The sequence below is a fragment of the Streptomyces coerulescens genome (genome assembly GCF_042657965.1).
In the GTDB taxonomy this organism is placed as follows: domain Bacteria; phylum Actinomycetota; class Actinomycetes; order Streptomycetales; family Streptomycetaceae; genus Streptomyces; species Streptomyces coerulescens.
The window spans coordinates 453,154-510,824 of the sequence record NZ_JBHSKM010000002.1 but is presented as its reverse complement, the minus strand read 5'-3'; the positions used below and the strand labels follow the sequence as shown (position 1 = coordinate 510,824).

Below are 57,671 nucleotides of genomic sequence, written 5' to 3'. Positions count from 1 at the left end.
CGATGAACAGCGTCTCGGCCGGGTCCAGGTCCCGCAGCGCCTCGTGCAGGTCGGCGCCGTCGACGTTGGAGACGAACCGGAACGTCAACTCCCGTGCCGAGAACGGGCGCAGTGCCTCGTACGCCATGGCGGGACCGAGATCCGAGCCGCCGATGCCGATGTTGACGACGTTCCTGATCCGCTTGCCGGTGTGGCCGGTCCAGGCGCCGGAACGGACCCGCTCGGCGAACCCGCTCATCTTGTCGAGCACCGCGTGCACCTTGGGCACGACGTTCTCGCCGTCCACCTCGATCACCGCGTCCCGCGGCGCCCGCAGCGCGGTGTGCAGCACCGCGCGGTCCTCGGTGACGTTGATCTTCTCGCCGCGGAACATGGCGTCACGCAGCCCGGACACATCGGTGGCGACGGCGAGTTCCTGCAGCAGGGCGAGCGTCTCGTCGGTGATCAGGTGCTTGGAGTAGTCGATCCGCAGATCGCCCACACGGACGACGTACCGCCCGGCGCGGGACGGATCGGCGGCGAACAGCTCACGCAGCTGCGGGCGCTGCATCGCCTCCGCGCGGTGGTCCTCCAGGGCCGCCCACTCGGGGCGCCGGGAGAGCCTGGGGAAACCGGACAGCGAGTCAGACATGGGAGGAGGTCTCCTTGCCGGCCTCGCCCCGCAGGGCGATGGCGTACATCTCGTCGGCGTCGAGGCGCCTGAGCTCCTCGGCGATCAGTTCGGAGGTGGTGCGGACCTTCAGCGCGAGGGTCCGCGAGGGCTGGTCCGGCAGGGACAGCGTGGCCAGCGGGCCCTCGGGGCGGTCGATGACGATCTCGCCGTTCTCGGTGCCCAGGCGCACGCCCGTGACGACCGGTCCGGCGGTGACGACCCGCTCGGCGCTGACGTGCAGCCGGGCCTCCAGCCAGCGCGCCAGCAGCTCGGCGGCCGGGTTGTCGGCCTCGGCCTCCACGACCGCCGACACGATCGGCACCCGCGCCTGGTCCAGGGCCGCGGCGAGCATGGACCGCCACGGGGTGAGCCGGGTCCACGCGAGGTCGGTGTCACCCGGCGCGTAGGAGCGGGCGCGCACCTCCAGGTCCGACAGCGGGCTCTCGGTGGTGTACAGGTCGGTGATCCGGCGCTGGGCCAGCGCGCCCAGCGGGTCCTTCGACGGGTTCTCCGGCGCGTCCACCGGCCACCACACCACGACCGGCGCGTCCGGCAGCAGCAGCGGCAGCACCACCGAGTCGGCGTGGTCGGACACCTCGCCGTACATCCGCAGGATCACCGTCTCGCCGGTGCCGGCGTCGGCGCCCACCCGGACCTCGGCGTCGAGGTGGGAGCGGGTGCGGTCGCGCGGGGTGCGGGCGTGCCGCTTGATGACGACCAGGGTGCGCGCCGGGTGCTCGTGCGACGCCTCCTCGGCCGCCTTGATCGAGTCGTAGGCGTTCTCCTCGTCCGTGACGATGACCATCGTCAGGACCATGCCCACGGCCGGCGTGCCGATCGCGCGGCGGCCCTGCACCAGCGCCTTGTTGATCTTGCTTGCCGTGGTGTCGCTCAGGTCGATCTTCATGGCCTGCGCCAGCTCCGTCCGTCTCGTGCGAGCATCTCGTCGGCTTCCTCGGGTCCCCAGCTCCCGGACGCGTATCGCGCCGGCCTGCCGTGCTTGTCCCAGTACTCCTCGATCGGATCGAGGATCTTCCAGGACTCTTCCACTTCCTGGTGACGGGGGAACAAATTGGCGTCACCGAGGAGGACGTCCAGGATGAGCCGCTCGTACGCCTCCGGGCTCGACTCCGTGAAGGACTCGCCGTAGGCGAAGTCCATCGTCACGTCCCGGATCTCCATCGAGGTGCCCGGCACCTTGGAGCCGAACCGGACCGTCATGCCCTCGTCCGGCTGGACCCGGATGACGACGGCGTTCTGGCCGAGCTCCTCGGTGGCGGTGGAGTCGAAGGGGGAGTGCGGCGCGCGCTGGAAGACGACCGCGATCTCCGTGACCCGCCGCCCGAGCCGCTTGCCGGTGCGCAGGTAGAACGGCACGCCCGCCCAGCGCCGGTTGTCCACGTTCAGCCGAACGGCCGCGTACGTGTCGGTCCTGGAGCCCGGGTCGATGCCGTCCTCCTCCAGGTACCCGGGCACCTTCTCGCCGCCCTGCCAGGCCGCCGCGTACTGCCCGCGCACGGTGTGCTCGCCGAGGTCCTCCGGCACCTTGACCGCCCTGAGCACCTTCAGCTTCTCGGTCAGCAGCGACGCGGCGTCGAACGCGGCCGGCTCCTCCATGGCGGTCAGCGCCATCAGCTGCAGCAGGTGGTTCTGGATGACGTCACGGGCCGAGCCGATGCCGTCGTAGTAGCCCGCACGGCCGCCGATGCCGATGTCCTCGGCCATCGTGATCTGCACGTGGTCGACGTACGACCGGTTCCAGATCGGCTCGAACATCTGGTTGGCGAACCGCAGCGCCAGGATGTTCTGGACGGTCTCCTTGCCGAGGTAGTGGTCGATCCGGAAGACCTGCTCCGGGTCGAACACGTCGTGCACGATCGCGTTCAGCTCCCGGGCGCTCGCCAGGTCACGGCCGAACGGCTTCTCGATCACCGCCCGCCGCCAGGACCCCTCGGGGGCGTCGGTCAGGCCGTGCTTCTTCAGCTGCTGCACGACCTTCGGGAAGAACTTCGGCGGTACGGAGAGGTAGAAGGCGTAGTTGCCGCTGGTGCCGCGTGCCTTGTCCAGCTCCTCCACGGTCTGGCGCAGCCGGTCGAACGCCGTGTCGTCGTCGAAGTCACCGGGGATGAACCGCATGCCCTCGGACAGCTGCTGCCAGACCTCCTCACGGAACTCGGTCCGGGCGTGCTCACGCACCGAGTCGTGCACGATCTGCGCGAAGTCCTCGTCCTCCCAGTCCCGGCGGGCGAACCCGACGAGCGAGAAGCCCGGCGGGAGCATGCCTCGGTTGGCGAGGTCGTACACGGCCGGCATCAGCTTCTTGCGGGACAGGTCGCCGGTCACCCCGAAGATGACGAGCCCGGACGGGCCCGCGATACGGGGGAGACGGCGGTCCCGCGCGTCGCGCAGGGGGTTGTCCCAGTCCCAGTCGGAGGAGGTCATTCTGCGTCAGCTCCCTTGCTGCCGAGCGACTTCTTGACGGCGTCCAACAGGTCCTGCCACGCCACCTCGAACTTGGCGACGCCCTCCTGCTCCAACCGGGTGACGACCTCGTCGTAGGAGATACCGAGCCCCTCGACGGCGGCCAGGTCGGCACGGGCCTGCGCGTAGCCGCCCGTCACCGTGTCGCCGGTGATCCCGCCGTGGTCGGCGGTGGCGTTCAGGGTGGCCTCGGGCATCGTGTTGACGGTGCCGGGCGCGACCAGTTGGTCCACGTACAGAGTGTCCTTGTAAGCGGGGTCCTTGACGCCTGTCGAGGCCCACAGCGGGCGCTGCTTGTTGGCCCTGGCGCCGGTCAGGGCCGTCCAGCGGGCTCCCGACGGCGTGGAGCCGCCGGCGGAGCCGAACACATCCTCGTACGCCTCGTAGGCCAGGCGCGCGTTGGCGAGCGCGGCGCGGCCCTTCAGCGCGAGGGCCTCGTCCGTGCCGATCGCCGTCAGCCGCTTGTCGATGTCGGCGTCGACACGGGAGACGAAGAAGGACGCCACGGAGTGGATGGCGGACAGGTCCAGGCCCTTCGCGGAGGCCTTCTCCAGACCGGCCAGGTAGGCGTCCATGACCTCGCGGTAGCGCTCGAGCGAGAAGATCAGCGTGACGTTGACGCTGATGCCGAGGCCGATGACCTCGGTGATCGCCGGAAGGCCGGCCCGGGTGGCCGGTATCTTGATCATCACGTTGGGGCGGTCGACCAGCCAGGCGAGCTGCTTGGCCTCGGCGATCGTGGCCGTCGTGTCGTGGGCGAGGCGCGGGTCGACCTCGATGGAGACCCGGCCGTCGCGGCCGTCGGTGGCGTCGTACACGGGCCGCAGGATGTCGGCGGCGGCACGGACGTCGGCGGTGGTCATCATGCGCACGGCCTCGTCGACCGTGACGCCCCGCACCGCGAGGTCGGCGAGCTGCTCCTCGTAGCCCTCGCCGGAACCGATGGCCGCCTGGAAGATGGACGGGTTGGTGGTGACGCCGACGACGTTCTTGTCCGCGATGAGTTCGGCGAGGTTGCCGGACTCGATCCGCGTGCGCGACAGATCGTCCAGCCAGATCGAGACGCCTTCGTCAAAGAGGCGCTTCAGCGTGCCCGCGGTCGCGGTTGCTTCGGTGGTCACAGTGATCATCTTCTTTCTGCGTTCAGGTCAACCGCGGGCGGCGGCAAGCGATTCCTTGGCTGCGGCCGCTACGTTGTCGGGGGTGAAGCCGTACTCGGCGAACAGGGTCTTCGCGTCGGCGGAGGCGCCGAAGTGCTCCAGGGAGACGATGCGTCCGGCGTCGCCCACGAACCGGTACCAGGTGAGCCCGATGCCGGCCTCGACGGCGACCCGCGCCTTCACGGCGGGCGGCAGGACGCTGTCGCGGTACTCCCGCGGCTGCTGCTCGAACCACTCCACGGACGGCATCGACACCACCCGGGTACCGATCCCCTCGGCCTCCAGAGCCTCACGCGCGGCGACGGCGAGCCGGACCTCGGAGCCGGTCGCGAGGAGAACGACGTCCGGCGTGCCGGTGGAGGAGTCCTGAAGGACGTAACCACCCTTCGCCGCATCGGCGTTGGGCGCGTACGTCGGCACACCCTGGCGGGTGAGCGCCAGGCCGTGCGGCGCCGGGTCGGTGGAGTGGCGGCGCAGGATCTCGGCCCAGACGACCGCGGTCTCGTTGGCGTCCGCGGGGCGCACGATGTTCAGGCCCGGGATGGCACGCAGCGACGCCAGGTGCTCGACCGGCTGATGGGTGGGGCCGTCCTCGCCCAGGCCGATGGAGTCGTGCGTCCAGACGTACGTCACGGGCAGCTGCATCAGGGCCGACATGCGTACGGCGTTGCGCATGTAGTCGGAGAACACCAGGAACGTGCCGCCGTAGATACGGGTGTTGCCGTGCAGGGCGATGCCGTTCATCTCCGCGGCCATCGAGAACTCACGGATGCCGAAGTGGACGGTGCGGCCGTAGGGGTCGGCCTCCGGCAGCGGGTTGCCCTTGGGCAGGAACGAACTCGTCTTGTCGATGGTGGTGTTGTTGGAGCCGGCCAGGTCGGCCGAGCCGCCCCACAGCTCGGGAAGGACCGCGCCCAGCGCCTGAAGAACCTGGCCGGAAGCCGCGCGGGTCGCGACGGACTTGCCCTCCTCGAAGACCGGGATCGCGGACTCCCAGCCCTCGGGGAGCTGGCCGGCGACGATCCGGTCGAAGAGACGGGCGCGCTCGGGGGCAGCGGCGCGCCAGGCGCCGAACCGCTTGTCCCAGGCGGCGTGCGCCTCGGCACCCCGGTCCAGGGCACGGCGGGCGTGTGCGAGGACCTCGCCCGCGACCTCGAAGGACTTCTCGGGGTCGAAGCCCAGCAGACGCTTGGTTGCGGTGATCTCGTCGTCGCCGAGGGCGGAGCCGTGCGAGGCCTCGGTGTTCTGCGCGTTCGGGGCGGGCCAGGCGATGATCGTGCGCATCGCGATGATCGAGGGACGCCCGGTCTCGGCCTGCGCCGCCTTGAGCGCCGCGTACAGCGCGTGGACGTCGACGTCGCCGCCGAGCTCCGGCTCGATCCGCTGCACGTGCCAGCCGTACGCCTCGTAGCGCTTCAGCACGTCCTCGGAGAACGCGGTCGCGGTGTCGCCCTCGATGGAGATGTGGTTGTCGTCGTAGAGGAAGACCAGATTGCCGAGCTTCTGGTGGCCGGCGAGCGAGGAGGCCTCGGCGGAGACGCCCTCCTCCAGGTCGCCGTCGGAGATGATCGCCCAGATGGTGTGGTCGAACGGGGACTCGCCCTCGGGGGCGTCCGGGTCGAACAGGCCGCGCTCGTAGCGGGCGGCCATCGCCATCCCGACGGCGTTCGCGACACCCTGGCCCAGCGGTCCGGTCGTCGTCTCGACGCCCGCCGTGTGGCCGTACTCGGGGTGACCCGGCGTCTTCGAACCCTGTGTCCGGAACGACTTGAGGTCGTCGAGCTCCAGCTCGTACCCGGCGAGGAAGAGCTGGGTGTAGAGGGTCAGCGAGGTGTGGCCGGGGGAGAGGACGAAGCGGTCGCGCCCGGTCCACTCCGGGTCGGCGGGGTCATGCCGCATCACCTTCTGAAAGATCGTGTACGCGGCGGGCGCCAGGCTCATCGCCGTGCCCGGGTGGCCGTTGCCGACCCGCTGCACGGCATCGGCCGCGAGAAGGCGGGCCGTGTCGACGGCACGCCGGTCGAGTTCGGTCCATTCGAAGGGGGCCGGGGTCTGCGTGCTCATCTTCAAAAAGTCCTCGATCGAAGCGAAGTGGCTGGTCCAACGCGTTCAAAAGTAAAAGTCTGACTTTTGAGAGGGAAGGTCGGCGTGTGTCACGCTGTGGTGAAAATGGGACACCGCGAGGCGCGCCGCGCACGGCTGAGCAAGGGGTGCGCACGGGTGAGACGGCATGAGACGGACATGGTGGAAATGGCGGATATCGCGGACGCGGGCGCTCAAGGGGGCGACGCGATACGGACGTTTCCCTTCCCGGCCGACCTGAGCGTCCTCGGCGTCGGCATGCAGGTGGGCCGGATGGGCGCCGGCCGCACCTGGCACGCCACCGACGCACCGCTGGAGCGGGTGCACCGCATCGACTTCCACGTCGTGATGCTCTTCACCGAGGGGCCCGTGCGGCACATGATCGACTTCGCCGAGTACGAGGCGAACGCCGGCGACCTGCTGTGGATCCGCCCCGGCCAGGTCCACCGCTTCTCCGGCACCGACGACTACCGCGGCACCGTCCTGACCATGCAGCCCGGCTTCCTGCCCCGCGCCACGGTCGAGGCGACCGGCCTGTACCGCTACGACCTGCCGCCCCTGCTCCACCCCGACGAGTCCCAGCTCCCCGCCCTGCGCTCGGCCCTCGCCCAGCTGCAACGCGAGTACGAGGACAGCACGACGCTGCCGCTGACCCTGCACACGGCGGTGCTGCGGCACTCACTGACGGCGTTTCTGCTGCGCCTCGCCCATCTCGCGGCGAGCTCGGCGGAGGCGGAGCGCCACCAGGGCGACACGACGTTCACGCTCTTCCGGGACGCGGTGGAGCGGGGGTTCGCCACGAACCACAGCGTCAGCGCGTACGCCGACCAGCTCGGGTACTCGCGCCGGACTCTGGTGCGTGCGGTCCGCGCCGCCACCGGCGAAACGCCCAAGGGATTCATCGACAAGCGGGTCATCCTGGAGGCGAAGCGGCTGCTGGCCCACACGGACATGCCGATCGGGAGAGTGGGGGCGGCGGTCGGGTTTCCGGACGCCGCGAACTTCTCCAAGTTCTTCCATCAGCACACGGAGGTCACGCCGGCGGGGTTCCGGGCGGAGCTTCGTTGAACACACCGATCGTCCGACGTCTGCGGCGCCGTCGTGGCTTGCGCAGTTCCCCGCGCCCCTAGGGGGTTGTCGGGCGGGTTTCGTACATTCGTGTCGCCACTATCAGTCCCGAAGCCGCTGTCAGTGCCGCTACCGTCCAGATCGCTGTCGTCAGCCCGTAGGCGTCGGCCAGCACTCCCGCCAGCAGCGCGCCCACCGCGAACCCTCCGTCGCGCCACAGTCGGTACACGCCGACCGCTCGGGCCCTCCAGGCCGGGTGGGCCACGTCGCCGATGACGGCCAGGAGGGTCGGGTAGACCAAGGCGGTGCCGAGGCCCAGTAGGGCCTGGGCCGCTGCCCATGCCGGGAACGTCGTTCCCTCGGCGACCAGGGCGATCGCGGCCGCCTGGAGGAGCATGCCCGCCGTGATGAGGTGTTTGCGGCCGACGTGGTCGGACCACCACCCGGTGACCAGTTGCCCCGCTCCCCACACCGCCGGATAGAGGGCCGCGAGGAGGCCGATCTGCGCGACCGACAGCCCGTGTGCGGCGAACAGCAGGGGGAAGACGCCCCACGCGAGGGCGTCGTTGAGGTTGTTGACCATGCCCGCCTGGCTGGCCGCCGACAGCGCCCGGTCGCCGAGGCTGGTCCGGCGGGCGATCTGCCCGGTCGTCAACTCCCGCTCCTCCAGGGCCTGTACGGGATGCTGTGCGGCCTCGGCCCGGGCGTGTTCGCGGGTCTCGCGAACGGCGAACACGGACAGGCCGAGGGCCAGGACGAGATACGCGGCGCCCAGCAGGAAGGGCTCGGGGCGCAGTCCGGCGTGTTCCGCGATCGCCCCCGTCGCCATCGCGGTGGCGGCCACCGCGCCGTATCCGGCGGCCTCGTTGAGGCCCATCGCCAGGCCGCGCCGCTCGGGACCGGCCAGGTCGATCTTCATGATGACCGTCGTGGACCAGGTCAGTCCCTGGTTGACGCCCAGCAGGACGTTCGCGGCGACGATCCAGCCCCATGACGGCCCCCAGGCCAGCATCGCGGGCACGGGCAGCGCGATCAGCCATCCGGCGACCAGCACCGGCTTGCGTCCGTACCGGTCGGAGAGGGTGCCCGCGACGAAGTTGGTCACCGCCTTCGTCGAGCCGAAGGCCAGGATGTAGGTCAGGGCGGCCGTGTAGGCCGACAGGTGGAAGACGTCGTCGGCGAGCAGCGGCAGCACGGTGCGCTCCTGGCCGAGCATGCCCCCCACCAGGGCGTTGACGAGAACGAGCAGGCTGAACTGGGCCAGGTTGGCGCGCAGTCCGAGCCGTACGGCCCGGGTCTGGGTGTGGGTGGTCACGCGCCCTCCTGGAGCGGGCGCCCGGTGGCCTCGGCCCAGTCGTCGGGGCCGCCCACGAGGACGGCGACGTCACGGTGGCCGCCGCGCTGAAGGAGGCTCGCCCCGGTCATGGCGCGCTCCCCGTGCGCGCAGTGCACCACGGTGCCCGCCTGCGCCTCGTCCGCGCGGCCGGTGAGGTCGCCGAGTTCGATGCCGAGCGCGCCGGGGATGTGCCCGGCGTCCCACTCGGACCGCTGGCGCACGTCCAGGACCGCACGGTCGTCGATGCGTCCGGGCTCCACGAGCTCCACGGTCTCCCGCTCGCCGCCGTCCGCCGACCAGGCGTCCATCGTCAGCCGCCCGCACAGCCGCTCGTACCCGATCTTCAGGGCCTGGAAGGCGAGTTCGGCGAGATCCTGGCCGGGAGCCGTGACGAACACGAGCGGGGTGTCCCCGGGCAGCAGCCAGCCGAGCCAGGTGGCGAACTGGTCCCGCAGATGGACGGAGAGGGACCCGGGTATGTGGCCGGCGGCGAAGTCCCGCACCGACCGTACGTCGACGACCTGCGCGCCTGTGTCCAGCAGCCGGCGCACGTCGGCCGGGGCCAGCTCGGGCAGCGACGGTGCGGCGTCGAGGACCGCGGGTCCGCGCCGGTTGGCCTCCGCCAGCCGGTCGAAGTACGCGGGGTAGGACCCGAGTCCGTCAAGGAGCAGACGTACGAAGGTGTCCTCGTCCGGTGCGGTCAGCAGGGCGTTCGCCCGCTGCTCGGCGCCGATGGTGGTGGTGCGCTCGGCGCCCGGGGGAGCGGAGCAGAAGGAGCCGGCGCCGTGCGTGGGCCACACCGGGGTCGGGTCCGGGAGCCGGGCCAGACGACGCAGAGAGCGGTACTGCGCACGCGCCAGCTCCAGTGCGCGGTCGGCGCCGAGCAGATCCGTACGGGCGGCCGAGCCGACGATCAGCGAACCGCCGGTGAAGACCCCCAGCTCCCGTGCCCCGTCCAGGAGCAGGAAGGACAGGTGCTCGTCCGTGTGACCGGGGGTGGCCAGCGCGCGCAGGGTCAGCCCGCCCAGGTCCACCTCGTCCCCGTCGGACAGGGCCCGGTGCGCGAAGGCGCGGCGTCCGGCGGCGGAGGCAAGCACCGTGGCCCCGTCGTCGGCCGCGAGCTGGAGCGCGCCGGTGAGGAAGTCCGCGTGCAGATGGGTGTCCGCGGCGAAGGCGACGGTGAGCCCGCGCCGCTCCGCCTCGGTACGCAGCGCGCGCAGATCGCGGGAGGCGTCCACGGCCAGGGCGCGGCCCTCGCCCAGGTCGACGAGGTAGGCGCTGTTGCCGAGGCCGGTGTCGACCAGCGGAATCAGATGATCGTCGGCGAAGCCCATCGGGTCCTCCACAAGCCACGTTACGAGTCAGGTGGTTTCCACGCCCACCCTTCCCTTACAATATTCCATGGAATTGTGGAGGAAGCCATGGGAGACGTGGTGCGCAAAGCCGCCCTGTACGACGCCTTCGCCCGCACCGGCAAGGCGCTGAGCAGCGGAAAACGTCTGGAACTGCTCGATCTGCTGGCCCAGGGCGAGCGCACAGTCGACGCCCTCGCCAAGGCCGCCGGCCTGAACCTGACCACCGCCTCGGCCCACCTCCAGACCCTCCGGCAGGCCGGCCTGGTCGCCACCCGCCGCGACGGCGTACGCATCCACTACCGTCTGGCCGGCGCCGATGTCGCCGCCCTGTACGCCCTGCTCCGCCAGGTCGCCCAGGCCCACCAGCCCGCCGTCGAGCCCGCCCGCACCGCCTACCTCGGAGCCGACGACACCGAGGCGGTCGACCGCGAGGAACTGCTCGCCCGCGCGACGGCCGGCGAGATCGTCGTCCTGGACGTGCGCCCGGCCGAGGAGTACGCGGCCGGCCACATCCCGGGCGCCGTGTCCATTCCCGTCGACCAACTCGCCGAGCGCGTGGCCGAGTTGCCCGAGCGAACCGAGGTCGTCGCCTACTGCCGGGGCGCCTACTGCGTCCTGGCCCACGACGCCGTACGACTGCTGCGGGAGCGAGGCCGCACCGCCGTACGTCTCACCGACGGGATGCTGGAGTGGCGGCTGGCGGAGCTGCCGGTCGAGAGGGCGGCGTGAACCGGCGGGGTCCCTTGACACGGGGATCCGGTGTGCCTACGAAACGTGCATGACCGCCCACAAAGAAGACAAAGAAGCCAAAGAAGACGCCGTGCCCGTGTCGTCCACCGACCTGGACGGCACGGCCGCGCACGCCTCCGTCACCCTCCTGGAACGCCTCGCCGAGAAGCTCGGCGGCCGTGCCTCCGTCACCGCCGTCTACGGCGAAGCCGTCACCGCCGACGGCATCACCGTCATCCCGGTCGCCAAGGTCGCCTACGGCTTCGGCGGCGGCGCGGGACGCTCGGTCGAGGGCGCCAAGGCCGGGGACGGCGGTGGCGGAGGAGGAGGCGTCGAGGCCAGGCCCCTCGGCTACATCGAGATCCGGGACGGCGTCAGCACCTACCGGCCCATCAGGGACACCTGGCGCGACATCGTGCTCCCCCTGGGCGCACTCGCCCTTGCCCTCACCCTTCCGAAGGCCGTCCGCTCGCTGCGACGGCGGCGCTGAGACACACCGGTGCCCCGCGAGGACGTCCTCGCGGGGCACCGGCGGAGGGGCCGCGCCCCGAAGGGGCGCGGGGCTGTGGCGATGTGCGGCTCCGTCGCGTGGGCGCGGCCGGCCACGACGAACCCGCACACGACCGACGGCCCGCCGCGGCTCTACCCGCGCAGCGCTCAGTGGCCGAAGTTGAACCAGTTCACGTTCACGAAGTCCGCCGGCTGACCGCTGGTGAAGGTGAGATAGACATCGTGCGTGCCGGTCACGCCGCTGATGTTGGCCGGGATCGTCCGCCACGCCTGCCAGCCGCCCGTGTTGCCCACCGCGAAACTGCCGACGGGCGCGTTGCCGCGGCTGTCCAGGCGCACCTCGACCAGACCGCTGACGCCGTTCGCCGCACCGCTCGCCACCCGGCCGACGAACTGGTTGGCCGCCGAGGAACCGAAGTTGACACCCCGGTACAGCGCCCAGTCGCCGTTCGCGAGGGAGGCGATGTTCTGCCCGCCGCCCGAGTCGGAGGTGGACTCGGTGCCCACGCCGCCCTGGCTGTCGTAGGACTCGGCCTGGATGGCGCTGTAGGCGTCACGGTTGCCCGTCGGCGGGGGTGTGGTGCCGCTCCCGCTGGACAGCACCTGGACGTAGTCGACGACCATCGAGTGGCCCGGCTGCGTGCCGGCGTCCGGGCCGCCGCCGAAGGCGTCCGGGAAGCCGCCGCCCATTGCCACGTTGAGGATGACGAAGAAGCCGTGGTTGGTCGCGTTCGTCCACGTCGTCGCGTCGACCTGGTTGGCCCGTACGGTGTGGAAGTTGACGCCGTCGAGATAGAAGCGGATCTCCTCGACGCTCGTCGAGCGGTCCCACTCCATCCGGTAGGTGTGGAAGCCCGCCTGGCAGGTCGTGCCGGAACAGGTCGTGTTGCTGCCGATGCCGCTGGTCTCGTTGCAGGGGCCGCCCGGTGAGGTGCCGCAGTGCATGGTGGCGAACACCGTGTTCATCCCCTGGGTGTTCTCCATGATGTCCAGCTCGCCGACACTGGGCCAGTTCCAGTAGTTGCCGCGGTACGGCGCGCCCAGCATCCAGAACGCCGGCCAGTACCCCTTGGCCCCGGCCCCGGTCACGTTCGGCACCTGGATACGGGACTCCACGCGCAGTTTGCCGCCCGCCGGGGGCTGGAAGTCGGTGCGGTTGGTCTCGATGCGCCCGGAGGTCCAGTTGCCGGCGGCGTCCCGGCGGGGCGTGATGCGCAGATTGCCGTTGCCGTCGAGCGAGACGTTGTCCGTGCTGCTCGTCATCGTCTCGATCTCGCCGGTGCCCCAGTTCGCGGGGCCGCCGGGATAGCCCTTGCCGGTCGCGTACTGCCAGTTGGAGGTGTTCACGCCGGAGCCGGCGGCGCCCTGGAAGTCGTCCAGGAAGACCTGCGTCCAGCCCGAAGGAGGCGGGGGCGCGGAGGCGTTGGCGGACGGAACGGCGACGGTGACAGCGGCCGCCACCAGGCCGAGCGTGCCGAGCACGGCCAGCAGCGCGCGTCTAGGGGAGCGGGGTCTGCGGTGTATGCCGGAGGGGTCACTCATGGGGGTGCTGCCTCTCGGTGTACGGAAGTGGGGGGGGAGCTGGGTGCCCTCGAGGTCCTGGACCACTGTGCGAACCTGAGAGCGCTCTCAGAGTGCCGCCAATGTCCTCCCCGGTGTTGCGGTCGTCAAGCCATAGAGCAGGGAAATCCCTTGCACCCCAGGGAAGTTCACTCCGTGAAGGCAGCCGGGTCCCGGAGCTAGGGTGAGGTTCCATGGAACTTGCCTTCACCGGCTCGGTGATCGAATGGCGCGGACCGGCGCCCTACTACTTCGTCCGGATCCCCGACGAGGAGTCCGCCGACATCCGCGACGTGGCCGCGATGGCCACCTACGGCTGGGGCGTGATCCCCGTCGAGGCCCGAGTCGGCGAGATCGCCTTCGAGACGTCTCTCTTTCCCAAGGACGGCGGCTACCTGCTGCCGCTGAAGAACGCGGTACGGGGGCCGCAGGGGCTCGGGGCCGGCGACGAGGTCACCGTGAAGATGACCGTGCGCCTGTAGGCACCGGCGCCGGGGCCTCCTCGTGCAGTCCGAACCGGTCGTGTGCCCGGCGCAGCGGCTTCGGGGCCCACCAGGCGCGGCGGCCGAGCAGGGCCATCGTCGCCGGGACCAGCAGCATCCGTACGATCGTCGCGTCGATCAGCACCGCGAGGGTCAGGCCCAGGCCGATCTGGAGGATGGGTGCGAAGCCGCCGGTCATGAAGGCGCCGAAGACCACCGCGAGCAGCAGTGCCGCGCAGGTGACCACGCGGCCGGAGCGGCGCAGGCCGGTGACCACGGCTTCCCGGTCGTCGCCGGTGAGCTCCCGTGCCTCGCGCATCCGGGCCAGGATGAACAGCTCGTAGTCCATGGCCAGTCCGAAGGCGATCGCCACGATCAGCGGCGGCGCCGTAAGACTCAGCGCGCCCAGGCCCTCGCCGCCCAGCAACCCCGCCAGGTGCCCGTCCTGGAAGACCCACACCACCGCGCCGAGCGCGGCGCCCAGGCTGAGCAGAGTCGTCAGGATGGTGCGCAGCGGGATCAGCAGCGAACCGGTGAAGGCGAAGAGCAGGGCGAAGATGCCGACCAGGACCGTGACCGCCGCCCAGGGCGCCCGTTCGGCGAGCATCTCCCGGAAGTCCACCAGACGCGCGGCCGGACCGGCGACCTCGACCGGCTCGTCGCCGCGCACGTCCCGGATCCGCTGGACCAGCGCGGTGGCCTCCGCGCCGTCGACGCTGCCCGGCGGCTGGACCCGCAGGACCGTCGCCCCGCCCGGCAACGCATGGGACTCGGCCGTCGGGGACAACGCCCGGATCCGCTCGACGGTCGCGGAGTCCGTGCCCGGCTTCATCACCACGGAGATCGGGGAGACACCGGTCCCGGGCGGGAAATGGGCGTTCATGGTGTCGTACAGCTGCCGTGCCTCGGTACTCGCAGGCAGCTGTTTGGCGTCGCCGAGATTGATCGTGATACCGGTGACGGGCAGCGCCAGCACCAGCAGGACCGGTACGACGGTGGCCACCACGGCGACCCGGCGGCGGGCCGAGAAGCGGGCCAGGCGGGCGAAGACGCGACCCTCCTCGCCCTCCGGCCGGACCTTCGCCGGGGCGATCTTCCCGCCGAACCTCGCGAGCAGCGCCGGCAGCAGCGTCAGCGCGGCCAGCATGTCGACCACCACCACCGCGGCCACGGCGAGCCCCATGCTCCGCAGGAACACGCTCGGAAACACCAGCAGCCCGGTCAGGCTGACCGCGACCGTGAGCCCCGAGAACAGCACGGTACGGCCGGCCGCCGCGACCGTACGCTCCACGGCCCGAGCCACGTCCTCGGTGCCGCGGCGCTCCTCGCGGAAGCGGACCACCATCAACAGGGCGTAGTCCACGGCGAGTCCGAGCCCCAGCATCGTGGTCACCTGGATCGCGTACACCGAGATGTCGGTGACCTCGCTGAACAGGAACAGCCCGAGGAACGCCCCCGCGATCCCGCTGACCGCGATCACCAGGGGCAGCGCCGCCGCACGCAGCCCGCCGAACACCACCAGCAGCAGGGCGAGTACGACCGGCAGGGAGATCAACTCCGCGTTCCGTACGTCCTCCTGGGCCCGCTCGGCGATCTGCGTGCCCAGCAACGAGCCGCCGCTGACATGCACCTCGGGCGCGTCGATCTGCCGGATCCGCTCGGCCGCCGCGTCGACGGCGTCCTCCTCGTCGCCGCCGTCGAGGCCCCCTTCGATGGCGACCGGGATGATCAGGGCGCGCCCGTCCTCGGCGGTCAGGCCACGGGTGGCGTACGGGTCGGGCACGGCGGCCACCCCGTCGATGGACCGCACGTCGGCGACGGCCCGCTCGACCTGGGCCCGCAGCGCGGGGTCGGAGACGGCGGTGCCCTCGACGACACCGGTGATCGACTCCCCGGAGGGGTCGGCACGGTCGAGGTACTGTGCGGCGGCCTCGGACTCGGTGCCCGGGACGTCGGCCACATTGTCCGTGAGGCGGTTGAAGACGCCCGTCCCGAGGCCGAAGCCGAGCAGCAGGAAGAGCACCCACAGGGCGATGACGGTGAGTGGGCGGCGGGTAGCCGCCCGGGCGAGCGTGGTGAGCACGGTCCCTCCTGGCAGGACGGTCGGTTGCCATCGCCCTCAGGCTCACGCCCCGGGGGTGGCCACCGGATCGCCGGTGGGAGCGGTTTACGGGCCTCCGTCGCACGGGGGAGGGGCGCCCGGATCTCACTCGCTAAGGGGATCCCGGGGTCACGAGCCCGGTCTCGTAGGCGCAGATCACCGCCTGCACCCGGTCCCTGAGAGCGAGCTTGCTCAGCACATTGCTGACATGGGTCTTCACCGTGTGCTCGCTGACGAACAGGGTTGTGGCGATCTCGGAGTTGGACAGCCCGCGCGCCAGCAGCCGCAGGGTCTCCACCTCGCGCGCCGTCAGGACGTCCAGCCGCTGCGGGGTGGCCTCCGCGGCGGCCTCCTCACGGCGGCGCCGCACGATGTCCGCGACCAGCCGCCGCGTCACCGTGGGCGCGAGCAGCGAGTCCCCGGCCGCCACGACCCGCACGGCGTGCACGAGGTCGTCGCGCCGCACGTCCTTCAGCAGAAAGCCGCTGGCTCCCGCGCACAGCGCCTCGTACACGTACTCGTCCAGGTCGAACGTGGTCAGCATGACCACCTTGCAGCTCGACTGCCCGCACACCCGCCGGGCCGCCTCCAGACCGTCCATGACCGGCATCCGGATGTCCAGGAGCAGCACGTCGGGCGTGTGCCGCTGCACCGCGGCGACCGCGTCGGCGCCGTCGCCGGCCTCCGCGACCACCTCGATGTCCGCCTGCGCCTCCAGGATCATGCTGAAGCCGGCCCGCACCAGCTCCTGGTCGTCGGCGACCACCACCCGGATGCTCATCCCAGGGCCGCCTCCCGGTCGACGGCCGCGGGCAGCCGTACGACCACCCGGAAACCGCCCTCCGGTCCGCGCCCCGCCCGCGCGCTGCCCCCGCAGGCCGCGGCCCGCTCCCGGATGCCGATGAGTCCGTGCCCGCCGTGGCCGGAGCCCGGGCCCTGCCCGTCGTCCGTGACCGTCAGTGTCAACTCGTCCTCCGCCCAGTCGAGTTCGACCGTAGCGGAGCCGGCCCGGGCATGCTTGACGGTGTTGGTGAGGGCCTCCTGGACCACACGGAAGGCGGCGACCTCGGTGTCCTGGGGCAGCGGACGGGGCGTGCCGGAGGTGCGCAACTCCACCCGCAGTCCTGCTGACTCGCCGACCTGTCTGACCAGGCCGGGCAGCTCGGCCACGCCCGGCTGCGGCAGCCGCCACGCACCGCCGTTGCCCTGCGGCTCCTTCAGCACACCGAGGATCCGGCGCAGCTGGGCCATCGCGTCCCGCCCGGCCCCCGCGATCGCGTCGAACGCGGCCTCCGCGCGCGCCGGATCGCTGCGCACCACCACCGGTCCGGCCTCGGCCTGCACCACCATCAGGCTCACCGCGTGCGCGAGGACGTCATGCATGTCCCGGGCGATCCGGGACCGCTCCTGTGCGATGGCCCGAGCGGTGTCGGCGGCGCGCTCCCGCTCCAGTCGCCGGGCCCGGTCCTCCAGCTCCGCGGTGTACGCCCGCTGCACCCGCGCGAGCACGCCGAAGCCGTACGCGCACACCACGCTGAGCAACTGGAAGGCGTACTCGAAGGGCTGCGGTTCCTCCTTGTGCATCATCGTCAGCGAGACGCCGGCCAGCCAGCCGACCAGCATCGCCCGCCGCTGCCACGGCTTGCCGAGGGCGGCCATCGTGTACAGGACGACCATGCCGCCGTACACCACATCCGGCGGCGGCGCGTGGTAGAGGGCCTGCGCGGGGGTGGCCACCGACACGGCGCACGCCGTCGCGAACGGCGCCCTGCGCCGCCACACCAGCGGCACCGCCGTCGCGGCACCGATCAGCCAACCCTGCCAGGTCAGCCGGTCGCCGCCCTCGTCGGGAAAGATCCACTGCAACGAGACGGCGAACAGTACGAGCGCGGCGAAGGCCGAGTCGACGGCGTACGGGTTGGCGGTGCGCAGACGTTCGGCGACGGGGGAGATCCAGGAACGAGCGGACACGGGCGGCTCCTCGAGGCAAGGGCGCTTTCAGTATCGCGAGAGCGCTCCGGCCCCGTCCTCACCGGTGAGAGGGATATCCGGCCGGGGGCGCCGGGCCGTCGGGTGCCTGCGGGTTCGTTGTGGCTTGTCGCGCAGTTCCCCGCGCCCCTTGAACGCCGCGGACGACGGACTCGGCCTGCCCCTACGTCCCCTTCTGCGGCTGCCACCCCAACCCCCGCGAGATCCCCCGCGCCGCCAGCCGCACCGCCGGTGCCAGTACCGGTACCTGGGCGTCCGCCTGGGGTACGACGACCGACACGGCGGCGACGACCGCCCCGCCCGGCCCGCGCACCGGAGCGGCCACGGACAGCGCGTCGTCGGTGACCTGGCGGCTGCTGACCGCCACCCCCGTGCGGCGCACCTCGGCCAGCATGCGGCGCAGCCCGGCCGGATCGGTGACGGTGTACGGCGTGAAGGCGGCGAGCGGACCGCCGCAGTACTCCTCCTGGAAGCCGGCGTCGCCGTGCGCGAGCAGGGCGAGCCCGACGCCCGTGGCATGCAGGGGCCAGCGTGCCCCGACGCGGATGTGCACCCCGACCGCCGACCGCCCCGACAACCACTCGATGTAGACGACCTCGGACCCGTCCTGGACCGCCAACTGCACGTTCTCGTGCGTCGCCTCGTACAGGTCCTCCAGATACGGCAGTGCGACCTGCCGCAGCGCCAACCCCCGTGGCGCCAGTGCCGCGAGCTCCCACAGCCGCAGCCCGACGTGGTACAGCCCGGAGTCGTCCCGCTCCAGCGCGCCCCACTCGGTGAGCGCGGCCACCAGCCGGTGTGCGGTGCTCAGGCTCAGCCCGGCCCGCCGGCTGATGTCGGTCAGACACAGCGCCGGGTGCTCCAGGTCGAAGGCCCCGAGCACCGACAGCAGCCGGTCGGGCGCGGAACGCGTGTGGGCCGGCACGGATGCCACGCCGTCGTCACCCCAGCCCGGATTCGGCGATTCTCTGGAGCAGCGTGTGCAGCTGCTCGCGCTCATCGGTGTCCAGCGGCCCGACCAGCTGGTCGGTGACGCGCTGCCCGGCCTCGTCGGTGTCCCGCAGGAACGCCCGGCCGCCCTCGCTCAGCACGATGATCCGGCTGCGCCGGTCGTCGGGGGAGGGGCGCCGCTCGGCGAAGCCCAACTTCTCCAGGTCGTCGACCAGGCCGACGATCGCGCTCGGGTCGTAGCCGAGCGAGGCGCTCAGCTCGCGCTGGAGCGCGCCCGGGGTGGTGGCGAGGAAGCGCAGCACCGCGTAGTGACGCAGCCGCAGCCCCGACTCCTGGAGGAAGGAGTTGAACAGCTGACCGGAGCGCAGGCCGAGGCGGTAGAGCAGATAGCCCGTGTCCGCGTGCAGTCCGCGCATCCACGGCTCGTCGGCGTCGATCGGTGCGGGGTTCGTGGTCTGCCGACTGGCGATGGCGGGCTCCCTGGTCGAGGCCCCGGAGTGGTGGGGCGTGCGGACGTACCGCACTCAGCATGACGCAAGGACGAGTAGGGAACAACTATTGACGTCAACAACTATTGTTCCTACCTTCGATCTCGTAGCCGCACCTCTCCGCGACTCGCAGCCGCCGCACGTTCCTCGAAAGGACCCGCCCGTGCCCAGCATCGATCTCACCGGCAAGGCCGCCGTCGTCACCGGCAGCGGCCGGGGCCTCGGCCTCGCCTACGCCCACGCCCTGGCCGCCCACGGCGCCTCCGTGGTCGTCAACGACGTCGACGAGGCCGTGGCCGAGGCGGCCGTGAAGTCCATCCGCGAGGCCGGCGGCACCGCCGTCGCCGAGGTCGTCCCCGTCGGCACGACCGAGGCCGCCGACCGGCTGATCGGCCGCGCGGTAGCGGAGTTCGGCCGACTGGACGTTCTGGTCACCAACGCCGGCATCCTGCGCGACAAGGTCCTGTGGAAGATGACCGACGACGACTTCGACGCGGTGATCACCACCCACCTCAAGGGCACCTTCACCTGCGCCCGCGCCGCCGCCGTCCGCATGCGCGAGCAGGGCGAGGGCGGCACCCTGATCCTGGTCGGCTCCCCGGCCGGGCAGCGCGGCAACTTCGGTCAGACGAACTACGCCGCCGCCAAGGCCGGCGTCGTCGCCTTCGCCCGCACCTGGTCGATGGAGCTGGGCCGTGCGGACATCACCGTCAACGCGATCGTGCCGGTCGCGGCGACCGCGATGACCGAGACCATCCCCGCCTTCGCTCCGTACATCGAGGCGATGCGCGCCGGCGCACCCCTCCCGGACTTCCTGCGCAAGGGCGAGGGCTTCGGCACCCCCGAGGACTGCGCCGCCCTCGTCCCGTTCCTCGCCTCCGAGGCGGCCCGGGGCATCACCGGTCAGGCCATCGGCATCGGCGGCGACAAGGTGGCACTCTGGTCGCATCCGCAGGAGATCGCGGCGGCGTTCGCGGACGGCGGCTGGACCCCCGACACCCTGGCCGACGTCTGGCCCACCTCGGTCGGCGCCGAGCTCCAGTCGGTCGGCATTCCGGCGCCGAAGTTCCCGGAGGCGTGATGGACCTGGAAAACCTGGTCGCGATCGACGTCCACACCCACGCGGAGGTCTCCTCCAAGGGCCACTCCTCCCTGGACGACGACCTCCACGACGCCTCCTCCGCCTACTTCAAGGTGGCGGGCAAGCGGAAGCCGACCCTGGAGGAGACCGCCGCCCACTACCGCGAGCGGAAGATGGCAGCCGTCATCTTCACGGTCGACGCCGAGTCCGCGACCGGCACACCTCCGGTTCCGAACGAGGAGGTCGCCGAGGCGGCCGCCGCCAACGCGGACGTACTGATCCCCTTCGCGTCCATCGACCCCTTCCGGGGAAAGGCGGGCGTATGGCAGGCCCGGCGCCTGGTCGAGGAGTACGGGGTGAAGGGCTTCAAGTTCCACCCCAGCATCCAGGGCTTCTTCCCCAACGACCGCTCGGTGGCGTACGACCTCTACGAGGTCATCGAGGAGACGGGCTCGATCGCCCTGTTCCACACGGGCCAGACGGGCATCGGGGCGGGAGTGCCGGGCGGCGGCGGAATCCGCCTGAAGTACTCCAACCCCCTCCATGTGGACGACGTGGCGGCCGACTTCCCCCACCTGAAGATCATCCTGGCGCACCCGTCCTTCCCCTGGCAGGACGAGGCCCTCGCGGTCGCGACCCACAAGCCGGGCGTCCACATCGACCTCTCCGGCTGGTCGCCGAAGTACTTCCCTCCCCAACTGGTGCAGTACGCCAACACCTTGCTCAAGGACAAGGTCCTCTTCGGCTCCGACTTCCCCGTCCTCACCCCCGACCGCTGGCTCGCCGACTTCGCCGCGCTGCCGATCAAGGACGAGGTCAGACCGAAGATCCTCAAGGAGAACGCCGCCCGGCTGCTCGGGCTGACGAATCGTCAAGGGGCATGAGATGCGCAACGAGGGACTGGGGTCATGGCCCGCACGCCGGGCCCGCAAGACACCCCACCGCACCGCCCTGATCCACAGCGGGACAGCGACGTCCTACGCCACCCTGCACAACCGCACCACCCGCCTCGCCCACGCCCTGCGCGACCGTGGCGTCCGCCGCGGCGACCGCGTCGCCTACCTGGGCCCGAACCACCCGTCCTACCTGGAGACACTCTTCGCGGCCGGCACGCTCGGCGCGGTCTTCGTCCCCCTCAACACCCGCCTGACCGGCCCCGAGATCGCCTACCAGCTCGCCGACTCCGGCGCCAAGGCCCTGCTCTACGGCCCGTCGCACGCCGCACTGGTCGCGGGGCTCCCGGGCCACACCGACGTCCGCACCTTCATCGAAGCGGGCCGCGACTACGAGGAGGCCCTGGCGTCGGCCTCCGACGAGCCGATCGACGCCCCCGTCACCCCCGACGACACCTGCATCATCATGTACACATCGGGGACGACCGGCCGTCCCAAGGGCGCCATGCTCACCCACGGCAACATCACCTGGAACGCCCTCAACGTCCTCGTCGACACCGACCTGATCGCCGACGAACGCGCCCTGGTCTCGGCCCCGTTGTTCCACACGGCGGGCCTGAACATGCTGACCCTCCCGGTGCTCCTGAAGGGCGGCACCTGCGTCCTGGTCGAGGCGTTCGACCCGGACGCGACCTTCGACCTGATCGCCGGTCACCGCATCACCTTCATGTTCGGCGTCCCCACCATGTTCGACCAGTTGTCCCGCCACCCCCGCTGGCCGGCCGCGGACCTGTCGTCCCTCCGCATCCTGACCTGCGGCGGCTCCCCGGTCCCGACCCCCCTCATCGCCGCCTACCAGGAGCGCGGCCTGACCTTCCTCCAGGGTTACGGCATGACGGAGGCGGCCCCGGGGACGTTGTTCCTGGACGCCGAGCACGCGGTGAGCAAGGCGGGTTCGGCGGGCGTACCGCACTTCTTCAGCGACGTGCGCGTGGTGCGGCCCGACCTGACCCCGGTCGAAGGCGACGAGACCGGCGAGGTCGTGGTCCGCGGCCCGCACGTCATGCCCGGCTACTGGGGCCTGCCCGACGAGACCGCCGCGTCCTTCGCCGAGGGCTGGTTCCGCAGCGGGGACGCGGCCCGTGTCGACGAGGACGGCTATGTCTTCATCGTCGACCGCATCAAGGACATGATCATCTCCGGCGGCGAGAACATCTACCCCGCCGAGATCGAGGACCTCCTCCTCGCCCACCCGGACATCGTCGAGTGCGCGGTCATCGGCGTCCCCGACGACAAGTGGGGCGAGGTCCCGCGCGCGGTGGTCGTCCCGCGCGAGGGCGCCGCACCGGACCCCGACGAGGTACTCGCCTCGCTGTCCGGCCGCCTGGCCAAGTACAAGATCCCCAAGTCGCTGGTCCTCACGGACGAACTCCCGCGCACCGCTTCCGGAAAACTCCTCAAATCCCGTGTCCGTTCGCGATACGGCAACCAGTAAGGAACGCACCCGCATGACCATCACCGTGAACGGCCTCGAAGAACTGAAGAAGCTGGCCGGCAGCGACCTCGGCACGAGCGAGTGGATCGAGATCACCCAGTCCCGCATCGACACGTTCGCCGACGCGACGGGCGACCACCAGTGGATCCATGTGGACCCGGAGAGGGCGGCGGAGGGTCCGTTCGGAGCACCGATCGCCCACGGCTATCTGACGCTCTCCCTCTTCATCCCTTTGTTCACCGAACTGTTGGACGTGCAGGGCGTCACGACGAAGGTCAACTACGGGCTGAACAAGGTGCGTTTCCCGTCTCCCGTAAAAGTCGGGTCCCGCATCCGACTCGTCGGTAAACTGGCGGAGGTGGAGGAGGTGCCGGGCGGTGTACAGATCACCGTCGAAGGCACGATAGAGATCGAGGGTGCGGCGAAGCCGGCGGCAGTGTTGACGAGTCTGTCCCGGTTCTATGACTGAGGCGTCTCGGATAGCCCGAAAACGCTATCGGTATCCCCCAGACGGGTGCATAGTTTGGTCAGTAGCGGGGTACTCGCGGCTCCGCCGCTGTACCGTGCTGTCAGAGTGACCAGTCACTCGCCGACCCCACCCCTCCTGATCAGGGAATACCGTGACCGTTCCAACCAGAGCCACTGCCAGCATCACGGTGCGGCCGGTGGCCGCCGAAGCTCACACGACCGGGCCGCGTCTCGACGCTCCGCACGACCCGAAGAGTGTCCGAGGCGTACGTCGAGCTCGTTCGTCCACGCAGACGCGCAGGGGGGCCGGGGTAACCTTCCAGTCGTCCATCTGAGGACACCACATACTCCGTCATGACCGGTCCGACCGTCCCGCTGCGGCAGCTCGTACTGAAGGTGCACAGCAGATGTGATCTCGCCTGCCGGCACTGCTACATCTACGAGCACGCCGACCAGAGCTGGAGTTCGCGCCCCAGGGTGATTTCACAGGAAACGATCTCCCGGACCGCCCTTCGGCTGGCGGAGCATGCCACGAAACATCAGCTCGCCTCCGTCCAGGTCATCCTGCACGGAGGCGAGCCTCTGCTTGCCGGCCCGACGCGCTTACGGGCCATCTGCGAGGAACTGACCACCGCTCTGCGCGGCGTCTGCGCACTCGATCTGCGCATCCACACCAACGCCGTTCAGCTGGGCGAGCGCCACCTCGACCTCTTCGCCGAATACGGCGTCCGCGTGGGTGTCTCCCTCGACGGAGACCGGGCCGCCAACGACCGCTTCCGGCTCTTCGCCAACGGCCGTAGCAGCCACGACAAGGTCCTCAGAGCCATCTCCCTGCTCGACCAGGACCGCTACCGGCACCTCTACGCCGGCATCCTCTGCACCATCGACGTGCGCAACGACCCCGTCGCCGTCTACGACGCCCTGGCCGCCCTGCGTCCCCCACGCATCGACTTCCTCCTGCCCCACGCCACCTGGGACGAGCCACCCCTGCGACCCGACGGCACCGACACCCCCTACGCCGACTGGCTCCTGACCATCCATCACCGCTGGAACGAGCAGGGACGCCCGATGCCGGTGCGGCTGTTCGACTCGATCGTCAGCACCCTCGGCGGCGGCCCCGGCCTCACCGAGGCGATGGGCCTGGAGGCCGCCGACGTAGTGGTCGTCGAGACCGACGGCACCTACGAACAGGCGGACTCACTGAAGACCGCCTACGACGGGGCACCGGTCACCGGCAAGGACGTCTTCCAGCACACCCTGGACGAAGTGGCCCGCCACCCCGGCATCACCGCTCGGCAGCACGGCCTGGACGACCTGTGCGCCACGTGCCGGAGCTGCCCGGTGGTGCGCTCCTGCGGCGGCGGGCTGTTCGCACACCGCTACCGGTCCGACGGCACCGGGTTCGACAATCCGTCCGTCTTCTGCGCGGACCTCAAGGAACTGATCCTCTCCATCGACGCCAGGACCGACGCGAGTGCGACTCGCCCGGTCCAAGGCTTCGACGCCCTGGCCGACGGCAGCGACGAGGGCGTCGGAGTACGAGGGTTGGCGCGGGAGCGGCGGGACGTCACCCGGGGGCTGCTGAGCGACGTGCACCACGAGATCGGGGCCCGGGCGGGTGAGCCATGGGAGCGGTCCTGGCAGCTCGCCCTCGACCTGGGGCAGCGTGACGGCGCACTGCTCGAAGCCCTGCTTTCCCACCCCTACACCCGCACCTGGGCCCTGCGGTGCCTCGACGAGGCCGCCTCGCCCACCCATCTGTCCTCGCTCCTGGCCGCCGTGGCGCTGCCGGTGGGCGCCGTCGACAGGGTGACGGTACCGACGCACGACGGCTTCGTGTATCTGCTCGGGCTGGGCAGGCTGCGAGCCGAACCCGGTTCGTCCGAAGTCGAGTTGACGGCTCATCCCCTCGGGGGGCCGGACTGGGAGCCCTTGCACCGCGTCCGTTGCGACGGGCTGGATGTCGTCCTGGACGACTCCGACCCTCATCGCGACTGCTTCGGCACTCCCGTGACCGGACGGCTGACGGACGTGGAGGTCGAGCAGTGGATGCATGTGCTGCCGCAGGCCTGGACGTTGATCTGCAAGAGACTGCCTGTCGTCGGTTCCAGGGTGGCGGAGGAGGTACGAGTGATCACTCCACTCGCCGCACCACCGGACCCCGAGCACTTCGTGCCCGGTGGGGGGCTCGGCGCGCTGGGCGTCCGTCTCGACCCCGACCCGGAACGCGTCGCCGTGGAATTGGTGCGAGGATTCCGGCTCGGCCTGCTCGACGCACTGCTCGATGTGTGCGACCTGTACGACGAGTCGGACACACGCACCGGCAGACTGCTGGGCGACACCTATGCGCGCGCCGCGACCGACGTCCTGCGAGACGACCCGGAAAGGGCCCGTCGCACGCGCGCCCAATGGGCGGAGCTGTCCGCTTCCGGTTCGCTGACCGCGCTCGGCCGGCGGTTCGTCGACGGCATCGGGCGGAGCCTGTGACCGACACCGCCTCGCTGGCCGAGGACCTCGTCACGCTGGGCCTTCGGCCCGGGGCCACCGTGCTGGCCCACGCCTCCCTGCGCCGGGTCGGCGCCGGGCCCGACGCCGCCCTGGCCGCCCTGCGAGACGTCCTCGGTCCCGAGGGCACGCTCGTCGTGCCGACGTTCACCGCCGGCAACTCCGACACCTCACCGGCGTACCGGGAACGCACCCGGAACATGACGACCGATCAAATCAAGGCACTGCAAGAGCGGATGGCGCCCTTCGATCCGGACCGGACGCCGTCCGAGGGCATGGGGCAGCTGGCAGAGGCCGTGCGCTGCGCCGAGGGGCGTGTGCGCAGCACTCATCCGCAGACCTCGTTCGCCGCCGTCGGCGCCCGGGCCGAGGAGCTGCTGGCCGGGCATGACGGGGACTGCCACCTGGGCGAGAGGTCACCGCTGGGCCGGCTCTACGAGGCCGGCGCCCAAGTGCTGCTCCTGGGCGTCGGCTTCGAGGTGTGCAGCGCCTTCCACCTCGCCGAGTACCGGGTCCCCGAACCGCCCCGGCGGACGTATCGCTGCGTGGTGCTGCGCGGCGGCGTGGGCCGCTGGACCGCGTACAAGGATGTCGACCTGGACGACAGTGACTTCGGCGCGCTGGGCGCCGACTTCGAAAAAGCCGACGCAGCACGGCCCGATCCGACCGTGCGCGGCGGGCGGGTCGGGGACACGCACGCCCGGATCTTCCCGCTCGACGAGGCCGTGGACTTCGCGACCGCATGGCTGACCGGAAATCGATCCCGTCGCCTTTTCGCGGACCCGTCACAAATCGCTGCGGGGTTCCTACACTGAGTGTCCACCCCCGCGGGTGCCGGGGATCGGGGGGCGGGGGACGGGATCGGGGGATCGCGTGGAGCCGACGGGACCATGGGGGGACGCCACTGCCCCTTATTTCTTTCTCAGTTACGCCCGACTGCCGCAGGACGGACCCGGTTCGACCAACCCGGATCTGTGGGTCCACCGCCTCTTCGACCAACTATGCGAACACATCAAGCACATGACCGCCCATCCGGGAGCGGCGGGATTCATGGACGGATCGATGCGCGCCGGAGAGTACTGGAGCAGTGAGCTCGGCGGCTCACTGGCGCGCTGCCGGGTATTCGTGCCGCTGTACTCGCCGAGGTACTTCATCAGCTCCTGGTGCGGCAGGGAGTGGGGCGCTTTCGCCACTCGGGAGGTGCGACACCGCGAGGCGGGACAACCGGGCGTCGCCAACGCGGTGGTGCCCGCGCTGTGGGCACCGGTGCCCGATCACCGACTTCCCGAATGCGTGAAGGAAGTGCAGTACACGCAACCCGAGTTCGGTCAGCGCTACAGCACGTTCGGGCTGTACGGGCTGGCCAAGCTGAAAGCGTTTCGCAGCGACTACGAGAAGGCCGTCCTGCATCTGGCCCGGCGCATCGTCGACGTGGGCGAGAACGTCGTCGTCGAGCACGCCAACCGTGTCCAACTGGACGCGGCCCCCGACGCCTTCGCGGCCACCCCCGCGACGGTATCGACCACCGGACGCACTCTGCGGATCAGCGTGGCGGCACCTTCCACCACCAGGCTGCCCGAGGGACGCAGCGCGGACTACTACGGTCCCTCGGCCCTCGACTGGAACCCGTACCAGCCCAAGTCCCGTCAACCTCTCGCCCAGGCCGCCGCGGACATCGCCGTCGCCATGGACTTCCGGCCCGATGTACGAGAGTTCGACCACACGTCGGGGCCCGCCGACGGGCCGGAGGTCGTGCTCCTCGACCGGTGGGTCCTGCGCGATCCCGAACGCCGGGTCGCCCTCGCCGAGTTCGACGAGAGCGATCTGCCGCCGACCGGACTGGTGGTGGCCTGGAACGCGGAGGATCCCGACAGCGACGAGGTCGAGTACACACTCGCCTCGGAGGCCGAGGCCACTCTGCCGCGCCGTATTCCGCTGGGCCGGCAAGCGTGCAGACCCGCGGTGCGAGGCGTTCCGGACCAGGCGACCTTCGACAGGATCCTCCCCAACGTTGTGCAGTGGGCGGAGGGCGAGTACCGCAAACGGGCCCGCCCCCGACCGCCGGCCGGAGAGCGCATCGAGCGCTTCCGGCTGTGCGGGACCGACAGCCAGGACAGCCGACCCCAGGGACACCGCCGGAACGCCGAGGAGGAAGACCGCGATGAGCAGCCCTGATGAACAGGACGGCCGGGCCGGCCGCATCGTCACGTTCTACTCGTACAAGGGCGGCACCGGCCGGACGATGGCCCTCGCCAACGCGGCGTGGATCCTGGCCGCCAATGGCAAACGCGTCCTGGCCGTGGACTGGGACCTAGAGGCGCCGGGCCTGCACCGCTTCTTCCACCCGTTCCTCGATCCGGCCACGGTCAGTGCCACGACCGGTGTCATCGACATGCTCCAGAAGTACACCTGGGCGGTCACGAGAGACGCAGACCCCGAGGAGCGGTCGGAGGAAGTGCGTCTGGACCATGCCCGCATCCAGCGCCACGCGGTCTCCCTGGACTGGGCGTTCCCCGAACCCGGCACCCTCGATCTGGTGTCGGCGGGCCGGCAGGACCGTAAGTACTCGGCGACGGTGAGCACCTTCGACTGGGACCACTTCTACGACGAGCTCGACGGCGGACTCTTCTTCGACGCGCTGCGCGAGGACATGCGCCAGAACTACGACTACGTCCTCATCGACAGCCGAACCGGCCTGTCCGACATCGCCGACGTCTGTACCGCCCATCTTCCCGACGTCCTGGTCGACTGCTTCACCCTCAGCGACCAGAGCATCGACGGCGCCGCGGCCGTAGCCCACGACATCCGTGACCGGTACCGACGTCGCCGGATCCGCATCCTGCCCGTCCCCATGCGTATCGACGAGGGCGAGAAGGAGAAGGCGGACGCCGGGCGGGCGCTGGCTCGCGCCAAGTTCAACGGGTTCCCCTCCGGTATGACCGAGGACGAACTCACCCGCTACTGGGGGTCTGTGGAGGTCCCCTACCGGCCGTACTACGCCTACGAGGAGACGCTGGCCACGTTCGGCGACGAGGCCGGCAACGCGACGTCCCTGCTGGCCGCCTTCGAGCGGCTCACCGGCGTGATCAGCGACCGGGCCGTCATCGGCCTGCCGCGCATGCCCGAAGAGGTGCGCGAGGGGGTCACGGCGAAGTTCACCCGCCCCCGGCTCGCGCTCCCGGCCGACCTGCACCTCAGCTATGTGTCCGAGGACCGCATGTGGGCCGACTGGATCACCTTCCTGCTGTCCCGGGCCGGCTTCAAAGTGTCGCGCAGGTACGTGGGTTGTGAGGGGGACGGCGCCGAGAAGCCCGCCGACCGGACCGTCTTCGTCCTCTCGCCGGCCTTCCAGCGCTCGGCGCGGGCCCGGCAGGTGTGGGACGCGGCGCTCAGGGGCGATCTTTCGGGCCGCCGCCAAGTGGTCGCCGTCCGGGTCGGTGACCTGCGCCCGGCGCCCACGTTCGGCGAACGGCCCTCGGTCGACCTGGTGCGCACCAACGAGAAGAGCGCCGCCTCCGCCCTGCTGCGGGCCCTCGGCAAGCCGCCGCTGCCCGCCGATCTGACCGATGAGGCCGCGCTCAGGGACGCTCGCTTCCCGGACACGGTGCCCAAGTTCTGGAACGTCTCGCCCCGCAACTCATCCTTCACCGGCCGCAGCGCCCTGCTGGAGAAACTCCGCGACGGACTCGGCAGCAGCAACTCGGGCGGCTCCTCCGCGCCACACGCCCTGTACGGGCTGGCAGGTGTCGGCAAGACGCAGATCGCGCTCGAGTACGTGCATCGCTTCGCAGCCGACTACGACCTGGTGTGGTGGATACCCTCCGAGCAGAACGAGCTCGTGGTCTCCTCCCTCAACGACCTCGCGCGCAAGCTGAACCTGCGGGTCGGCGACGACGCCGCCCAGAACGCCCAGGAGGTCCGCGACCATCTGCGCCAGTCGTCCTCGGCGCTGCGCTGGCTGCTGGTGTTCGACAACGCCGACGAGCCCAAGGAGGTGGAGAAACACTTCCCCGGTGGCGCCGGCCATGTGCTGGTCACCTCCCGCAACCAGACCTGGTTGCAGTTCGGGGAGGTACTGGAGATCGACCCGTTCCGTCGCGAGGAGAGCATCGAGCATCTGCTGCGCCGGGCCGCCGGCCTCGCCACAGAGGACGCCGACCGGGTCGCAGCCGCTGTGGGCGACCTGCCGCTCGCGCTCGACCAGGCCGGTGCCTGGCTGGCCGAGACCGGAACGCCCGTGGACGCGTATCTCACCGAACTGGAGCACCAGGCGGCGCGGGTACTGTCGCTCAGCCAGCCCGCGATCTACCCGGAGCCGGTCGGTGCCACCTGGAACGTCTCCATCCAGCGGCTCAACGAACGATCCCCGGCCGCCGTACGCCTGCTCCAACTGTGCGCCTTCTTCGCCGCCGAACCGATCTCCGCGGAGTTGCTCTACGGCGACGAGATGATGAGCGCCCTGTCCGAGCTGGACCCCTCACTCCAGGAGAAGATGGTCCTCGGCCGGGTGATCAGGGAGATCGGCCGGTTCGCCCTCGCAAAGGTGGACCGGCGCACCGAATCGATCCAGGTGCACCGGCTGGTGCAGTCGGTGATCCGGTCCCAGCTCTCCGCCCGGGATCAGGAGGACGCCCAGCACGTCGTGCACCGCATCCTGGCCGGCGCCCGCCCGTCCGGCGACGAGCCCATCGACGACCCGAAGAACCAGCCCGCCTTCGCCGCGATCTGGCCCCATCTGGAGGCATCCAAGGCCCATACCTGCGACGAGCCGAAGACCCGGCAGCTGCTCATCGACCGCGTCCGCTATCTGTGGAAGTTCGGCTACCTGAACGACGCCCACTCCTTCGGCGGCGAACTGAAGGAGTTGTGGGAGGGCCAGCTGACCGAGAGCCGCTCCCGGATCGCCGGTCTGGAGAAGCAGGAGCCGGCCGAGCAGACACCGGTGGGCGAGCCGAACGGGACGGCCGATCCGCAGGCCCCGCGCACGCTCGTCGAGGAGAAGCGGTACGCCACGGAACTCCAGACTCAGCTGCTGCACCTGAGGTTCCACATCGCCAACGTGCTGCGCTCGCTGGGCAAGTACGTGGAGGCGGAGGAGCTGGGCTCCGACACGCTCCGCCAGCAGCGCGTCCTGCTGAAGGCGGGCCATCCGCACATCCTGATGACGGCCAGTGGCCTCGCCACCGACTTGGGCAGCATCGGCCGGTTCGAGGCCGCCCTGGAGCTGGCGACCGAGGCATACGACGGCTTCAAGGAGCACTACGGCGAGGACTACCGACGCACCCTGAGCGCCAACAACAACCGTGCGGTGTGCCTGAGACTTCTCGGCCGCTACGCCGAGGCTCTGGAAGTCGACCAGGAGATCTACGACCTGCGTCGCAATGACGTCGGTGCCGAGCATCCGCACACCCTGATCAGTATCACCAACCTGGGCCGCGACCTGCGCGAGATGGGCCAGTACGAGCGCTCCATCTCGCTCCTGAGCAGCAGTTACGAGTCGTACAAGCGCCAGTTCGGCGAGGTCTACCCGGAGACCCTGCGCAGCGCGAAGAGCCTCGCCGTGTCGCTGCGCAAGGCGGGCCGGGTGGATGAGGCGCGGGCTCTCACCCTGCAGACCCAGGAGCACTACCGGCTGCGTGGCACGCCCGCGTCCACCCCCGACGTGCTGGACTGCAATCTGAACTACGCGACCGACCTGTACGCCACCGGGGCGCGTGAGGAGGCACTGAAACTGGCGCAGGACACCGTGCGGCAGTACCGCTCGGCACCCGGAGAGCGGCATCCGGCGACGCTGGCCGGCGTCAACAATCTCGGCATTTTCCTGCGCGGCTCCAGAGAGGTGAGCAGGGCGCGGGCGCTGCTGGAGAAGAACTTCGGCACCCTGCGGGAGGTACTCGGCGACCGCCACCCCTACACGCTGGCCTGTGCGGTCAACCTCGCCAACGTGCTGGCGGAGCTGAACGAGCTGCGCGAGGCGGAGGAGCTGGAGCGGCTGGCGGTGGCCGGCTTCCAGCCGACCCTCGGCCATGAGCACCCGGACACCATCGTCTCGCGTGCCAACCTCGGGGTGACTCTGAAGTCCCTGGGTCGCATACCTGAGGCCGAGCAGCTCCAGGAGAGCAGCCACACGGAGTTCGCCCGGATGCTCGGGGAGAGCCATCCGCACACGGTGAGCGTCCGCGAGGGCAATCGCATCCACCGGGACCTGGAGCCGCCGGCCGTGTGACCGAGTCGGATCAGGAGTGGTCGGCCGTCAGCCGCAGGCGTCCTCCCAGCAGCCAGGTGAAGACGTCCGGCAGCACCCGCAGCGCTGCGAAGTGCGCCTCCTCGGGGTGCACGATGGCCCGGCCCCCGGGAATGCGTTCGGCCAGCCATCGGGTGTGGCTGGCCGGTGAGAACCCGTCCCGTTCGCCGTGCCACAGCAGGACGGGTACGGAGATGTCGGCCGGTGAGAACCCCCAGGGGCCGCAGAAGGACAGGGCGTCGTCCACCCAGCCGTCGGCGGACACGCTCAGCGCCTCCTGGTAGTTGCGCAGCAGCATCGTGCGGATGACCGCGTTGGCGACCACCCGCAGATCGGACTCGGTCAGCTCCCAGTGCAGTTGATCCAGTAACTTGCGCGGATCGGACTGAATGGTGACGGAACGTTTTCGCAGACTGTCCGCGAGCTGTTCGGGTCCGTCCAGGGCCTTGGTGTACTCATTGACGTTGGAGGCCGTCATCCCCGCGAACCAGTCCAGTCCGTCCGCGTCCCGAGGGGCGAGGCCGACCAGGACGGCGGCCCGGGTGACCCGGTCCGGCAGCAGGGCGGCGCAGGCGAGCGCGTGCGGGCCGCCGCCGGAGCGGCCGACCACGGCGAACCGCTCGACGCCGAGGGCGTTCGCGATGGCGGCCACATCTGCGGAGACATGGGCCACCTGGCGGCCGGGGAGCCGGTCGGAGGGGCCGTAGCCGGGGCGGTCGTAGGTGATGAGGCGGACCCGCTGGTGGTACAGGAGCATCGACCGGGGTGCCGGACCCAGCCGGCTTCCGGGGGTGCCGTGCAGCAGGAACACAGGTGAGCCGCCGGGATCTCCGCTGATCTCGACGGCTAATCGGCGCCCGTCCCCCGTGAATACGTCTTTGAGCATGCGCGGCCCCCTTCCGAAGCCCCCGCCCGCTGCGGCATGCCATGTGGTCGTGCAACGGCCATTCCCCATCGTGCCCCAGATCATCCCGAAGTGCGGTTGTTTCCGGCTTCTGGCAGGGCAATGACCGAGAGGTGGCGGGGACTTGTCGGTTCGGTACGCGAGCCTCAGCCCCCCACCACATCGACGAATACAGGATTCGAGTAGAACCACGTGTCCGTCCACGGGTCCCCGTCCCCGGGCGCGTGCGGGATCGGGCCGTGTGGGTCGATCGCGGCGCCGAGGTAGCCGGTGCCGTTGCGGTTGCCGTCGCTGCCGCGCAGGCGGACGTAGAAGGGCTCGGTCCCGGCGGTGAGAGGGATCCGGAGGGTGTACGTGCCCTTGCGGCCCTGTACGTCCTTCGTCGCCACGACCTTGGTGTCAGGCGCGCGCCAGACGTCGCGGTCCGCCACCGGGCCGTGGACCGCCCCGCGGATGACGTCGACGTGCGCCAACTCAGGCAGGATTCCCTGCGGGTTGGGGCGGGAAGCCGTCGTCACCGTCACGTTCAGGGTGAGCTTCTCGCCCTTTCGGACGCGTAGGCGGCCGCCCAGAGTCACGCCGCGGCCGTGGTCGCAGTCGCGCTTGAGGCGGACGTCGAGGCCGTCCAGCAGGTGGCCGTGGTCCAGCCAGACCCGTCCCGCGCGCAGGCCCGCCATCACCGCGCGGTAGCCGTAGCGGGTCACGCCGACGTGGGTGCGGCTGAACTGGCCCGGCCAGAAGTCGCTGCCCGGCTGCGGGGTGGTGGTGTTCACCGGGTCGGGCAGCTTGCCGGTGTTGTCGAAGTTCTGCCCGGCCGGCCAGTCGCCGTTCTTCCAGGTGTCGAAGACGATGCGGTGGGCGTCGGAGTTGGTGGTGATGGAGAACAGCTTCCCCTCGGCCAGCATCGAGTCCCACAGGCCGCCGACCGTCGCCGTCGCCCAGTCGAAGCCGCCGTACGTCAGGAACGCCTCCGCCGGATAGCCCGGCCAGGACTGCGCCGACGGCTTGTTCTCGTACTCGCCGCGCATCGACGTCGCCCCGCGCCGGCCGGGGATCGCCGCGCCCTGGGCTCCCGGCGCACCCTCCATGCCGATCATGATCTCGGGGGCCGCGTCCCGCCAGTTGCGCATCTCGTGCGGGGAGTCGATGCCGAGGCGCAGCGGGTGGTTGGCGAGGACGAGGACGTCGTCGACGTAGCCCTTGCGGCGCTGCGCGGCCAGCCACTTGACGGCCTTGACCGCGTGAGCCTCATTGCGGGCCGTGTCCGCCGCCCCCGGGGCTCCCTCGGTGTAGCCGAGCAGCTTGCCGTCGTAGGCGCTCTCGAACCGGGTGAGCAGGTCGACCTCGTGGCGGCCGGGCGCGGTGAAGACCGTGCAGTGCTCGGCTGCCGGGATGTACCACTCCAGGCCCTGGAAGATCAGCTGACGGGGGTTCTCGGCGCGGGCCCGGAGGATCTCCCGGTGCTCCAGGGCGGCGCCGTACTTGGCGTGGCCGAAGTTGGAGTGCTCGGTGAACACCATCCAGTCCAGGCCGTACCCGGCGCCCGCGGCGGCCAGTTGGGAGAAGGTGTACTTCGCGTCGTGGCTGTACACGGTGTGGATGTGGTGGTCGCCGACGAGGTAGGCGAGGCGCGGGTCGTCGCCGCCGAGGTGCCGGTTGCCGGCCGCCAGTGCCGGGGTGGCGGTCCCCAGGGCGAAGGCGGCGCCGAAGAGGCCCGCGCGGCGCATGAGCCCCCGCCGGGACACGCCCTGCGGGTCGAGGTCGGCGGCGGAGACGGACGGGTCGGCCCAGGTGGGCAGTTGCTGCTCGGTCATGGTGATCCTCGAAAGGGCGTCAGTGGGTCATGAAGGACGTGACGGGCAGCGCCCGTTCGACGATCCGGACGTCGCCGAGGCGGCCGTACAGGATCTGGTCGATCTTGCCGCCGTACTCGTAGCCGCCGAGCAGCCAGGGAAGGCCGACCGTGGTGAGGCCGATCGCGGTGGCGTGCGGGTTGCGGGCCACCGGGGAGCCCTGGACGTACATCGTGGTGTGCCGGCCGTCGTTGACGACGGCGACGTGCCACCATCTCTCCCGCGCGGTCTCGTCGCCCCAGTTGGTGGCGATGCCCTGCTGGTTGAGCGGCCGGACCGCCCACTGCGGGCCGGGCCCGTCGGACAGGGAGAGGGTGGCGAGCGGCTCGTCGGGGTCGCCCTCGGTCCTGCCCGCGGCGCCGCCCGTTCCGGTACGGCTGACCAGGCCGGCCCAGGCGTGGTGCGAGGCGTCCCAGTCGGCGGGCACGCGGTAGAACGCCTCGATGGTGTAGCCGCCCCGGAAGGTGGCCTGGTTCAGCGGGGCGCCGTCGACCGTGCGCAGATACGCGCCCCTCAGCGGGGACTTGAAGCCGGTGAACTCCAGGCTGCCGTGAGCGGGCTGGTCGGGGTGGTGGTCTGCGGACCAGCCGAGTGTGCCGCCGCCGACCGAGACCACGGTGAGGTCATTGCCGCGGCCGGACAGGTCACGGACGGTGCCGGAGACGGGGGAGTCGAAGCGCCAGTAGGCGGCCGTGCCCCGGATCAGCATCTTCGACGCGGGGCGCGCCGGGCGGGCCGGCACCGGGTCGAAGCCGGAGAAGCGGTCCGCGAAGGCGATGCCGACGGAGAACCGGTCGGCGTCGCCGCTGAGCTCGATCTCCTGCCGCTCCAGCTCGTTGAGGCCCTTCGCGGCACGGCCGAGGATCCACGGGGAGACCGTCTCGACGTCGATGACGTCACGGTCCAGGTCGAAGTGGTAGAGGCGGATCATCGCCGCGCCGCCGAAGTAGCGGTTCTGGTAGTTCGTCAGGTGCAGGTGGACGTCGTTGCCCGCCGCGTTCTTGCGGGTGGCCCGGCCCGCGGGCCAGTAGTGCCCGTTGAGGGTGAGGAAGATCTGGTCCTGGTCCTTGACCAGCTGGTCCCACAGCTGCTGGCCGTAGGACGACAACTGGTCGTCGCCGACGACCAGTTCGTGGGTGGTGAGGATGACCGGTGTCTTCGGGTGCCGGGCGAGCACGTCCTTCGCCCAGGCGTACCCCTTCTCCGACAGCCGCCAGTCCAGCGCGAGCACCATCCACTCGCGGCCGGCCGCCTCGAACAGGTGGTAGGTGTTGTAGCCGTCCGAAGAGGCGCCGCCGAAGGAGGACTTGCCCTGGAAGCGGCGCGGTCCGAACGCGTCCAGGTACGGCGTCGGGCCACGCTGGTCGTTCGTGGACGACCTCACGTCGTGGTTACCGGCGAGGACGCTGTAGCCGACGCCGCGCCGGTCGAGCAGCTCGAACGCCTCGCCGATCGCCGCGAACTCCTCCCTCGCCCCGTTCTCGGTGAGGTCGCCGAGGTGGGACAGGAAGACGATGTTGTCCTCCCGGCCGTGCTCCAGGAGATAGCGCAGGGACGCCTCGACGGGCGCGGGGTTGATGCTCGGCCCGTCGAAGAGGTACTGGGTGTCGGGCATCACCGCGAGCGTGAAGCGACGGCTGTCGGCATCGGGACGCCAACCGGCCGTCGCCGTCGCCGGGGACGCCTCGGCCACGCCCGGCAGGGCGACCCCCGCCGTGGCCGCGGCGCCGAGCAGCGCGGTGGCGCGCAGGAAACCGCGTCTGCCGGCACCGGCCTGAGGGGCCTCGCCCTGTTCCTGGTCATGCGAAGTACACACGTGTGCTCCGTAAGTAGATCCGTGGAAGATCCGTGAGGGGTGACGGTGAAGGGCGTGGGGGGTCAGAGCGCGCGCAGGGTCCAGCTCCAGCGATGGACGCCCGGGGCGACGAGATACGGGGGTGAGGTGTCGGGCCCGCAGGAGGCGGTGCCCAGGCCGCGGTGCGCGGCGTCGATGTGCACCACGCAGCCGGGCCGCGGGACCAGCTCGTCGTGATGGCCGGCGGAGGCGAGGTCCTGCGCCCGGTAGCGGGTCACCGAGATCTGCCGGGGTTCGTCCAGGGCGACGGAGAGGCCGGTGGCGTCCGGCGCCGACAGCATGAACCGCCGTACGCCATGCCGTCCGCCGCTCTCCTGCGGCCGCAGATACGGGGTGAACAACTCCTCGACGGGGACCGAGTGATGGCCGACGGGCGCGCCCGCACAGCGGTCGGGGTACGACTCCCACGGGCCCTGCCCGAACCAGTCCAGCAGGTCGAGTTCGGCGACCGTCTCGAAGACCGTGCCGACCCGGGCCACGTCGTCGAACGCCTCCGGCAGCTCGGCCTCCTCCTCGACCCGGACGCCGCCCTCGACGGGCGTGAGCACCTGCCGGTGCCGTACGACACCGGTCGTGCCCGCGTACTCGGCCTCCACGGTCACCCGGCCGGAGTCCTTGCGCACCGACACGACCTTGCGCACCAGCGCGTCGAGCCCCCAGCTCCGCCAGCGCGTGGCCATGCCGCCGAGCTCGTCGTTGTCGGTGGGCGCCCGCCACAGCGAGAGCGTCGGCGCGGCCGTCAGCAGCGGATGGACGAGGAGAGCCTCGCCGTCCACCTCCACCTGCCGGGCCACGGGAGCGACCTCGGCGGCGGCGGGGCCGCGCAGGCGCACCTGCGGCACGCACACCTCGGTGCCCCGCGGCGCCCACGGCTGGTCCTCGGCCACGCTCACCCGCAGCGTCAGCCAGGCCTCGCCGCCGTCCTCCGGCAGCGCGAACGGCAGCGGCACCGCCGCCGTCTCACCCGGGCACAGCTCCGGCAGTTCGGCCGGTGCGGTCAGGGTGCGGCCGTCCGCCAGCGACAGCTCCCACACGGCGGTCAGCCAGTCGAAGCCGCGGAAGTGCTGGTGGTTGGTCAGGACGATGCCCTCGTGCCGGTAGCGCTCGATGCGTACCGGCGCCGCGATCTCCCGGTGCTCGTACATCGCCGGCTTGGGCGTACGGTCGGGGAATACCACGCCGTCCGCGATGAACGCGCCGTCGTGGATCGTCTCGCCGAAGTCACCGCCGTAGGCCCAGCGGTACCCGGGCGCGGTGACACCGTTGTCGTAGAGGCCGGCGCCCCCACGCCCGACCGGTCTTCCGTCGCTCACGCGCTGAAGAATTCCGTGGTCCCAGAACTCCCAGATGAACCCGCCCTGAAGACCCGGGGTGGCCTCGATGGCAGCCCAGTGGTCGGCGAGCGTGCCGTTGCTGTTGCCCATGGCGTGCGAGTACTCGCACTGGATGAGCGGCCTGGTCTGCTCGCCGGAGAGCGCGTGCGCGACGCAGTCCTCGATGGGCGCGTACATGGGGCAGGCGATGTCGGAGGCGTCGTCCGTCGCCGCCCAGTCGAGCTTGGCCGCACCCTCGTACTGGATCGGCCGCGTCGGGTCGTGCCGGCGCACCCAGCCGGCCGCCGCGTCATGATTCGCGCCGTAGTCGGACTCGTTGCCCAGCGACCAGATGATCACCGACGGATGGTTCTTGTCGCGGAGCACCATGCGTGAGACTCGGTCCACGAAGGCGTTCAGACAGCGCGGGTCGTCGGCGATCTCGTGGGCGTGGTCGTGGGACTCGATGTCCGCCTCGTCGACGACGTAGAGGCCGAGCTCGTCGGCGAGGTCGTACAGGGCGGGGTCGTTCGGATAGTGGGCGGTGCGCACGGCGTTGAAGCCGAAGCGCTTGAGCAGGACGAGGTCCGCGCGCAGGTCGTCGTACGACACCGTCCGCCCCGTCAGGGGGTGGAAGTCGTGCCGGTTGACGCCCCTGATGAACACCCGCTCCCCGTTGACCAGCAGATCCCGGCCGACGATCTCGACGTCCCGGAAGCCGACCCGGTGCCGGGAGGTGTCGGCGACCGTGCCGTCCGCGCGGTGCAGGCGCACGGTGAGGTCGTACAGCTCGGGCGTCTCCGCGTTCCAGGTGCGCACCTCGGCGACCGTGGCCAGCAGCCGGGCCTCGCCGAGGAAGTCGGAGACCCGCTCGTCGTCCGCATTCGCACGGTCGAACTCGGCGTCCTGCGCGAGCGGCGCGCCGTCCAGCTCGCCGGTGAGATACCACCCCTCGGGCAGCGCCCCGCCAGCGTCCCGCACCCTGCAGTCCACGCGCAGATCGCCACCGTACCCGGCCCGCACGGTGACGTCCGCGAGGTGCAGCGGGTCCGTCGCGTACAGCAGCACCGAGCGGGTGATCCCACCGTGCCACCACTGGTCCTGGTCCTCGATGTGCGAGGCGTCGGACCACTTCACCACGGTCAGCCGTACGGTGACCCGCGCACCGGGACGCACCAGTGCCGTCAGGTCGAACTCGGCCGCCAGGTGCGAGTCCTTGGAGACACCGACCGGCCGCCCGTCCACCTGCACCAGCAGCACGCTCTCGGCGGCCCCGACCTGGAGCACGATCCGGCGCCCGGCCCAGTCGGCGGGGACGTCCACCTCACGCTCGTACACACCCGTCGGATTCACCTGGGGCGAGCCGGGCGGGAACTCGGGGAACGGCATACGGACGTTGGTGTACCGCGGCAGGTCGTCCGTGCCCTGCATGGTCCAGACGCCGGGGACGTACGACGACGACCAGGTACCGCCGACCGGCGCGTCAGGAGCCGACAGCAGCTGGAAGCGCCAGTCGCCGTCGAGGGGGAGTGCTCCGGAGCGCCGGTCGACGGCGTTCATGGGCAGCCGCCCCCAGGAGGTCACCTCGGGTGCCTCCCAGGGGCGGAGAGCCAACAGCGGGTTCATCCGCGTACGGCTCCCTTCGCGAGATCGCCGATGATCTGCCTGGCGCCGACCGCGAACACGATCAGCAGGGGGATGAGGGCGAGCAGAGCGCCGGTCATCACGATGCCGTAGTCGGTCGTGCCGTGGGTGCCGTTGAGCTGCGACAGCGCGACCTGGAGGGTCACGTTGTCCGGGTTGGTCAGGGCGATCAGGGGCCAGGCGAAGTCGTTCCACTGGCCCATGAAGGTGAAGATGCCGAGGAAGGCGAGACCGGGCCGGACCACCGGCAGCGCCACGTGCCAGTACTGGCGCAGGAAGTTCGCGCCGTCGAGCTTGGAGGCGTCGAGCAGTTCGTCGTGGATGGCCGTCTTCATGTACTGGCGCATCCAGAAGATGCCGAAGGCGTTGGCCGCGGCCGGCACGATCAGCGCGGTCATCGAGCCGATCCAGCCGATCTTCGCCATGAGGACGAACTGCGGGATGACCGACAGCTGCGCCGGCACCATGAAGATGACCATGAGCAGCCCGAACAGCACGTTCTTGCCCGGGAACTCGAACTTGGCGAAGACGAAGGCGGCGAGGGAGTCGAAGAGCAGGACCAGGAAGGTCACCGACACGGCGACCAGCAGCGAGTTCCACATCGACCCGAAGAAGTCGACGGCGTCGAAGAGGCCTCGGAGGTTCTCCAGGAAGTGCGTGCCGGGCAGCAGTTTCGGCGGGTACGAGAAGATCTCCGACGAACTGTGCGTCGACATGATCACGGCCCAGTAGAACGGGAAGGCCGAGAACAGCGTGCCGATGACCAGCGGGAGGTGCAGCGCGATCCCTCTGCGGCGGGACCCCTTGATGGAAGACATGATGCGCCCCTCCTACTCGCCCCGGCGCTGCACGAGGCGCCAGTTGATGATCGAGAAGAGCACGACGACCAGGAAGATGCCCCAGGCCACCGCGGCTCCGTACCCGAAGTCGTTGTTGTCGAAGGTCTGCTGGAAGAAGTAGAGGACCATCGTCTGACCCGAGTGGCCCGGACCGCCCGCGAACGTCGAGTCGTTGGACGAGGTCTGGAGCAGGACCTGCGGTTCGGAGAAGCTCTGCAGACCGGTGACCGTGGAGACGACGAGCACGAACAGCAGGGTGGGGCGCAGCAGCGGCAGCGTGATCCGGAAGAAGGTCTGGATCGGCCCTGCCCCGTCCATGCGCGCCGCCTCGTACAGGTCGCTCGGGACGGTCTGGAGTCCGGCGAGGAAGATGATGGCGTTGTAGCCGGTCCACTGCCAGGTCATCAGCGCCGCGATGGTGACCTTGATGCCCCACGGTGTGTTCAGCCAGGCCACCTGGTCGAGCCCCACCGCGTTGAAGACGGCGTTCACCAGGCCGGAGTTGGTCGAGAAGATCGAGCCGAAGACGATGGCGATCGCGACGACCGAGGTGACGTTCGGCAGGAAGTACGCGACTCGGTACAGGCCCTTGAACCGGACCGCCGAGTTGAGCATCACGGCCGTGACCATCGCCAGGAAGATCATGGGGAACGTGGCCAGCGCCCAGATGACGATCGTGTTGCCGATCGAGTTCCAGAAGTCGCTGTCGCTCAGCAGGTACTGGTACTGCGAGAGCCCGGCCCACTCCATCGATCCGAGGCCGTCCCAGCGGTGCAGGGACAGATAGAGCGAGAAGCCGACCGGGAACAGGCCGAAGCCGAGGAAGATCAGGTAGAAGGGGGAGATGGCGGCGTAGAGATGCCAGTACTTGCGCAAGCCCGTCCGAGGCTTGGTCGTTGACGGCTGTGCCACCGCGGGCGGGGTCTGCTCGAGGACGGCCATCAGTAGCTCACCCCCAGGTGCTTCGCGATGCGACGGCACTTGCTCATGGCGTCACTCCAGGCCTTCTCGGGGTCCTTGCCGAGGACGTCGACGTTCCTGATCTCGTCCTTGATGGGCTGCCCGAGCGCGACGTCGTACGGGCTGTTGTAGGCGACCGCGATCTTCTGAGCGGCGGGACCGAAGACGTCGGTCGTGACCTGGCCGCCGAAGAAGGGGTCGGGCTCCCGCATCTGCTTGAGGTCGTAGGCGGCGGGGGTGGAGGGGAAGAGGCCCGCGTCGACGTAACCCTGCGCCTGGTTGGCCGCGTCGAGCATCCAGGTGATGATCTCGAAGGCCTGCTCGGGCTCCCGGCACGCCTTGGTGATCGACAGGAACGAGCCGCCGTTGTTGGAGGGCCGCACGGGCATCTGCGCCACCCGCCATCTGCCCTTGGTCTTCGGCACGCCGTTCTTGATGTCGAAGCTGGCCCAGGAGGCGTTCAGCTGGCTGGGCAGCTTGCCGTCCTGGATGGCCGACAGCTGGTCCGGAGTACCGCTGACCAGATTCGAGACGATCTTCCGCTGCTTGGCCTCCACCGCGAGGGCCCAGGCCCGCCGCACATGTTCCTGGTCGCCGATGAAGTGGCGGTCCTTGTCGACGTACCGCTGCGCGCCCTGCTCCACGACGTTCCCGAAGACGGAGACGATGTCGGTGAGCAGCTTGGCCCCCGGGACACGCCTGCCGAGCTGCACGCCCGCGTCGAAGAACTTCTCCCAGGTGTTCAGTTCGCTCGACACGTCGTCGGGCTCGTACGGCAGCCCCGCCCTGCGGAAGACCTCGTACTGGTAGTAGTGCGCGACCGGCCCGCAGTCGATCGGGAAGCCGACCATCGTGCCGTCGTCGGCGATGCCCTGGTCCCACTTCCAGGACAGGTACCGGCTCTTGTACTTCTCGGCTCCCAGCGTCCGCAGATCGATGAACTGGTCCGCGTTCGGCAGGTAGGCGGCCATGTCCTCGCCCTTGAGCCCCGCGATGTCGGGGATGTGGGCCCGGCCGGTGATGGTGGTGATGAGCTTCGAGCGGTACTGGCCGCCGATCTGGATGGCGTCGAGCTCCACGGAGCCGCCGTAACGCGCCTTGGCGTTCTTGACGACCGTGTCGCTCAGGCCGCCGCTCCAGTACCACAGGACCATGTTCCGGCCGGTCGAGCCGGTCGGTACGGCGCAGCCGGACGTCAGGCCGCCGAGCGCCGTGGCGGCCGTACCGGCCAGGCCCGCGCGGAGCAGGCCTCTTCGTGAGAGCCGCACAGCTCCCACCGCCTTTCGGATCTTTTCTGGATACGTAGTTGGGGGGAGGTGTCAGATCTGCCGTGCCGGCGGGGTCACGGGGGCGTAGGCGACGGGCGGCCCCGGATCGTCCGGGAGCCGGTCCGCCAGGAAGCCGTATGTCCGCCTCAGCTCGGGATCGGTCAGGGAGCGCCACCAGCGGTCGACGCCGTACCAGCCGGGGGCGGCCAGGGCACCGCCGTGCCGGCCGACCGACAGACCGGCGGAGAGGACGGCGAACCGCAGTCGCTCCTCCAGCGGCCAGCCGCCCAGAGAGGCCGCGACGAAACTCGCGCCGAACACGTCCCCGGCGCCGGTCGGGTCGAGGACGTCGACGGGCAGGGCCGGGACCTCCGCGTACTCGCCGGTGATCTGATCGACGGCCACGGCCCCGTCCCCGCCGCGCGTCACCACGGCCACCGGCACCAGCTCGCTGAGCGTGCCGAGGGCCGCGACCGCGCTGTCGGTGCGGGTGTACGCCATGGCCTCGCCCTCGTTGGGGAGGAAGGCATGGCACAGCGTGAGCTGGTCGAGGAGGTCCGTCGACCACTGCTGGGTGGGGTCCCAGCCGACGTCGGCGTAGATGTGGGTGCCGTTCGCGGCTGCCTTGGCGAGCCACTCGCGCGGTTCCGCCTCGATGTGCACGAGGGCGGTGCGAGCCTCGGGCGGGTCGCCCATCAGCGCGTCCTGCGAGTACGGGGGCTCCTGGCCGTGGGTGACGAGCGCCCGGTCCCCGCCGTAGGCCAGGGAGACGGTGACCGGGGTGGGCCGGCCGTCCGCGGTGCGGGAGAGGGAGAGGTCGATGTTCTCCTGGTCGCGCAGGATGTCCCGGCAGCACTGGCCGTAGAGGTCGTCGCCGAAGACCGTGGCCAGCGAGGTGCGCAGGCCGAACCGGGACGCGGCCACCGCGAGGTTCGCGATGCCGCCGGGACCGCAGCCCATGCCGTCGGTCCAGATCTCCTCGCCCGGCGTCGGCGGCTTGCCGAGGCCCGTGAGGACGAGGTCGTAGAAGAGCAGCCCGGTCAGGAGCACGTCGGGCCTGTCGTCGTCCACCCGCACACCCTCTCGTCAAAACTCGTCATTTTCGATGACGGGAATCGTGCGCCGCTCCGGGAGATTGGTCAATACCCGAGCAGAAATGAGCATGGCGATGATTGAAAATGACGAGTAGGGTTCACGCTGTGCTGGCAGAACGACGACACCAACTCATCCTGCGGGCCCTGCGCTCGGGCGGCCCCGCGGCCGTGACCGATCTCTCCGAGCAGCTGGGCGTGAGCCCCGCCACGATCAGGCGTGACCTGCTCAAACTGGAGGAGGACGGCCTACTGACACGGGTGCACGGCGGCGCCGTGGTGGAGGAGGGCGACCAGCCCTTCGCCGAGGTCGCCGAGGTGCGCGTGGCCGAGAAGGACGCCATAGCCGCGCACGCGGCCGCCATGGTCGAGGACGGCCAGTCCGTGCTGCTCGACATCGGCACCACCGCCTACCGCCTGGCCCGTCAGCTGCACGGCCGCCGGCTCACCGTGATCACCAGCAATCTGGTGGTCTACGAGGAGCTCGCCGACGACGAGGGCATCGAGCTGGTGCTGCTCGGCGGCATGCTCCGCCGCGAGTACCGCTCCCTGGTCGGCTTCCTCACCGAGGACAATCTGCGCCAGCTGCATGCCGACTGGCTGTTCCTGGGCACCAGTGGAGTGCGGCCGGGCGGGCAGGTGATGGACACGACGGTCGTCGAGGTGCCGGTCAAGCGGGCCATGATCAAGGCCGGTGACAAGGTCGTCCTGCTCGCCGACGCGGCGAAGTTCCCCGGGCACGGCATGGCCAAGGTGTGCGGTCCCGAGGACCTGGACGTGGTGGTGACGAACGAGCCGGTCGACCCGGTGACACGGTCCTCCTTGCAGGAGGCGGGCGTCGAGGTCGTCGTGGCGGGAAAGGTGCAGACGTGAAGCTCACGATTCTCGGCGGCGGAGGATTCCGTGTGCCGCTCGTGTACGGGGCCCTCCTGACGGACCGCGCCGAGGGCCGGGTCACCCACGTCGTCCTGCACGACCTGGACGCGCGCAGACTGTCCGCCGTGACCCGCGTACTCGCCGAACAGGCGGCCGCCGTGCCCGACGCACCCCGGGTCACCGCCACCACCGACCTGGACGAGGCCCTGCGCGGCGCCGACTTCGTCTTCTCCGCGATCCGCGTCGGCGGCCTCGAAGGCCGGGCCAACGACGAACGGGTCGCGCTCGACCAGGGCGTCCTCGGCCAGGAGACGGTAGGCGCGGGCGGCATCGCCTACGGCCTGCGCACCGTCCCCGTCGCCGTAGACATCGCGCAGCGCGTCGCCCGTCTCGCGCCGGACGCCTGGGTCATCAACTTCACCAACCCCGCGGGCCTGGTCACCGAGGCCATGTCCCGCCACCTCGGCGGCCGCGTCATCGGCATCTGCGACTCACCGGTCGGCCTCGGCCGCCGTATCGCCCGCGTCCTCGGCGTCAAGAACCCCGGCGAGGCGTGGATCGACTACGTCGGCCTCAACCACCTCGGCTGGGTGCGCGGCCTGCGTGTCGCAGGCCGTGACGAACTCCCGCGCCTCCTCGCCGACCCCGATCTGCTCGGCTCCTTCGAGGAGGGCAAGCTCTTCGGCGTCGACTGGCTGCAGTCTCTCGGCGCCATCCCCAACGAATACCTGCACTACTACTACTTCAACCGCGAGGCCGTCCGCTCCTACCAGGAGGCCGACAAGACGCGCGGCGCCTTCCTGGCCGATCAGCAGGCGCACTTCTACCGGGAGGTCGAGCGCTCGAACGCCTCCGCCCTGGACGTCTGGGACCGCACCCGCGCCGAGCGCGAGGCCACCTACATGTCGGAGAACCGGGAGACGGCCGGCGCCGGCGAGCGCGAGGCCGACGACCTCTCCGGCGGCTACGAGAAGGTGGCCCTCGCACTGATGCGGGCCATCGCCCGCGACGAGCGCACGACCCTGATCCTCAACGTCCGCAACCAGAGCACGCTGTCGGTCCTCGACTCCGACGCCGTGATCGAGGTGCCCTGCCTGGTCGACGCCAACGGCGCCCACCCGGTCGCCGTCGCCCCCCTGCCCGACCACGCCACCGGACTCGTCTGCTCGGTCAAGGCGGTCGAGCGGGAGGTGCTGGCCGCCGCCGAGTCCGGGTCCCGCTCCACGGCGGTGAAGGCGTTCGCGCTGCATCCGCTGGTCGACTCCGTGAACGTCGCCCGCAGGCTGGTCGAGGGGTACTCCTCCGTCCATCCGGGACTGGCGTACCTTAAGTAGCGCCGACTGCGGAAAGCGCTTTCGGCGGCTGTCGACGGCTTTCGATGATCCAACCCCTCGCTTCCCCCTCCGTTCTCTCCTCTCTCCCTCCCTGGAGACCCTGATGCACGACGAACGCCGCCGGATCGAGGAACGCGTCGAGCGCGTCCACAACCAGCGCATCAAGCCCGCGATCTACTCGGCCACCGTCCCCTTCGAGGTCGAGGCCTGGCAGGCGTCGGGTGAGCCGGTCTCCTTCGAGGAGGCGGCGGCCGCCCGGTACACGCCCTTCGCGATGGACACGCCGTGGGGCCCGCCCTGGGGCACGACCTGGTTCCGGATGCGCGGACAGGTGCCCGCCGAGTGGGCCGGACGGCGGGTCGAGGCGGTCATCGACCTCGGCTTCGTGGGGGACTGGCCCGGCAACCAGGCCGAGGCCCTGGTCCACCTCGCCGACGGCCGCCCGCTGAAGGCGGTCAACCCGCTCAACCAGTACGTGTCGATCGGCAACCCGGTCGCGGGCGGCGAGGAGATCGACTACCTCGTCGAGGCCGCCTCCAACCCCGACATCCTGGCCAACGACTTCGCGGCCCCGACCCCCCTCGGCGACGTCCTCACCGCGGGCGACAAGCCGCTCTACACCTTCAAGCGCGCCGACATCGCCGTCCTGGACGAGGAGGTCTGGCACCTCGACCTGGACCTCCAGGTGCTGCGCGAACTGATGGTCCACCTCGGCGAGCACGAGCCCCGCCGGCACGAGATCATGCACGCCCTCGACCGGGCCATGGACGTCCTCGACCTGGACGACATCTCCGGCAGCGCGACGGCCGTACGCGAGGTCCTGGCGCCCGTCCTCGCCAAGCCCGCCCACGCCAGCGCCCACACGATCTCCGGTGTCGGCCACGCCCACATCGACTCGGCCTGGCTGTGGCCGATCCGGGAGACCAAGCGCAAGACGTCCCGCACGTTCTCGAACGTCACGTCCCTGGCGGACGAGTACGACGACTTCATCTTCGCCTGCTCGCAGGCCCAGCAGTACGAGTGGGTGCGCGACAACTACCCCCACGTCTGGTCCCGGATCCAGGAGTCCGTGAAGAAGGGCCAGTGGGCGCCGGTCGGCGGCATGTGGGTCGAGGCCGACGGCAACCTGCCCGGCGGCGAGGCCATCGCCCGCCAGCTGATCCACGGCAAGCGGTTCTTCATCGAGCACTTCGGCGTCGAGACCAAGGGCGTCTGGCTGCCCGACTCCTTCGGATACACCGCCGCCTACCCGCAGCTCGCCAAGCTCGCCGGCAACGAATGGTTCCTGACCCAGAAGATCTCCTGGAACCAGACCAACAAGTTCCCCCACCACACCTTCTGGTGGGAGGGCATCGACGGCACCCGCATCTTCACCCACTTCCCGCCCGTCGACACCTACAACGCCCGCTTCAGCGGCGAGGAGATGGACCGCGCGGTCCGCAACTACCAGGAGAAGGGCGGCGGTTCACGCTCACTGGCCCCCTTCGGCTGGGGCGACGGCGGTGGCGGCCCCACCCGCGAGATCATGGAGCGGGCGCGCCGCCTCGCCGACCTGGAGGGCTCGCCCAAGGTCGTCGTGGAACACCCGGACGAGTTCTTCGCCAAGGCCCGTGCCGAGTACGAGGACGCCCCGGTCTGGAACGGCGAGCTCTACCTGGAGCTGCACCGCGCCACCTACACCTCCCAGGCCCGCACCAAGCAGGGCAACCGGCGCAGCGAACACAAGCTCCGCGAGGCCGAGTTGTGGGCGACGACGGCCGCGCTGCACGCGCCGGGCTACGCCTACCCGTACGAGAAGCTGGACCGGCTCTGGAAGACGGTCCTGCTGCACCAGTTCCACGACATCCTGCCGGGCTCCTCCATCGCCTGGGTGCACCGCGAGGCGGAGGCCGAATACGCCCGGGTCGCGGGCGAGTTGGAGGCGCTGACGGCGGAGGCGATCGCCGCGCTGGGCGGCGGCGAGACCCGGGTCTTCAACACGAGCCCGTTCGAGCGCGCCGAGGTGGTCCGTACGTCCGAGGGCGCACCGGTGTACGTCACGGTGCCCGCGAGCGGCAGCGCGCCCCTCGCCGCCGCGTCGCGTCCCCCGCAGCCCGTGTCCGTCTCCGGCCGGGTCCTCGACAACGGCCTGGTCCGGGTCGAGGTCGCCGAGGACGGCACCCTTTCCTCCGTGTACGACCTCCGCGCGAGCCGTGAGGTGTTGGCCGACAAGGGCAACCTGCTGCGCCTGCACACCGATCTGCCCAACTACTGGGACGCCTGGGACATCGACAAGCACTACCGCAACCGCTACAAGGACCTGCTGGAGCCGGAGGCGGTCACCGTCGTCGAGGAGGACCCCCTCCTCGGCGCGATCCGGGTCACGCGCCCCTTCGGCAAGGGCTCCAAGGTCACCCAGACGATCACCCTGCGGGCCGGGAGCCCCCGGATCGACTTCGAGACCGAGATCGACTGGCACGAGGCCGAGAAGATCCTCAAGGCGGGCTTCCCGGTCGACATCCGCGCCCCGCACTCCTCCGCGGAGATCCAGTTCGGCCACATCCAGCGCCCCACCCACACCAACACCAGCTGGGAGGCGGCACGCTTCGAGGTCTCCGGCCACCGCTGGGTGCACATCGCCGAGCCCGGCTACGGCGTCGCGGTCATCAACGACTCGACGTACGGCCACGACGTGACCCGCACGGTCCGCGAGGACGGCGGTACGACGACCCGGGTCAGCCTCAGCCTGGTGCGCGCCCCACGCGTCCCCGACCCCGAGGCCGACCAGGGCATGCACCGTCTCACCTACTCCCTGCTCCCCGGTGCGAGCATCGAGGACGCCGTCGCCGAGGGCTACGCCCTCAACCTGCCCCTGCGGGTGGCGGACGCGGCGGGCGCGCCCGAGCCGGTCGTCTCCGTCGACGGCGGCGGCGTGACCGTCGAGGCGGTCAAGCTGGCCGACGACGAGTCCGGCGACGTGGTGGTACGGCTCTACGAGTCCCGGGGCGGCCGGGCCCAGGGCGTCGTGCGCACCGGCTTCCCGATGGCCGGCGCCCAGATCACCGACCTGCTGGAGCGCCCGCTGGAAACCGTCGAGATCGACGGCGGTGTCGCGGTCTCGCTGCGCCCGTTCCAGGTCCTGACCCTCCGCCTCCAGCGCGCCGGAGCTCAGTGATGGCGATCCAACCCTGGTTCACCGACGCCAAGTTGGGGATCTTCATCCACTGGGGCATCTACGCGGTGGACGGCGTGCAGGAGTCATGGTCGTTCTACGACGACATCGTCCCGTACGACCGGTACATGTCCCAGTTCGACCGGTTCACGGCGTCCCGCTACGCACCGCGCGACTGGGCGAAGCTCTTCGCCCGGGCCGGCGCCAGGTACGCCGTGCTGACCAGCCGCCACCACGACGGCGTGGCCCTGTGGGACACGGCCCACGGCGATCTGAACGTGGGCCGTGACCTGATCGGCGGCTACGCCGACGCCCTGCGCGAGCAGGGGCTCAAGGTCGGCCTGTACTACTCCCACTCGGACTGGAGCCACCCCGACTACGCCTCCACCCGCAAGCCGGGCCGCCCGCCGGAGCTGGAGGACAACCGGTACTCGGAGGTCGCCGCCGAGGACGAGGACCTGGCGGCCTGGGAGCGGTTCATCGCCTACCGGGACGGCCAGATCCGCGAACTGGCCTCCCGCTACCGGCCGGACCTGATGTGGTTCGACGGCGAGTGGGACCGCAGCGAGGAGCAGTGGCGCATCCCCGAACTCGCCGCGCTCATCCGGTCGTATGTACCGCAGGTCGTCTTCAACGCCCGCATGCTCGGCGAGGGCGACTACGCCACGCCGGAGCAGGGCGCCCCGGTCGTCCCGCCCGACGGGCCCTGGGAGCTGTGCCTGACGATCAACGACTCCTGGGGCCATCAGCACCACGACCACAACCACAAGTCGGTCGACCAGCTGATCCGCTACTTCACCGAGACCATCGGGGGAGGCGGCAACCTGCTGCTGAGCGTGGGTCCGCGGGAGGACGGCACGATCCCGGCGGAACAGACCGAACGGCTGGAAGGCCTCGGCGACTGGATCGCCCGGCACGCGGAAGCGGTGTACGGCACCGAACGCGGCCTTCCGGCCGGGCATCACTACGGTCCGAGCACCCTTTCCAAGGACCGACGCACCCTGTATCTGACGCTGTTCGACGCCCCGCGTGCCGAGATCAACGTGCGCGGGCTGCTCGGCGGGGTGCGGCGGGTGACGGTGCTCGGCAGCGGTCGGGAGCTGGCCCACCGGATCACCGGCGGTCTGCACGAGACGCCCGGGGTGCTCTGGATCGAGCCGCCCACCGCGGCGGACCTCGACCCGCATGCCACGGTGCTCGCGGTCGAGCTGGAGGGGGAGCTGGAGCTCTATCGGGGCTCGGGCCGCTTCTGACCCACCACCCGGCGGTTCCCTTCGGGCCGGTCGGCCGCCGCCCCCGTGACAGCGGTCGGCCGGCCCGAATCCCCCGTACTTCCCCCGTGGTGGTGCTTCCCCCGGTGTTTCCTCGGTCCCCCGTTGCCTTTCACTCTTATGAGCGCGCCGACGGCCCCCTGATACACCCTCCCGGGAAAAAATCTTCCGGGAGGGTGACCGGGGGCCGTGGGCCGGTGGAGTCAGCCGGTGAACCCGGCCGTGATCGACGTGAACTGCCAGTTGCTCTGGCTGATCCCGGAGCAGTTGCTCGTCACGCCGCCGCCCGGGCAGGGCCGGTCACGGTTGACCGACCAGAACGCGAGACGGGCGATGTGATGGGAGTTCGCCCAGTCCCGGATCTGGGTCCAGGTCGCGGGCGAGGTGAGCTCCTGCTGATCGGACAGGCCGTTCATGCCGGAGATGCCGATGTGGGCGTAGGCCGTGGCGTCGTCCCACCCGAAGGTGGACTTCAGCTTGTTCTTCAGCCCCTCCGAGGCGTTCACGGTGTTGCCGTACATGTCGGCGCCGCCGCCGAAGTCGAACGGCATGATCGTGAAGACGTCGATGTCCGCGTTCAGCGCCTTGGCCTGCTCGATGAGGCGGTTGCCCCAGTACGTCGGGCCGGTCGTGGAGGTGCCGAAGGTGAGCACGGTCCGCAGACCCGGGTTGTTCGCCTTGACGATCTTCAGGGCGTTCAGGATCCGGTCCTGCACGGTCGCGTTCTCGAACTCGTCCGTGTTCTCGATGTCGACGTCGATCGCCTTCAGCCCGTAGGCGTCGATGACCTTCTGGTACGCCCCCGCCAGTGCCTCGGCGCTGGAGCAGTTCGGGCCGAGCTTGTTGCCGCTCCAGCCGCCGATGGACGGGACGATGTCCCCGCCCGCGGACCGGATGGAGTTGATGACGCTCTGGTCGTTCCCGCCGGTCAGCGGACGCGACCCGTCCCAGGCGGGGTTGCAGCCGCCGGACGAGAGGATGAACGCCATCGTGTACCACTTGATCCCGGTCGAGCTCATCACCGAGGTCGCGCTCGGCGGATCGCCCCAGCCCAGGTACAGATAGGGCGCGGCCTGCTTGAAGCCGGTACCGCCACCGCCGCCCGCGTCCGTCGTGACGGTGACGGCGTTGGAGGCGGCCGACACATTCCCCGCCGCGTCCCGTGCCTTCACCGTGAAGGTGTAGCCCGTGCTGGGCGACAGCCCGCTGACCGTGGCGCTCGTACCGGAGACGCTGAGCACCTGGGTGGATCCGCGGAAGACGTCGTACGCGGTCACCCCGACGTTGTCCGTCGCGGCGTTCCACGCCAGCGACACGCTCGACGAGGTCTTGCCGGTGGACCGCAGGCCGCCCGGCACGCTCGGCGCCTGGCTGTCCGACCCGCCACCGGGCCCGTCGAGGCTGATGTCGTCGGCGTAGTAGGTGCCCTGGGCGTACCAGCCGTGCACATAGACCTGGGCGCTGGTCTGGGAGGGACCGGTGGTGAAGGACAGCGACAGCCGGCTGTACTCCGACGGCGACGACGTCCAGGTGGAGGTACCGCCGTCCACACCGAGGTAGACGTAGGACCCGCGCACCCAGCCGCTGAGGCTGTACGTGGTGTTCGGCTGCACCGCGACGGTCTGGCCGCACTTGGCGTTGTCGCTCGAACTGGCCGCCCCGGCAAGGGCCTTGGAGCCACCGTGCACGGGTGAGGAGACGACCGACCCGAGATTGCCGGTGCAGCTCCACGGGGAGAGCCCGCCCGACTCGAAGCCGGCGTTGGACAGGACGTTGGCCGCTTGGGCCGTACCGGGAAGGGCGACGGCTCCGGCGAGCGCCAGAGCGGTGCAGCCGAGCAGAGCGAGAAGTCGACGTCTCAGACGTCTGAGGGGTTGGTTGCGCACGTGATCTCCCTGGGAAAAGTGGGGTGTTCGGGAGTGCACAGGTGCAGAGATGTGCGGAGAAGTGTGCGCAGACCAAGTTGGTATGGACCAATTCCGGTGTCAAGTGCCGGCGCCGAGATTGGTCCATACCAAGGGTGATGGAACGCTTCAAGGGGCGCGGGGAACTGCGCGATCAACCACGCACGACCCGCACCCGGCGAACGACCTAGAGCGGCAGGACCTGAGCCGTCCCGCTCTCGAACGCGTCAACCGGTGCCGGGGACGGCACGGCCGGGAGCAGCGGCTCCGTCTCCTCGGCCGCCCGCTGCTGCGGAATGGACACCGGCCTCAGCTGCCGCGGCCCCGAGACGACCGTGTAGTCCTGCCCCAGGAACGGCGGGACGACCTCGCCCGGGTCCTCGCCGAGCGCCAGCTGCACGGCCAGCCACGGCACATTGACCCCGCACAGCGACAGCTGGTGCAACCCGCCCGCGGGGCGCGTGTTGACATCCATCAGCACCGGGGTGTCCCCGAACATCCGGAACTGGATGTTGGAGAGGTAGTGCAGCCCGAACCCTTCCGCGATCAGCCGCGCCGGCTCCAGCCACTGCTCCTGGAGCGTGAACCCGCGCCGGCGCCCGCTCTTGCTGCGCCCGATCGCCAGCCGCACCCGGTTGTCCGGCCCGGTCAGGCAGTCCACCGACACCTCCGGCTGCTCCAGCCGCGGCATCACCAGCCAGTCCACCGGCTCGTCGGTCCGCCGCAGGGCGTCCACCACCAGATCCAGCTGCACATAGGGCGTCGGGAAGCCGCTGAGGTGCATCAGGGAGAAGGGGGAGCGCGTGATCACCCGGAAGCCCACCCCGCCCGCACCGGACGCCGGCTTGAAGCAGGCCTTGTGCCCGGCCTCTTCCAACTCCTCGACGGCGGCGACGAGTTCATCGGCGTCGCGCACCCGCCACCACGGCGGCACCGGCACCCCGACGGCCTGCACGGCCTCGTACGCGATCACCTTGTCCTGGAAGACGGCCACGGCCTCCGGGGGCGGCGCCAGCAGCGCCGTACCGACCGCCTCGAACTCCGCGCGGTGCGCCACGATCGCCGACTGGTGCATCCGGGGCACGAACACGTCGATGCCGCGGCGCCCGCACTGGGCGAGGGCGTACTCCACGTACCCGGCCGGGGACAGGCCCTCCGGCTCCAGTTCGGCGGTGTCGGCGGCGGCGAGGACGGGCGAGTCCGCGTCCCCGTGCGTCGCATGGATCTCCACGGCCCGATCGCTGGGATTTCGTCGCAGCTGATCCATGAAGAACACGTTCTCCGCGTACGTGCGGTTGAGCCAGACGCGTACGCGAGAGACCATGCAGGGCCGTCCTTTCGGGTGTGCGGGCAGGGCGAAGCAGGCCCGTACCCGGGCAGGGAGTTTGGAGGGACACCGAACCGCCCTTGCGAAGGGACGTTCACGGCGGTGGTGTTGGGGCGATCATACGGGTTTCAAGGGGTGCCGCGTGCAACGTACGTGTTACGGAATTGCGGATGCTTCCTGACCGTCCGGAGCGCCTTCGCTACTCCCTCCCGGTGACGACGCGATCCGGCCTTGTACCGGGGGAGGACTGTGTGTTCTCGTGGTCCTGTTCGTGTGATCGTTCCGTGTGATCGGAAATGGTTCCGTGTGATCGGAAGGGGCAAAAGGGTGACGTCGAGGGCCGGCGGTGCCGGACAGCTGCTGGCCATCAGCGACCTGCACATCGGATACGACGAGAACCGCGCTCTCGTCGAGAAGATGCGCCCCGACTCGGACGACGACTGGCTGCTCGTCGCCGGCGATGTGGCGGAGACCGTCGCCGACATCCGCTGGGCCCTGAAGACGCTGGCCGGACGCTTCGCCAAGGTCGTCTGGGTGCCCGGCAACCACGAGCTGTGGACCCACCCGAAGGACTCGGTCACCCTGCGCGGCGTCGAGCGCTACGAGCATCTGGTAGAGGTGTGCCGGGAACTAGGCGTGACGACCCCCGAGGACCCCTACCCCGTCTGGGAGGGACCCGCCGGCCCGGTCGTGGTGGCGCCCCTGTTCCTGCTGTACGACTACTCCTTCCTGCCCTCCGGCTGCACCACCAAGGAGGAGGGGCTGAAGTACGCGCACGGCACCGGGATCGTGTGCAACGACGAGTACCTGCTGCACCCCGACCCCTACCCGTCCCGCGAGGACTGGTGCGAGGCGCGCGTCGCCGAGACCGAACGGCGGCTCGCCGCACTGCCCGAGGACCTGCCCACCGTCCTCGTCAACCACTATCCGCTGGACCGGCACCCTACGAACGTGCTGTGGTACCCCGAGTTCGCCATGTGGTGCGGCACCCGGCTGACCGCGGACTGGCACCGCAGATTCCGCGTCGAGACCATGGTCTACGGCCACCTCCACATCCCGCGGACCACCTGGCACGAGGGCGTCCGCTTCGAGGAGGTCTCGGTGGGCTACCCGCGCGAGTGGCGCAAACGACCGGACCCGCCGGGCCGTCTGCGCCGCATTCTGCCGAAGGAGGGCATGGCCCGTTGATCGAGGAACTGCTGCCGGACCCGGTGGTCACCGTCGAGGCGTACGGCAACGACGAACACGCGGGCGCGGCCCTGTACCCCGAGGAGGAGGCCGTCGTCGCCAAGGCGGTCGACAAGCGCCGCCGGGAGTTCGCCGTCGTGCGCTCCTGCGCGCGTCGCGCCATGGAGAAGCTCGGCGTGCCCCCGCAGCCGATCCTGCCCGGTGAGCGCGGGGCTCCCGGCTGGCCTGCCGGTCTGGTCGGCAGCATGACCCACTGCGACGGCTACGGCGCCGCCGCGCTGGTCCGCGCCGTCGATCTGGCCTCCCTCGGCATCGACGCCGAACCCCACAAGACCCTCCCGGAGGGCGTACTGCCCGCCGTCGCGCTGCCCGCCGAGGCGGACCGGCTGCGCCGGCTGGCCGGCGATCACCCCGAAGTCCACTGGGACCGGCTCCTGTTCAGCGCCAAGGAGTCCGTCTACAAGGCGTGGTTCCCCCTCACGGGAAAGTGGCTGGACTTCACCGAGGCCGACATCGACGTCTTCGCCGACCCCGGCGAACGGCACAGCGGCGGCCTGCGCGCCCGGCTCCTCGTGCCCGGCCCGCTCGTGGGCGGGCGCCGGATCGACGTCTTCGAGGGCCGGTGGACCGTCCAGCGGGGCCTGGTGGCGACCGCGGTGGGCGTGCCGCACACCTGAGCCCCGGCCGGCGCCGCTCGCCCCGCTAGGGCTCCGCCGGGCACCAGCTCGTCAGCAGCCGGAAGAACGCCTCCTCGTTGCCCGTCAGACCCGCGGCCGCCAGGGCCTGTTCCGCCTCGGCGAGCACGGCCGGCGGCACCAGCGGTGGTCGGCCCTTCCCGGGAGGACCGTCGAACGCGGCTCGTACGGTGTGCAAAAGCCGCAGGTAGGCCTGGACGGCGGTGCGCTCGCGATCGGTCAGTACGGCAGTGGGCATCGGTCGGCTCTCCCCAAGTCGGCGTCGTCGCGTCACGCCCCGCACATGAGGGCGCACCACCAGCTTGCCGTCCACCACTGACAATCGGGTCCGGCCCCACGTCCGTTCGCCCGCTTAGCGGAGGCGAAACCTCCTCGAAATCCCTGGTGGGAAAGGTGTCCCTACGCTTTGGGCAACGGCTTTCGGCCGCACGCCCGCGGTCGGGAGAGCGGCAGGAACGGAGGTGGGCGAGTGGCCGATGCCCATGGCCGACGCCCGGTGCGCGCCGTACGGCTGCGTCCGGTCGGCGACGGAGAACTCGCGTTGCAGTACCGCGTCGTGCACGGCTACCGGCGCGCCTTCCGCATGGCCGGCGAGGGGCCGGTGCTGGTGCTGATCCACGGCATCGGGGACTCCTCCGACACCTGGGCCGAGCTGATCCCCGACCTCGCCCGCACGCACACCGTGATCGCCCCGGACCTGCTCGGCCACGGCGCCTCCGACAAACCGCGCGCCGACTACTCGGTCGCCGCCTACGCCAACGGCGTGCGGGATCTGCTCACCACGCTCGGCATCGAGTCCGCGACGCTGGTCGGGCACTCGCTGGGCGGGGGAGTGGCCATGCAGTTCGCCTACCAGTTCCCCGAGCGCACGCAGCGGCTGATCCTGGTCAGCGCGGGCGGCGTGGGCCGCGAGGTCAATCCGGTGCTGCGGCTGGTCTCGCTGCCGGGCGCCCATCTGATGCTGTCCGCGCTGCGGCTGCCGGGGATGCGGCTGCAAGTGGGGCAGGCGGTACGGCTGATGAGGTTCCTCGACACCGACCTCGGGCAGGACGCGCCGGAGCTGCTGACCCTCGTCGACGCCCTGCCCGACGAGACCTCGCGCAACGCCTTCATCCGTACCCTGCGGGCGGTGGTCGACTGGCGCGGGCAGGTGGTCACCATGCTGGACCGCTGCTATCTGACCGAGGGCATGCCGACCATGCTTCTGTGGGGCGACCGGGACAGCGTGGTGCCGGTGCGGCACGCCTACGGCGCGCACGAGGCGATGCCCGGCAGCAGGCTGGAGATCTTCGAGGGGGCGGGCCACTTCCCGTTCCACACCGACCCGGACCGCTTCGTGGCGCTGGTCGAGGAGTTCACCGGCAGTACGGCCGCCGCCGACTGGAGCCGCGAGAACTGGCGCGAGATGCTGCGGGCGGGGCGGCCCGGCACGGCGGCGGGACAGCCGGACACCGACCGTTCCCGGGCGGTGGAACGCGAACTGCGGGAGGCGAGCGAGCGCAGCGCGACCTGAGCCGTGACGCGGCACCCGACCGGGGATGTGGCCCTGGTCAGCCCTGCGGCCCCAGATAGCCGAGCGAGGCCTCGATACGACCGGCCAGATGGTCCCGCTGCCCCCGCACCGACGAGTCCGCCAGCCAGGTGCGGCACTTGCTGGCCAGCAGCAGGCCGAAGCTCTCCGCCTCCTGCTCGTCGGCCTCGTCGAAGCGGCTGCGGGCGGCGACCTTCAGCACCGTGGAGCGCAGATCGGCGTCGTCGCAGAGCAGCCGGGCCGCGACGGTCGCGCCCTCGATGCTGTGGGAACAGTGACCGGCCTTCATGTGCCACAGCTCATGGCCGAGGATCACCAACTGGTGGTCCGGCGCGGTGCGTTCCTCGATCACGACCAGGTCCTGGTCGGCCATGTCGAGCCACAGCCCGCTGGCGGTGCCGGCCGGGAAGGCGGCCGTACGGAAGTGGACGGGACGGCCGCGGCGTCTGCTCATGGCGTCGCACAGCGCGCCGTAGAGCACGCCCGGTGCCGCGGGAGCGGGGAGCTCCAGCTCCGCGATCAACTCGCCGCACAGGCGGCGCATTTCCCTACCGATGCCCACTGATCTCCCGTTCTCCCCGGATCACGACTCGGGTCGCTTGACGCTCTCCAGGAGCATGTCCAGCCACTCCGCGACCTTGTCGCGGTGCTGGTCGGTGGGCAGTTGGGCGGCACGCCACGCTATGCCGCGCACGCCGTGGTCCTGGAGGAGTCTCTCCAGCGGGTCCTCGGCGGCCTGGGCCGCCTCGCGCTCCGCGAGCTTCTGGAGGAGGTCCTGCTCGGTGCGCTGGAGGGAGCCGGCGAGCGCCTCGGGGTCCTCGGCCGTGAGGAATCCGGCATGCACCCGGAAGAAGCGCTGGATGGCGTCGCAGTGCTCCATGGTGGGCCGTCGGTCGCCGTTGATCAGGGCGCCGGCCTGCTGACGGGACATGCCCGCACCGTCGGCGATCTCCTGCTGGGTGTACTTGCGGCCGTTCGGCTTCAGCCGGGTGCGCCGCAACAGGTCGAGCCGCTGGAGGAAACGCGCCTGCACATCC

45 protein-coding genes (2 of these 45 only partly in view) are annotated in these 57,671 nt (G+C 70.5%); 19 read left to right on the top strand and 26 right to left on the bottom strand.

Features of this window, described 5'->3' with window-relative positions:
• The 5 genes in view from pgi to tkt are tightly spaced (at most 18 nt apart) and all read right to left on the bottom strand, a layout consistent with a single transcriptional unit that may run on beyond the window.
• Positions 1–619: the beginning of a glucose-6-phosphate isomerase gene (pgi, locus tag ACFPQ9_RS03825; protein WP_380848387.1), read on the bottom strand. It extends 1,034 nt beyond the left edge of the window; only the first 619 of its 1,653 coding nucleotides appear in the window; its start codon is at positions 617–619; the stop codon falls past the left edge of the window.
• Positions 620–623: 4 nt separating this feature from the next.
• On the bottom strand, positions 624–1,559 hold the full coding sequence (gene opcA, locus ACFPQ9_RS03820) for a glucose-6-phosphate dehydrogenase assembly protein OpcA (protein ID WP_380846449.1): 936 nt from the start codon (positions 1,557–1,559) through the stop codon (positions 624–626).
• Positions 1,556–3,094, bottom strand: a complete 1,539-nt coding sequence (gene zwf, locus ACFPQ9_RS03815) for a glucose-6-phosphate dehydrogenase (RefSeq protein WP_380846446.1) — start codon at positions 3,092–3,094, stop codon at positions 1,556–1,558. The genes opcA and zwf overlap by 4 nt, the downstream gene beginning before the upstream one ends.
• Positions 3,091–4,263, bottom strand: a complete 1,173-nt coding sequence (gene tal / locus ACFPQ9_RS03810; protein ID WP_380846443.1) for a transaldolase — start codon at positions 4,261–4,263, stop codon at positions 3,091–3,093. The genes zwf and tal overlap by 4 nt, the downstream gene beginning before the upstream one ends.
• Positions 4,264–4,281: 18 nt before the next feature.
• Positions 4,282–6,357 (bottom strand): transketolase, encoded by a 2,076-nt coding sequence (tkt, locus tag ACFPQ9_RS03805; protein WP_380846440.1) that lies wholly within the window; start codon positions 6,355–6,357, stop codon positions 4,282–4,284.
• A gap of 186 nt (positions 6,358–6,543) precedes the next feature.
• Here tkt and ACFPQ9_RS03800 point away from each other — a divergent pair, with 186 nt between their 5' ends.
• A complete protein-coding gene (locus ACFPQ9_RS03800; protein WP_380848384.1) occupies positions 6,544–7,443 on the top strand; it encodes a helix-turn-helix domain-containing protein in 900 nt (299 codons plus the stop codon).
• Between the two features lie 58 nt (positions 7,444–7,501).
• Here ACFPQ9_RS03800 and ACFPQ9_RS03795 read toward each other — a convergent pair whose 3' ends face one another.
• Together ACFPQ9_RS03795 and ACFPQ9_RS03790 are read right to left on the bottom strand one after the other, a co-directional pair.
• Positions 7,502–8,758: an MFS transporter gene (locus tag ACFPQ9_RS03795; RefSeq protein WP_380846437.1), complete on the bottom strand. Its 1,257-nt coding sequence runs from the start codon at positions 8,756–8,758 to the stop codon at positions 7,502–7,504.
• A complete protein-coding gene (locus tag ACFPQ9_RS03790) occupies positions 8,755–10,113 on the bottom strand; it encodes an MBL fold metallo-hydrolase (RefSeq protein ID WP_380846434.1) in 1,359 nt (452 codons plus the stop codon). Before ACFPQ9_RS03790 ends, ACFPQ9_RS03795 begins: the two co-directional genes overlap by 4 nt.
• A gap of 87 nt (positions 10,114–10,200) precedes the next feature.
• On the opposite strand from ACFPQ9_RS03790, the gene ACFPQ9_RS03785 reads away from it, so the two are divergent.
• Both ACFPQ9_RS03785 and ACFPQ9_RS03780 read left to right on the top strand, forming a co-directional pair.
• The gene (locus ACFPQ9_RS03785) at positions 10,201–10,863 is read left to right on the top strand and encodes an ArsR/SmtB family transcription factor (RefSeq protein WP_380846431.1); all 663 of its coding nucleotides are present in this window, start codon (positions 10,201–10,203) and stop codon (positions 10,861–10,863) included.
• Between the two features lie 49 nt (positions 10,864–10,912).
• Positions 10,913–11,353: a GerW family sporulation protein gene (locus ACFPQ9_RS03780; RefSeq protein ID WP_380846429.1), complete on the top strand. Its 441-nt coding sequence runs from the start codon at positions 10,913–10,915 to the stop codon at positions 11,351–11,353.
• A gap of 167 nt (positions 11,354–11,520) precedes the next feature.
• On the opposite strand, the gene ACFPQ9_RS03775 is transcribed toward ACFPQ9_RS03780, so the two are convergent.
• Complete coding sequence (locus ACFPQ9_RS03775; RefSeq protein WP_380846426.1) at positions 11,521–12,915, bottom strand: glycoside hydrolase family 16 protein; 1,395 nt, start codon at positions 12,913–12,915, stop codon at positions 11,521–11,523.
• Positions 12,916–13,127: 212 nt separating this feature from the next.
• Between ACFPQ9_RS03775 and ACFPQ9_RS03770 the strand changes: the two genes are divergently transcribed.
• On the top strand, positions 13,128–13,415 hold the full coding sequence (locus ACFPQ9_RS03770) for a DUF1905 domain-containing protein (protein WP_380846423.1): 288 nt from the start codon (positions 13,128–13,130) through the stop codon (positions 13,413–13,415).
• Here the strand turns inward: ACFPQ9_RS03770 and ACFPQ9_RS03765 are convergent.
• The 5 genes from ACFPQ9_RS03765 to ACFPQ9_RS03745 all read right to left on the bottom strand — a co-directional run bounded on the left by ACFPQ9_RS03765 (position 13,387) and on the right by ACFPQ9_RS03745 (position 18,872).
• A complete protein-coding gene (locus ACFPQ9_RS03765) occupies positions 13,387–15,498 on the bottom strand; it encodes an MMPL family transporter (RefSeq protein ID WP_380846421.1) in 2,112 nt (703 codons plus the stop codon). The two genes, ACFPQ9_RS03770 and ACFPQ9_RS03765, sit on opposite strands and share 29 nt — an antisense overlap.
• Before the next feature lie 130 nt (positions 15,499–15,628).
• Positions 15,629–16,297 (bottom strand): response regulator, encoded by a 669-nt coding sequence (locus ACFPQ9_RS03760; RefSeq protein ID WP_380846418.1) that lies wholly within the window; start codon positions 16,295–16,297, stop codon positions 15,629–15,631.
• A complete protein-coding gene (locus ACFPQ9_RS03755; protein ID WP_380846415.1) occupies positions 16,294–17,487 on the bottom strand; it encodes a sensor histidine kinase in 1,194 nt (397 codons plus the stop codon). Before ACFPQ9_RS03755 ends, ACFPQ9_RS03760 begins: the two co-directional genes overlap by 4 nt.
• Positions 17,488–17,668: 181 nt before the next feature.
• Complete coding sequence (locus tag ACFPQ9_RS03750; protein WP_380846412.1) at positions 17,669–18,439, bottom strand: IclR family transcriptional regulator; 771 nt, start codon at positions 18,437–18,439, stop codon at positions 17,669–17,671.
• A 7-nt stretch (positions 18,440–18,446) separates the two neighbouring features.
• Positions 18,447–18,872 (bottom strand): MarR family winged helix-turn-helix transcriptional regulator, encoded by a 426-nt coding sequence (locus ACFPQ9_RS03745; protein WP_380848381.1) that lies wholly within the window; start codon positions 18,870–18,872, stop codon positions 18,447–18,449.
• Between the two features lie 235 nt (positions 18,873–19,107).
• Between ACFPQ9_RS03745 and ACFPQ9_RS03740 the strand changes: the two genes are divergently transcribed.
• The 8 genes from ACFPQ9_RS03740 to fxsT all read left to right on the top strand — a co-directional run bounded on the left by ACFPQ9_RS03740 (position 19,108) and on the right by fxsT (position 31,612).
• On the top strand, positions 19,108–20,025 hold the full coding sequence (locus tag ACFPQ9_RS03740; RefSeq protein WP_380846409.1) for an SDR family NAD(P)-dependent oxidoreductase: 918 nt from the start codon (positions 19,108–19,110) through the stop codon (positions 20,023–20,025).
• Positions 20,025–20,909: an amidohydrolase family protein gene (locus ACFPQ9_RS03735; protein ID WP_380846406.1), complete on the top strand. Its 885-nt coding sequence runs from the start codon at positions 20,025–20,027 to the stop codon at positions 20,907–20,909. The genes ACFPQ9_RS03740 and ACFPQ9_RS03735 overlap by 1 nt, the downstream gene beginning before the upstream one ends.
• 1 nt (position 20,910) lies before the next feature.
• The gene (gene menE, locus ACFPQ9_RS03730; protein WP_380846403.1) at positions 20,911–22,413 is read left to right on the top strand and encodes an o-succinylbenzoate--CoA ligase; all 1,503 of its coding nucleotides are present in this window, start codon (positions 20,911–20,913) and stop codon (positions 22,411–22,413) included.
• A 13-nt stretch (positions 22,414–22,426) separates the two neighbouring features.
• Positions 22,427–22,882, top strand: a complete 456-nt coding sequence (locus tag ACFPQ9_RS03725; RefSeq protein WP_380846400.1) for a MaoC family dehydratase — start codon at positions 22,427–22,429, stop codon at positions 22,880–22,882.
• 353 nt (positions 22,883–23,235) lie between these two features.
• Positions 23,236–25,368 (top strand): FxsB family cyclophane-forming radical SAM/SPASM peptide maturase, encoded by a 2,133-nt coding sequence (locus ACFPQ9_RS03720; protein WP_380846397.1) that lies wholly within the window; start codon positions 23,236–23,238, stop codon positions 25,366–25,368.
• Positions 25,365–26,201, top strand: coding sequence for an AAC(3) family N-acetyltransferase (locus ACFPQ9_RS03715; RefSeq protein ID WP_380846394.1), 837 nt, complete (start codon positions 25,365–25,367; stop codon positions 26,199–26,201). Before ACFPQ9_RS03720 ends, ACFPQ9_RS03715 begins: the two co-directional genes overlap by 4 nt.
• Before the next feature lie 16 nt (positions 26,202–26,217).
• Positions 26,218–27,561: a TIR-like protein FxsC gene (locus ACFPQ9_RS03710; protein ID WP_380846391.1), complete on the top strand. Its 1,344-nt coding sequence runs from the start codon at positions 26,218–26,220 to the stop codon at positions 27,559–27,561.
• Positions 27,548–31,612, top strand: coding sequence for an FxSxx-COOH system tetratricopeptide repeat protein (gene fxsT / locus ACFPQ9_RS03705; RefSeq protein ID WP_380846387.1), 4,065 nt, complete (start codon positions 27,548–27,550; stop codon positions 31,610–31,612). The genes ACFPQ9_RS03710 and fxsT overlap by 14 nt, the downstream gene beginning before the upstream one ends.
• Positions 31,613–31,622: 10 nt before the next feature.
• Here the strand turns inward: fxsT and ACFPQ9_RS03700 are convergent, their stop codons facing one another.
• The 8 genes from ACFPQ9_RS03700 to ACFPQ9_RS03665 all read right to left on the bottom strand — a co-directional run bounded on the left by ACFPQ9_RS03700 (position 31,623) and on the right by ACFPQ9_RS03665 (position 43,337).
• Positions 31,623–32,516 carry an alpha/beta fold hydrolase gene (locus ACFPQ9_RS03700; protein ID WP_380846384.1) on the bottom strand — a complete coding sequence of 298 codons (894 nt, stop codon included), beginning with the start codon at positions 32,514–32,516 and terminating at the stop codon, positions 31,623–31,625.
• Between the two features lie 164 nt (positions 32,517–32,680).
• Entirely contained in the window at positions 32,681–34,348 is a 1,668-nt protein-coding gene (locus ACFPQ9_RS03695) for a histidinol-phosphatase (RefSeq protein WP_380846381.1), read from the bottom strand.
• A 19-nt stretch (positions 34,349–34,367) separates the two neighbouring features.
• Positions 34,368–36,203 (bottom strand): LamG-like jellyroll fold domain-containing protein, encoded by a 1,836-nt coding sequence (locus tag ACFPQ9_RS03690; protein WP_380846378.1) that lies wholly within the window; start codon positions 36,201–36,203, stop codon positions 34,368–34,370.
• Between the two features lie 62 nt (positions 36,204–36,265).
• On the bottom strand, positions 36,266–39,181 hold the full coding sequence (locus ACFPQ9_RS03685; RefSeq protein WP_380846375.1) for a glycoside hydrolase family 2 TIM barrel-domain containing protein: 2,916 nt from the start codon (positions 39,179–39,181) through the stop codon (positions 36,266–36,268).
• Positions 39,178–40,017: a carbohydrate ABC transporter permease gene (locus ACFPQ9_RS03680; RefSeq protein WP_380846372.1), complete on the bottom strand. Its 840-nt coding sequence runs from the start codon at positions 40,015–40,017 to the stop codon at positions 39,178–39,180. The genes ACFPQ9_RS03685 and ACFPQ9_RS03680 overlap by 4 nt, the downstream gene beginning before the upstream one ends.
• A 12-nt stretch (positions 40,018–40,029) precedes the next feature.
• Positions 40,030–40,980 (bottom strand): carbohydrate ABC transporter permease, encoded by a 951-nt coding sequence (locus ACFPQ9_RS03675; protein WP_380846369.1) that lies wholly within the window; start codon positions 40,978–40,980, stop codon positions 40,030–40,032.
• A complete protein-coding gene (locus ACFPQ9_RS03670; RefSeq protein ID WP_380846366.1) occupies positions 40,980–42,266 on the bottom strand; it encodes an extracellular solute-binding protein in 1,287 nt (428 codons plus the stop codon). The genes ACFPQ9_RS03675 and ACFPQ9_RS03670 overlap by 1 nt, the downstream gene beginning before the upstream one ends.
• A 51-nt stretch (positions 42,267–42,317) precedes the next feature.
• Positions 42,318–43,337, bottom strand: coding sequence for a carbohydrate kinase family protein (locus ACFPQ9_RS03665; protein WP_380846363.1), 1,020 nt, complete (start codon positions 43,335–43,337; stop codon positions 42,318–42,320).
• 128 nt (positions 43,338–43,465) lie between these two features.
• Here ACFPQ9_RS03665 and ACFPQ9_RS03660 point away from each other — a divergent pair, with 128 nt between their 5' ends.
• The 4 genes from ACFPQ9_RS03660 (at position 43,466) to ACFPQ9_RS03645 (ending at position 49,971) form a co-directional block, all read left to right on the top strand.
• Complete coding sequence (locus ACFPQ9_RS03660) at positions 43,466–44,230, top strand: DeoR/GlpR family DNA-binding transcription regulator (RefSeq protein ID WP_380846360.1); 765 nt, start codon at positions 43,466–43,468, stop codon at positions 44,228–44,230.
• Positions 44,227–45,567, top strand: coding sequence for a 6-phospho-beta-glucosidase (locus ACFPQ9_RS03655; RefSeq protein ID WP_380846358.1), 1,341 nt, complete (start codon positions 44,227–44,229; stop codon positions 45,565–45,567). The genes ACFPQ9_RS03660 and ACFPQ9_RS03655 overlap by 4 nt, the downstream gene beginning before the upstream one ends.
• Positions 45,568–45,670: 103 nt before the next feature.
• Complete coding sequence (locus tag ACFPQ9_RS03650; RefSeq protein WP_380846355.1) at positions 45,671–48,721, top strand: alpha-mannosidase; 3,051 nt, start codon at positions 45,671–45,673, stop codon at positions 48,719–48,721.
• Positions 48,721–49,971 (top strand): alpha-L-fucosidase, encoded by a 1,251-nt coding sequence (locus ACFPQ9_RS03645; RefSeq protein ID WP_380846352.1) that lies wholly within the window; start codon positions 48,721–48,723, stop codon positions 49,969–49,971. Before ACFPQ9_RS03650 ends, ACFPQ9_RS03645 begins: the two co-directional genes overlap by 1 nt.
• A gap of 221 nt (positions 49,972–50,192) precedes the next feature.
• Here ACFPQ9_RS03645 and ACFPQ9_RS03640 read toward each other — a convergent pair whose 3' ends face one another.
• Positions 50,193–51,875: a carbohydrate binding domain-containing protein gene (locus ACFPQ9_RS03640; RefSeq protein ID WP_380846349.1), complete on the bottom strand. Its 1,683-nt coding sequence runs from the start codon at positions 51,873–51,875 to the stop codon at positions 50,193–50,195.
• A gap of 205 nt (positions 51,876–52,080) precedes the next feature.
• Positions 52,081–53,217, bottom strand: a complete 1,137-nt coding sequence (locus ACFPQ9_RS03635; RefSeq protein ID WP_380846346.1) for an ATP-grasp domain-containing protein — start codon at positions 53,215–53,217, stop codon at positions 52,081–52,083.
• A gap of 330 nt (positions 53,218–53,547) precedes the next feature.
• Between ACFPQ9_RS03635 and ACFPQ9_RS03630 the strand changes: the two genes are divergently transcribed.
• Positions 53,548–54,408, top strand: a complete 861-nt coding sequence (locus tag ACFPQ9_RS03630) for a metallophosphoesterase family protein (RefSeq protein WP_380846343.1) — start codon at positions 53,548–53,550, stop codon at positions 54,406–54,408.
• Positions 54,405–55,085 (top strand): 4'-phosphopantetheinyl transferase family protein, encoded by a 681-nt coding sequence (locus ACFPQ9_RS03625; RefSeq protein WP_380846340.1) that lies wholly within the window; start codon positions 54,405–54,407, stop codon positions 55,083–55,085. Before ACFPQ9_RS03630 ends, ACFPQ9_RS03625 begins: the two co-directional genes overlap by 4 nt.
• 25 nt (positions 55,086–55,110) lie before the next feature.
• Here ACFPQ9_RS03625 and ACFPQ9_RS03620 read toward each other — a convergent pair whose 3' ends face one another.
• Positions 55,111–55,341, bottom strand: coding sequence for a hypothetical protein (locus ACFPQ9_RS03620; RefSeq protein ID WP_380846337.1), 231 nt, complete (start codon positions 55,339–55,341; stop codon positions 55,111–55,113).
• A 231-nt stretch (positions 55,342–55,572) separates the two neighbouring features.
• Here ACFPQ9_RS03620 and ACFPQ9_RS03615 point away from each other — a divergent pair, with 231 nt between their 5' ends.
• Positions 55,573–56,616, top strand: a complete 1,044-nt coding sequence (locus ACFPQ9_RS03615; protein WP_380846334.1) for an alpha/beta fold hydrolase — start codon at positions 55,573–55,575, stop codon at positions 56,614–56,616.
• Positions 56,617–56,653: 37 nt separating this feature from the next.
• On the opposite strand, the gene ACFPQ9_RS03610 is transcribed toward ACFPQ9_RS03615, so the two are convergent.
• Positions 56,654–57,178 (bottom strand): toxin-antitoxin system, toxin component, encoded by a 525-nt coding sequence (locus ACFPQ9_RS03610; protein ID WP_380846331.1) that lies wholly within the window; start codon positions 57,176–57,178, stop codon positions 56,654–56,656.
• Between the two features lie 39 nt (positions 57,179–57,217).
• Positions 57,218–57,671, bottom strand: the 3' portion of a protein-coding gene (locus ACFPQ9_RS03605; RefSeq protein WP_380848378.1) for a helix-turn-helix domain-containing protein. 197 nt of this gene lie beyond the right edge of the window; 454 of the gene's 651 nt are visible here — the last part of the coding sequence; its start codon lies beyond the right edge, outside the window — the gene reads right to left on this strand; the stop codon is at positions 57,218–57,220.

Bases quoted from the DNA above. Each gene is read 5' to 3' on its own strand.
- ACFPQ9_RS03745 (WP_380848381.1), bottom strand. From the start codon at position 18,872: ATGCGCGGACTGCACGCGGACACGGGCTATCTGCTCTACCGCCTCGGC.
- ACFPQ9_RS03790 (WP_380846434.1), bottom strand. From the start codon at position 10,113: ATGGGCTTCGCCGACGATCATCTGATTCCGCTGGTCGACACCGGCCTC.
- fxsT (WP_380846387.1), top strand. From the start codon at position 27,548: ATGAGCAGCCCTGATGAACAGGACGGCCGGGCCGGCCGCATCGTCACG.
- zwf (WP_380846446.1), bottom strand. From the start codon at position 3,094: ATGACCTCCTCCGACTGGGACTGGGACAACCCCCTGCGCGACGCGCGG.
- ACFPQ9_RS03610 (WP_380846331.1), bottom strand. From the start codon at position 57,178: ATGCGCCGCCTGTGCGGCGAGTTGATCGCGGAGCTGGAGCTCCCCGCT.
- ACFPQ9_RS03785 (WP_380846431.1), top strand. From the start codon at position 10,201: ATGGGAGACGTGGTGCGCAAAGCCGCCCTGTACGACGCCTTCGCCCGC.
- ACFPQ9_RS03780 (WP_380846429.1), top strand. From the start codon at position 10,913: ATGACCGCCCACAAAGAAGACAAAGAAGCCAAAGAAGACGCCGTGCCC.
- ACFPQ9_RS03735 (WP_380846406.1), top strand. From the start codon at position 20,025: ATGGACCTGGAAAACCTGGTCGCGATCGACGTCCACACCCACGCGGAG.
- ACFPQ9_RS03770 (WP_380846423.1), top strand. From the start codon at position 13,128: ATGGAACTTGCCTTCACCGGCTCGGTGATCGAATGGCGCGGACCGGCG.
- ACFPQ9_RS03685 (WP_380846375.1), bottom strand. From the start codon at position 39,181: ATGAACCCGCTGTTGGCTCTCCGCCCCTGGGAGGCACCCGAGGTGACC.
- ACFPQ9_RS03720 (WP_380846397.1), top strand. From the start codon at position 23,236: ATGACCGGTCCGACCGTCCCGCTGCGGCAGCTCGTACTGAAGGTGCAC.
- opcA (WP_380846449.1), bottom strand. From the start codon at position 1,559: ATGAAGATCGACCTGAGCGACACCACGGCAAGCAAGATCAACAAGGCG.
- ACFPQ9_RS03695 (WP_380846381.1), bottom strand. From the start codon at position 34,348: ATGACCGAGCAGCAACTGCCCACCTGGGCCGACCCGTCCGTCTCCGCC.
- ACFPQ9_RS03645 (WP_380846352.1), top strand. From the start codon at position 48,721: ATGGCGATCCAACCCTGGTTCACCGACGCCAAGTTGGGGATCTTCATC.
- ACFPQ9_RS03635 (WP_380846346.1), bottom strand. From the start codon at position 53,217: ATGGTCTCTCGCGTACGCGTCTGGCTCAACCGCACGTACGCGGAGAAC.
- ACFPQ9_RS03620 (WP_380846337.1), bottom strand. From the start codon at position 55,341: ATGCCCACTGCCGTACTGACCGATCGCGAGCGCACCGCCGTCCAGGCC.
- ACFPQ9_RS03700 (WP_380846384.1), bottom strand. From the start codon at position 32,516: ATGCTCAAAGACGTATTCACGGGGGACGGGCGCCGATTAGCCGTCGAG.
- ACFPQ9_RS03725 (WP_380846400.1), top strand. From the start codon at position 22,427: ATGACCATCACCGTGAACGGCCTCGAAGAACTGAAGAAGCTGGCCGGC.
- tkt (WP_380846440.1), bottom strand. From the start codon at position 6,357: ATGAGCACGCAGACCCCGGCCCCCTTCGAATGGACCGAACTCGACCGG.
- ACFPQ9_RS03775 (WP_380846426.1), bottom strand. From the start codon at position 12,915: ATGAGTGACCCCTCCGGCATACACCGCAGACCCCGCTCCCCTAGACGC.
- ACFPQ9_RS03760 (WP_380846418.1), bottom strand. From the start codon at position 16,297: ATGAGCATCCGGGTGGTGGTCGCCGACGACCAGGAGCTGGTGCGGGCC.
- ACFPQ9_RS03675 (WP_380846369.1), bottom strand. From the start codon at position 40,980: ATGGCCGTCCTCGAGCAGACCCCGCCCGCGGTGGCACAGCCGTCAACG.
- ACFPQ9_RS03800 (WP_380848384.1), top strand. From the start codon at position 6,544: ATGGCGGATATCGCGGACGCGGGCGCTCAAGGGGGCGACGCGATACGG.
- menE (WP_380846403.1), top strand. From the start codon at position 20,911: ATGCGCAACGAGGGACTGGGGTCATGGCCCGCACGCCGGGCCCGCAAG.
- ACFPQ9_RS03680 (WP_380846372.1), bottom strand. From the start codon at position 40,017: ATGTCTTCCATCAAGGGGTCCCGCCGCAGAGGGATCGCGCTGCACCTC.
- ACFPQ9_RS03650 (WP_380846355.1), top strand. From the start codon at position 45,671: ATGCACGACGAACGCCGCCGGATCGAGGAACGCGTCGAGCGCGTCCAC.
- tal (WP_380846443.1), bottom strand. From the start codon at position 4,263: ATGATCACTGTGACCACCGAAGCAACCGCGACCGCGGGCACGCTGAAG.